The 56,184-nt window shown below is 47.2% G+C and carries 60 protein-coding genes and 3 pseudogenes (1 of these 63 cut by a window edge); 30 read left to right on the top strand and 33 right to left on the bottom strand.

Annotated elements, in window-relative coordinates:
• On the top strand, nt 1–429 hold the 3' portion of the coding sequence (locus tag SIB80_RS08440; protein ID WP_063418747.1) for a cupin domain-containing protein. Its footprint begins 12 nt before the window's first position; the window shows 429 of its 441 coding nt (coding positions 13–441); its start codon lies beyond the left edge, outside the window; its stop codon occupies nt 427–429.
• 595 nt (nt 430–1,024) lie between these two features.
• Here the strand turns inward: SIB80_RS08440 and SIB80_RS08435 are convergent.
• The 3 genes and pseudogenes from SIB80_RS08435 to SIB80_RS08425 all read right to left on the bottom strand — a co-directional run bounded on the left by SIB80_RS08435 (nt 1,025) and on the right by SIB80_RS08425 (nt 2,543).
• Nucleotides 1,025–1,357 carry a DUF3303 domain-containing protein gene (locus SIB80_RS08435; RefSeq protein WP_063418746.1) on the bottom strand — a complete coding sequence of 111 codons (333 nt, stop codon included), beginning with the start codon at nt 1,355–1,357 and terminating at the stop codon, nt 1,025–1,027.
• 27 nt (nt 1,358–1,384) lie between these two features.
• A pseudogene (locus SIB80_RS08430) lies at nt 1,385–1,600 on the bottom strand (Nif11-like leader peptide family natural product precursor); the annotation flags it as partial.
• Between the two features lie 688 nt (nt 1,601–2,288).
• Nucleotides 2,289–2,543: a hypothetical protein gene (locus SIB80_RS08425; protein ID WP_063418766.1), complete on the bottom strand. Its 255-nt coding sequence runs from the start codon at nt 2,541–2,543 to the stop codon at nt 2,289–2,291.
• Nucleotides 2,544–2,755: 212 nt separating this feature from the next.
• On the opposite strand from SIB80_RS08425, the gene SIB80_RS08420 reads away from it, so the two are divergent.
• Nucleotides 2,756–3,142, top strand: a complete 387-nt coding sequence (locus SIB80_RS08420; protein ID WP_063418753.1) for a hypothetical protein — start codon at nt 2,756–2,758, stop codon at nt 3,140–3,142.
• Here the strand turns inward: SIB80_RS08420 and SIB80_RS08415 are convergent.
• A complete protein-coding gene (locus SIB80_RS08415; RefSeq protein WP_236065919.1) occupies nt 3,128–3,343 on the bottom strand; it encodes a hypothetical protein in 216 nt (71 codons plus the stop codon). The two genes, SIB80_RS08420 and SIB80_RS08415, sit on opposite strands and share 15 nt — an antisense overlap.
• Before the next feature lie 30 nt (nt 3,344–3,373).
• Here SIB80_RS08415 and SIB80_RS08410 point away from each other — a divergent pair, with 30 nt between their 5' ends.
• Together SIB80_RS08410 and SIB80_RS08405 are read left to right on the top strand one after the other, a co-directional pair.
• Entirely contained in the window at nt 3,374–3,502 is a 129-nt protein-coding gene (locus SIB80_RS08410) for a hypothetical protein (RefSeq protein WP_255454326.1), read from the top strand.
• 68 nt (nt 3,503–3,570) lie between these two features.
• Entirely contained in the window at nt 3,571–3,780 is a 210-nt protein-coding gene (locus tag SIB80_RS08405) for a hypothetical protein (RefSeq protein WP_169189931.1), read from the top strand.
• Nucleotides 3,781–3,840: 60 nt separating this feature from the next.
• On the opposite strand, the gene SIB80_RS08400 is transcribed toward SIB80_RS08405, so the two are convergent.
• From SIB80_RS08400 to SIB80_RS08390, 3 genes are all read right to left on the bottom strand, one after another.
• Complete coding sequence (locus tag SIB80_RS08400; protein ID WP_155724574.1) at nt 3,841–4,008, bottom strand: hypothetical protein; 168 nt, start codon at nt 4,006–4,008, stop codon at nt 3,841–3,843.
• Nucleotides 4,009–4,593: 585 nt separating this feature from the next.
• Nucleotides 4,594–4,836, bottom strand: coding sequence for a hypothetical protein (locus tag SIB80_RS08395; protein ID WP_052646222.1), 243 nt, complete (start codon nt 4,834–4,836; stop codon nt 4,594–4,596).
• Nucleotides 4,837–5,228: 392 nt separating this feature from the next.
• Nucleotides 5,229–5,474, bottom strand: coding sequence for a hypothetical protein (locus SIB80_RS08390; protein WP_346766613.1), 246 nt, complete (start codon nt 5,472–5,474; stop codon nt 5,229–5,231).
• Nucleotides 5,475–5,991: 517 nt separating this feature from the next.
• On the opposite strand from SIB80_RS08390, the gene SIB80_RS08385 reads away from it, so the two are divergent.
• The 5 genes from SIB80_RS08385 (at nt 5,992) to SIB80_RS08365 (ending at nt 8,979) form a co-directional block, all read left to right on the top strand.
• The gene (locus SIB80_RS08385) at nt 5,992–6,153 is read left to right on the top strand and encodes a hypothetical protein (protein WP_413681480.1); all 162 of its coding nucleotides are present in this window, start codon (nt 5,992–5,994) and stop codon (nt 6,151–6,153) included.
• 49 nt (nt 6,154–6,202) lie between these two features.
• A complete protein-coding gene (locus tag SIB80_RS08380) occupies nt 6,203–6,463 on the top strand; it encodes a hypothetical protein (protein ID WP_413681479.1) in 261 nt (86 codons plus the stop codon).
• A 98-nt stretch (nt 6,464–6,561) separates the two neighbouring features.
• A complete protein-coding gene (locus SIB80_RS08375; RefSeq protein ID WP_236065915.1) occupies nt 6,562–7,563 on the top strand; it encodes a site-specific integrase in 1,002 nt (333 codons plus the stop codon).
• A 173-nt stretch (nt 7,564–7,736) separates the two neighbouring features.
• A complete protein-coding gene (locus tag SIB80_RS08370; RefSeq protein ID WP_063418755.1) occupies nt 7,737–8,021 on the top strand; it encodes a DUF3764 family protein in 285 nt (94 codons plus the stop codon).
• Nucleotides 8,022–8,727: 706 nt separating this feature from the next.
• Nucleotides 8,728–8,979 carry a hypothetical protein gene (locus SIB80_RS08365; RefSeq protein ID WP_063418756.1) on the top strand — a complete coding sequence of 84 codons (252 nt, stop codon included), beginning with the start codon at nt 8,728–8,730 and terminating at the stop codon, nt 8,977–8,979.
• A gap of 31 nt (nt 8,980–9,010) precedes the next feature.
• Here the strand turns inward: SIB80_RS08365 and SIB80_RS08360 are convergent, their stop codons facing one another.
• The 4 genes from SIB80_RS08360 to SIB80_RS08345 all read right to left on the bottom strand — a co-directional run bounded on the left by SIB80_RS08360 (nt 9,011) and on the right by SIB80_RS08345 (nt 14,779).
• A complete protein-coding gene (locus SIB80_RS08360; protein WP_063418757.1) occupies nt 9,011–9,439 on the bottom strand; it encodes a cupin domain-containing protein in 429 nt (142 codons plus the stop codon).
• An 827-nt stretch (nt 9,440–10,266) separates the two neighbouring features.
• Nucleotides 10,267–12,735: a S8 family serine peptidase gene (locus SIB80_RS08355; protein WP_413398181.1), complete on the bottom strand. Its 2,469-nt coding sequence runs from the start codon at nt 12,733–12,735 to the stop codon at nt 10,267–10,269.
• Between the two features lie 983 nt (nt 12,736–13,718).
• Nucleotides 13,719–14,471, bottom strand: coding sequence for a sulfite exporter TauE/SafE family protein (locus SIB80_RS08350; protein ID WP_063420323.1), 753 nt, complete (start codon nt 14,469–14,471; stop codon nt 13,719–13,721).
• Between the two features lie 101 nt (nt 14,472–14,572).
• Nucleotides 14,573–14,779 (bottom strand): hypothetical protein, encoded by a 207-nt coding sequence (locus SIB80_RS08345; RefSeq protein ID WP_169189808.1) that lies wholly within the window; start codon nt 14,777–14,779, stop codon nt 14,573–14,575.
• 45 nt (nt 14,780–14,824) lie between these two features.
• On the opposite strand from SIB80_RS08345, the gene SIB80_RS08340 reads away from it, so the two are divergent.
• Nucleotides 14,825–15,922 carry a DUF1254 domain-containing protein gene (locus SIB80_RS08340; protein ID WP_236066132.1) on the top strand — a complete coding sequence of 366 codons (1,098 nt, stop codon included), beginning with the start codon at nt 14,825–14,827 and terminating at the stop codon, nt 15,920–15,922.
• A gap of 244 nt (nt 15,923–16,166) precedes the next feature.
• On the opposite strand, the gene SIB80_RS08335 is transcribed toward SIB80_RS08340, so the two are convergent.
• Complete coding sequence (locus SIB80_RS08335; RefSeq protein ID WP_169189809.1) at nt 16,167–17,507, bottom strand: hypothetical protein; 1,341 nt, start codon at nt 17,505–17,507, stop codon at nt 16,167–16,169.
• A gap of 106 nt (nt 17,508–17,613) precedes the next feature.
• On the opposite strand from SIB80_RS08335, the gene SIB80_RS08330 reads away from it, so the two are divergent.
• Entirely contained in the window at nt 17,614–18,336 is a 723-nt protein-coding gene (locus tag SIB80_RS08330) for a hypothetical protein (protein ID WP_063420321.1), read from the top strand.
• Nucleotides 18,276–19,157 (top strand): dockerin type I domain-containing protein, encoded by an 882-nt coding sequence (locus SIB80_RS08325; RefSeq protein ID WP_063420320.1) that lies wholly within the window; start codon nt 18,276–18,278, stop codon nt 19,155–19,157. The genes SIB80_RS08330 and SIB80_RS08325 overlap by 61 nt, the downstream gene beginning before the upstream one ends.
• A 266-nt stretch (nt 19,158–19,423) precedes the next feature.
• Here the strand turns inward: SIB80_RS08325 and SIB80_RS08320 are convergent, their stop codons facing one another.
• Nucleotides 19,424–19,648 (bottom strand): hypothetical protein, encoded by a 225-nt coding sequence (locus tag SIB80_RS08320; protein WP_169189810.1) that lies wholly within the window; start codon nt 19,646–19,648, stop codon nt 19,424–19,426.
• Here SIB80_RS08320 and SIB80_RS08315 point away from each other — a divergent pair.
• Nucleotides 19,647–19,856, top strand: a complete 210-nt coding sequence (locus SIB80_RS08315; RefSeq protein WP_236066121.1) for a hypothetical protein — start codon at nt 19,647–19,649, stop codon at nt 19,854–19,856. The two genes, SIB80_RS08320 and SIB80_RS08315, sit on opposite strands and share 2 nt — an antisense overlap.
• 132 nt (nt 19,857–19,988) lie before the next feature.
• On the opposite strand, the gene SIB80_RS08310 is transcribed toward SIB80_RS08315, so the two are convergent.
• A complete protein-coding gene (locus tag SIB80_RS08310; RefSeq protein WP_063420318.1) occupies nt 19,989–20,228 on the bottom strand; it encodes a hypothetical protein in 240 nt (79 codons plus the stop codon).
• 151 nt (nt 20,229–20,379) lie between these two features.
• On the opposite strand from SIB80_RS08310, the gene SIB80_RS08305 reads away from it, so the two are divergent.
• Nucleotides 20,380–20,532 carry a hypothetical protein gene (locus SIB80_RS08305; protein ID WP_169189812.1) on the top strand — a complete coding sequence of 51 codons (153 nt, stop codon included), beginning with the start codon at nt 20,380–20,382 and terminating at the stop codon, nt 20,530–20,532.
• A 36-nt stretch (nt 20,533–20,568) separates the two neighbouring features.
• Here the strand turns inward: SIB80_RS08305 and SIB80_RS08300 are convergent.
• Nucleotides 20,569–20,658, bottom strand: a pseudogene (locus SIB80_RS08300) (DNA-binding response regulator); the annotation flags it as partial.
• Nucleotides 20,659–21,197: 539 nt separating this feature from the next.
• On the opposite strand from SIB80_RS08300, the gene SIB80_RS08295 reads away from it, so the two are divergent.
• Complete coding sequence (locus SIB80_RS08295; RefSeq protein WP_413681478.1) at nt 21,198–22,010, top strand: class I SAM-dependent methyltransferase; 813 nt, start codon at nt 21,198–21,200, stop codon at nt 22,008–22,010.
• 38 nt (nt 22,011–22,048) lie between these two features.
• Here the strand turns inward: SIB80_RS08295 and SIB80_RS08290 are convergent, their stop codons facing one another.
• Nucleotides 22,049–22,348: a hypothetical protein gene (locus SIB80_RS08290; RefSeq protein WP_063420316.1), complete on the bottom strand. Its 300-nt coding sequence runs from the start codon at nt 22,346–22,348 to the stop codon at nt 22,049–22,051.
• A 342-nt stretch (nt 22,349–22,690) separates the two neighbouring features.
• Here SIB80_RS08290 and SIB80_RS08285 point away from each other — a divergent pair, with 342 nt between their 5' ends.
• Complete coding sequence (locus tag SIB80_RS08285) at nt 22,691–23,926, top strand: site-specific integrase (RefSeq protein WP_236066120.1); 1,236 nt, start codon at nt 22,691–22,693, stop codon at nt 23,924–23,926.
• A 194-nt stretch (nt 23,927–24,120) separates the two neighbouring features.
• Here SIB80_RS08285 and SIB80_RS08280 read toward each other — a convergent pair whose 3' ends face one another.
• A complete protein-coding gene (locus SIB80_RS08280) occupies nt 24,121–24,456 on the bottom strand; it encodes a DUF3303 domain-containing protein (RefSeq protein WP_205909531.1) in 336 nt (111 codons plus the stop codon).
• Nucleotides 24,457–24,522: 66 nt separating this feature from the next.
• Nucleotides 24,523–24,831 carry a hypothetical protein gene (locus SIB80_RS08275; protein WP_063420315.1) on the bottom strand — a complete coding sequence of 103 codons (309 nt, stop codon included), beginning with the start codon at nt 24,829–24,831 and terminating at the stop codon, nt 24,523–24,525.
• A 106-nt stretch (nt 24,832–24,937) separates the two neighbouring features.
• On the opposite strand from SIB80_RS08275, the gene SIB80_RS08270 reads away from it, so the two are divergent.
• Together SIB80_RS08270 and SIB80_RS08265 are read left to right on the top strand one after the other, a co-directional pair.
• The gene (locus SIB80_RS08270; protein ID WP_063420314.1) at nt 24,938–25,285 is read left to right on the top strand and encodes a GRAM domain-containing protein; all 348 of its coding nucleotides are present in this window, start codon (nt 24,938–24,940) and stop codon (nt 25,283–25,285) included.
• 1,163 nt (nt 25,286–26,448) lie between these two features.
• Nucleotides 26,449–26,658: pseudogene (locus SIB80_RS08265) on the top strand (Nif11-like leader peptide family natural product precursor); the annotation flags it as partial.
• 478 nt (nt 26,659–27,136) lie between these two features.
• On the opposite strand, the gene SIB80_RS08260 reads toward SIB80_RS08265, so the two are convergent.
• A complete protein-coding gene (locus tag SIB80_RS08260) occupies nt 27,137–27,742 on the bottom strand; it encodes an alpha-ketoglutarate-dependent dioxygenase AlkB family protein (RefSeq protein ID WP_063420313.1) in 606 nt (201 codons plus the stop codon).
• Between the two features lie 103 nt (nt 27,743–27,845).
• Here SIB80_RS08260 and SIB80_RS08255 point away from each other — a divergent pair, with 103 nt between their 5' ends.
• The gene (locus SIB80_RS08255) at nt 27,846–29,516 is read left to right on the top strand and encodes a bifunctional aminoglycoside phosphotransferase/ATP-binding protein (protein ID WP_236066118.1); all 1,671 of its coding nucleotides are present in this window, start codon (nt 27,846–27,848) and stop codon (nt 29,514–29,516) included.
• A 99-nt stretch (nt 29,517–29,615) separates the two neighbouring features.
• Here the strand turns inward: SIB80_RS08255 and SIB80_RS08250 are convergent, their stop codons facing one another.
• The 3 genes from SIB80_RS08250 to SIB80_RS08240 are packed head-to-tail and all read right to left on the bottom strand — an operon-like array spanning nt 29,616 to nt 32,591.
• The gene (locus SIB80_RS08250; RefSeq protein WP_063420312.1) at nt 29,616–30,509 is read right to left on the bottom strand and encodes a homoserine O-succinyltransferase; all 894 of its coding nucleotides are present in this window, start codon (nt 30,507–30,509) and stop codon (nt 29,616–29,618) included.
• 14 nt (nt 30,510–30,523) lie between these two features.
• On the bottom strand, nt 30,524–31,852 hold the full coding sequence (locus tag SIB80_RS08245; protein ID WP_063420311.1) for an O-acetylhomoserine aminocarboxypropyltransferase/cysteine synthase family protein: 1,329 nt from the start codon (nt 31,850–31,852) through the stop codon (nt 30,524–30,526).
• A 43-nt stretch (nt 31,853–31,895) separates the two neighbouring features.
• Nucleotides 31,896–32,591 (bottom strand): hypothetical protein, encoded by a 696-nt coding sequence (locus SIB80_RS08240; RefSeq protein WP_063405703.1) that lies wholly within the window; start codon nt 32,589–32,591, stop codon nt 31,896–31,898.
• A 16-nt stretch (nt 32,592–32,607) separates the two neighbouring features.
• Here SIB80_RS08240 and SIB80_RS08235 point away from each other — a divergent pair, with 16 nt between their 5' ends.
• Nucleotides 32,608–33,675: a transglycosylase SLT domain-containing protein gene (locus tag SIB80_RS08235; protein ID WP_063420310.1), complete on the top strand. Its 1,068-nt coding sequence runs from the start codon at nt 32,608–32,610 to the stop codon at nt 33,673–33,675.
• 305 nt (nt 33,676–33,980) lie between these two features.
• On the opposite strand, the gene SIB80_RS08230 is transcribed toward SIB80_RS08235, so the two are convergent.
• From SIB80_RS08230 to SIB80_RS08205, 6 genes are all read right to left on the bottom strand, one after another.
• Nucleotides 33,981–34,796, bottom strand: coding sequence for a CDP-alcohol phosphatidyltransferase family protein (locus SIB80_RS08230; RefSeq protein WP_063405705.1), 816 nt, complete (start codon nt 34,794–34,796; stop codon nt 33,981–33,983).
• A gap of 164 nt (nt 34,797–34,960) precedes the next feature.
• A complete protein-coding gene (locus SIB80_RS08225) occupies nt 34,961–36,007 on the bottom strand; it encodes an SDR family NAD(P)-dependent oxidoreductase (RefSeq protein ID WP_063398120.1) in 1,047 nt (348 codons plus the stop codon).
• 391 nt (nt 36,008–36,398) lie between these two features.
• Nucleotides 36,399–36,605 (bottom strand): hypothetical protein, encoded by a 207-nt coding sequence (locus tag SIB80_RS08220; RefSeq protein WP_169189814.1) that lies wholly within the window; start codon nt 36,603–36,605, stop codon nt 36,399–36,401.
• Nucleotides 36,606–36,758: 153 nt separating this feature from the next.
• Nucleotides 36,759–37,307, bottom strand: a complete 549-nt coding sequence (locus SIB80_RS08215; RefSeq protein WP_231901385.1) for a DOMON-like domain-containing protein — start codon at nt 37,305–37,307, stop codon at nt 36,759–36,761.
• A gap of 20 nt (nt 37,308–37,327) precedes the next feature.
• Complete coding sequence (locus SIB80_RS08210) at nt 37,328–38,443, bottom strand: phosphotransferase enzyme family protein (protein WP_063420309.1); 1,116 nt, start codon at nt 38,441–38,443, stop codon at nt 37,328–37,330.
• A 916-nt stretch (nt 38,444–39,359) separates the two neighbouring features.
• Nucleotides 39,360–39,584, bottom strand: a complete 225-nt coding sequence (locus tag SIB80_RS08205) for a helix-turn-helix domain-containing protein (protein ID WP_063395174.1) — start codon at nt 39,582–39,584, stop codon at nt 39,360–39,362.
• A 198-nt stretch (nt 39,585–39,782) separates the two neighbouring features.
• On the opposite strand from SIB80_RS08205, the gene SIB80_RS08200 reads away from it, so the two are divergent.
• Together SIB80_RS08200 and SIB80_RS08195 are read left to right on the top strand one after the other, a co-directional pair.
• The gene (locus SIB80_RS08200) at nt 39,783–40,997 is read left to right on the top strand and encodes a metallophosphoesterase family protein (RefSeq protein ID WP_063405733.1); all 1,215 of its coding nucleotides are present in this window, start codon (nt 39,783–39,785) and stop codon (nt 40,995–40,997) included.
• Between the two features lie 7 nt (nt 40,998–41,004).
• Nucleotides 41,005–43,761: an AAA family ATPase gene (locus SIB80_RS08195; RefSeq protein ID WP_063420307.1), complete on the top strand. Its 2,757-nt coding sequence runs from the start codon at nt 41,005–41,007 to the stop codon at nt 43,759–43,761.
• 123 nt (nt 43,762–43,884) lie between these two features.
• On the opposite strand, the gene SIB80_RS08190 is transcribed toward SIB80_RS08195, so the two are convergent.
• Nucleotides 43,885–45,396: a hypothetical protein gene (locus SIB80_RS08190; protein WP_063420306.1), complete on the bottom strand. Its 1,512-nt coding sequence runs from the start codon at nt 45,394–45,396 to the stop codon at nt 43,885–43,887.
• Nucleotides 45,397–45,720: 324 nt separating this feature from the next.
• Here SIB80_RS08190 and stpA point away from each other — a divergent pair, with 324 nt between their 5' ends.
• Together stpA and arsS are read left to right on the top strand one after the other, a co-directional pair.
• Complete coding sequence (stpA, locus tag SIB80_RS08185) at nt 45,721–46,926, top strand: glucosylglycerol 3-phosphatase (protein WP_063420305.1); 1,206 nt, start codon at nt 45,721–45,723, stop codon at nt 46,924–46,926.
• Between the two features lie 584 nt (nt 46,927–47,510).
• Nucleotides 47,511–48,509 (top strand): arsenosugar biosynthesis radical SAM (seleno)protein ArsS, encoded by a 999-nt coding sequence (gene arsS / locus SIB80_RS08180; RefSeq protein ID WP_063420304.1) that lies wholly within the window; start codon nt 47,511–47,513, stop codon nt 48,507–48,509.
• A 31-nt stretch (nt 48,510–48,540) separates the two neighbouring features.
• Here arsS and SIB80_RS08175 read toward each other — a convergent pair whose 3' ends face one another.
• Nucleotides 48,541–48,846, bottom strand: a complete 306-nt coding sequence (locus tag SIB80_RS08175; protein ID WP_063420373.1) for a cell division protein SepF — start codon at nt 48,844–48,846, stop codon at nt 48,541–48,543.
• A gap of 11 nt (nt 48,847–48,857) precedes the next feature.
• Between SIB80_RS08175 and SIB80_RS08170 the strand changes: the two genes are divergently transcribed.
• Together SIB80_RS08170 and SIB80_RS08165 are read left to right on the top strand one after the other, a co-directional pair.
• On the top strand, nt 48,858–49,244 hold the full coding sequence (locus tag SIB80_RS08170; protein ID WP_155724953.1) for a DUF3721 domain-containing protein: 387 nt from the start codon (nt 48,858–48,860) through the stop codon (nt 49,242–49,244).
• Entirely contained in the window at nt 49,241–49,720 is a 480-nt protein-coding gene (locus tag SIB80_RS08165; protein WP_063400594.1) for a hypothetical protein, read from the top strand. Before SIB80_RS08170 ends, SIB80_RS08165 begins: the two co-directional genes overlap by 4 nt.
• A 16-nt stretch (nt 49,721–49,736) precedes the next feature.
• Here SIB80_RS08165 and SIB80_RS08160 read toward each other — a convergent pair whose 3' ends face one another.
• The 3 genes from SIB80_RS08160 to SIB80_RS08150 form a co-directional block, all read right to left on the bottom strand.
• Nucleotides 49,737–50,219: a Fur family transcriptional regulator gene (locus SIB80_RS08160; RefSeq protein WP_370520960.1), complete on the bottom strand. Its 483-nt coding sequence runs from the start codon at nt 50,217–50,219 to the stop codon at nt 49,737–49,739.
• A 176-nt stretch (nt 50,220–50,395) separates the two neighbouring features.
• Nucleotides 50,396–50,854: a di-heme oxidoredictase family protein gene (locus tag SIB80_RS08155; RefSeq protein WP_063420303.1), complete on the bottom strand. Its 459-nt coding sequence runs from the start codon at nt 50,852–50,854 to the stop codon at nt 50,396–50,398.
• A 279-nt stretch (nt 50,855–51,133) separates the two neighbouring features.
• On the bottom strand, nt 51,134–51,529 hold the full coding sequence (locus SIB80_RS08150; protein WP_236066116.1) for a hypothetical protein: 396 nt from the start codon (nt 51,527–51,529) through the stop codon (nt 51,134–51,136).
• Nucleotides 51,530–52,365: 836 nt separating this feature from the next.
• Between SIB80_RS08150 and mscL the strand changes: the two genes are divergently transcribed.
• The 4 genes from mscL (at nt 52,366) to SIB80_RS08130 (ending at nt 56,162) form a co-directional block, all read left to right on the top strand.
• Nucleotides 52,366–52,758 carry a large conductance mechanosensitive channel protein MscL gene (mscL, locus tag SIB80_RS08145; protein WP_063420301.1) on the top strand — a complete coding sequence of 131 codons (393 nt, stop codon included), beginning with the start codon at nt 52,366–52,368 and terminating at the stop codon, nt 52,756–52,758.
• Nucleotides 52,759–52,836: 78 nt separating this feature from the next.
• Complete coding sequence (locus tag SIB80_RS08140; RefSeq protein WP_236066115.1) at nt 52,837–53,487, top strand: hydrolase; 651 nt, start codon at nt 52,837–52,839, stop codon at nt 53,485–53,487.
• A 339-nt stretch (nt 53,488–53,826) separates the two neighbouring features.
• A complete protein-coding gene (locus SIB80_RS08135; protein WP_236066113.1) occupies nt 53,827–54,069 on the top strand; it encodes a hypothetical protein in 243 nt (80 codons plus the stop codon).
• A 551-nt stretch (nt 54,070–54,620) separates the two neighbouring features.
• On the top strand, nt 54,621–56,162 hold the full coding sequence (locus SIB80_RS08130) for a mechanosensitive ion channel family protein (RefSeq protein WP_328585578.1): 1,542 nt from the start codon (nt 54,621–54,623) through the stop codon (nt 56,160–56,162).
• The last annotated feature ends 22 nt before the right edge of the window (nt 56,163–56,184 follow it).

The raw sequence follows: 56,184 nt of genomic DNA, 5'->3' as shown, positions 1-56,184 counted from the left end.
CATTCTGATCACGCAGATAAAACAAAAATGCCGTCGTCAGAAACTCTAAAGCAAGTATGCCAGCCTGAGGAGCGAGTGTTAGGCAGGGCTGATGATGGCAGTGTAATGGAGTTCATGCTTCAAACTGAGCATGGTAATACCTACTTGTGCCGTTTCCCCCCTGGCTTTATTTCACATGCTGCCATTCAATTATGTACAGAAGAAATATGGTATTTTATTCAAGGGGAAGGGGTGTTTTGGATAAAGCATGAAGGCATTGAAAGGCATGTGCCTTTTAATGCTGGCACCGCGTTACATGCACCTTGCGGTGGAGCGATGCAATTTCGTAATAATGGACAGACGGAAGCTGTGGCGCATGTAGTGACAATGCCTCCATGGCCTGGTTCAGATGGCGCTAAATTAACCAAAGGCCCATGGGAAAGTGTTTGATTCAGCTCTTTTAGTAGTGGTCTAATTCTCGTAGGTGTCTTGCTTTGGATAGCGTTAGTCCCTGTAGATTCTGGCGTTGCTGGCCCATAGTGGGTTAAATACTTACGACCAAACAATGCCCCGTGCAACGGAGTATTAAACACCACGGGCCACCCAAGGTAACGCCGCTTTGACTAAGCACTTTTGATCTGTTCGTCGGTGCAGAGGACGCACGTCAGGATCGCTAACTGGCCTCATAAACCACACACTTACATCAAACCAGTAATCAAACTTTTAACTATCGGAGTCCTTGGCTTGGCTGCTGGTCTTGCGCCACATCTGGCGCTGATGAACACCACCATCTCATTCAATACCTAGCCAAAGGCAAAACCGAAAGGGTCTGTAATCGGGAGTACATATCCCAAACGGTCGCGGACTTAAACGAATCAAAGAAAGCTCTTAATGCAGAACTTTCAACTCTCCGCAAAAGCTTCCAATGAAAATTGGTTGAGCCGGCGTGTTCGCGCACCCGGCTCACGGAGTTCAACCACTTACATATAAACTCCCTCACAAGACAATGCCCTTCGCGGGATCATGACTTGATTGTTTGATGCTACTAAACAGCACTGCGGGGTGGAAGCTTGGTAAACAGATCTTTGTGCGCATCAACTACATCTTGACAGCTCATAACAGGGGTAAATTCGATCACAATTCCGAATTGAGCGCGCCAGGGAGCGAAATGTGTGAAAAGCTGTTTGTCGCTCTCTGCCCTGCACAGGATCACGACACGCCCTTCGCCTGGCGCATGAACACGGAAAAGGAGTTCAAAACCTTCAAATTTATCTTCCTTTGCCATGGCACCACTTTCCCATAGTTCAATAAACTGGGCATAGGCGGCTTTCTGAAGCTCAATATCTTCGAACTGGGCATCACATAGAAAGAGCTGCATTGTCTGTGAGTCAAAGGACTTTACTTTCTACATGAGCAAAAAGATGTTTTTACAGTCCGTTAGGATATTAAGACTCAGCTCACTACCAGACAGAGCTTGCCGATGCGCATTTAAGTCTTCTGTTGTAATCGAGAACCCAGCAGTCTTAGCAATAGCAACAACATCAGCACCTTCTGCTTTAAGTTGTCCCTGTAGTGAGCTATCTGCTTGAACTTTGGCGATGAATACCTTGAGTTGCTCTTCTCAGATCGATTGTTGATCTAAGAACTTATCATAGCAGTGAATCAACAAAAAGCCCCGCCATGATGCGAGGCCTTTGTTTATTTGATTTCTCCCCCCTGGGGCGGTGATGATTTTTTGTTTTCATCCTTCACCGCTATCAATAGATTCACTCAACCTCTTTGAAAATGCAGTGACCTGGCTCAATGCCAACAGTGAGCTTGAGCACAAACATCAAGAACATATCCATTTTCTCTACAATTAGCACAAATAACTGACATGAAGAAGGGCACCCGCGTTGGATGCCCTCAAGTCCAGGACAGGTTTTCAGGGTTTCTACGTCCTCGGACTCCTGATCTAGGTCTAAGCAGGCAACAACAAGGCGTCAGTAGGAAGAATTGCTCCTTTTGATCAATCGTCTCTAAATGCCCCCGCAATACCCTTTCGCACCACTCAGGGGCTGGATCGCACAAGCATTTTTTGCTTCTAAGAGCACAAAAAAGAACGGCCCGAATCTGGATGGGGATTCAGGTAGGCCTTGTCTTATTAACGACGATCTAAATAGCCGGTTCTGTCCGTTGAAACCCTTGCGGTCACTTGTCAGCAACTGGCCAACTCAGACAAGAGAAAGGGGCCCGCAGGCCCCGTAGAACGTACCGTTGTATCCCAGCAAATATCGGCAGATGGGTCCCACTCCAGCTGCCGTTAGCGGTCACTCTTTTGTGGCCGCTATCTCTTTGTCTGGCTCAGCTGCTGGTAGTGCAGCTTGCAGTTCTCCGATCTGCTCGTTAAGGCGCTCAATTACCTGAGAGTGATGCTCTTTGCGAGCTTCAAGTTTGGCAACTTGGCGCTCGTTTTCTTGCGCACGCAGCTTGTTGTACTGCGAATCAGGAATCACAACAACGCGATCACGAGGAATGCTGTAGCCGAATGGAACGTCAAAGACGGAATCGAATAGTGAATACATGATTGTTCTCTTCAAGACCCCTACAGTTTGGCTCCACCAGAATGTTCAACCGAACCAAAAAGGTCGTGAGAACCAGGGCCGGTCGGCGATAGACATCCTGTCGTGAACGTCTCTGGTACGGTTTTCGCGACTAAAAATCGATCGTCTCCTCAAGCGCTAACCACAGCGTCTTCGCTTAACCAAGATTCAACGCTTGACTCTTCGACTCGCTGTTGTTCTCCTCCTCAGCAAGAGGAGCTTCGAGCCGTTTCTTTGCTCTTTGTGCTGTTCGCTTCCTGTTCGTGCCTGTTGTGGCCATGCTGAATACAGCAAACGTTTGTCAGCTCTCCGGTATGGAATTGAACGGTGGATATGTAGGCCTTGCGATCATTTGCCTCTATTTCGCTATCTGGCCGTTTTTTGGGATCGCCAAAGAACTGGGGTGGTTCAGAGCAACAAAGGAGATCAGACTTTCACAGGAAATCAGCCTAGACACTGAATCAGGACGCGATCACAGCCCAATCAGTCGGGATGATTCATTCAAAAGGGATCTGGAGAAGACCTTCGCGCATAGCCCTTCACAGGTCTCAGATGATTGGAGGCCATTACCAGGAGGGTGACACGACCCTTCCTAATAGTGGGATGCCGTGGCCATCCAGCCCTCTTCCTGCTGTCTTTTTCGATGGCTCCCTGACCTCATCCACTTGAAGGTAGATCCTCTTGGTTTTTAGGAGGGCCGGCACGCCTTTCATCGGCCGGCCTTTGATTACTTCACTCTGGAGATCTAAAGAGCTACAGCCGAGAACATCTTTAAAACGCAGATACCAATACCCCTTTGGGTCAGATCAACAGTGCGTCTTGCCATTCCTGACCGCCCTCAGCGTCGAGACCTACGTTTCAATACTTATGCACTACTGAAACCCAGCGCTAAAGATGCTCTGCGCTTCTACGGCCCTGACGTTTCTCAACAAAGGAGCTAAGACAAGAAGAGACTGGTCAGAACCTATGGAGGACAACCTTGTTCAGAAAGAATTGCTTTATCTATTCGGTGGGATCGTTGCTATTGGTGCTGCTGGCCTCCTGGCCTGGTTCCGTTCGGGCAGGAGAGGCGACGGCTGATGGTGAATCGGAGCAGATGGCACAGGCGCAGGCGCAGCGAAAAGTCCCTCAAGGTAAAGCTGTCACTGATATGTCGTGCATAACAATTGCTGTTGCCATGAGCACGCGCTATCGCTGCACGGCCACTTGGGCTGATTGAACGTCCAAATGAAAACCCCGGGCACTTGGTGTGATCTCATCACTTGTTTTGGGCAGTCAATCACTGAAACCCTTTCGTGTTCTTGGGAACAAATTGTTTTTGCTTCGGTTTCTTGTCGGCTTTCTTGTCCCTTTGAAGCCAGACAGCTAGACCACCACCACCAATAACACCGAGTGCAACCAGCAGATAGCGCAAATTGTCGCCTGCTTGAACAGCGGTGTCTTCCATAGTTTTCGAGGTGTCTCCTGTTGTCCTAGCTCTTTTAGGGGCGGGGAAGCACTTGGAACACTTACCCAGTTACATCAAACCCATGAGGCCGAGCAAGTCTTTTGAGCTGAATACTATGAGGTTGGGCCGTCAATCAGCCGTCCTCACCGTTCCCTGCAAAACGCCAGGCAAAGAAGGCAGCAGCACCAATAACAACAATCCCAATCTCAAATAGATAGAGCCTCAATAGTTCTGGTGGCAAAGGTTTTTAGGCGGATTGCCTTGTCCTAACTCCTTTGTTGAGAAACGTCAGGGGCGTTGAAGAGGGTCACCCCTTGGCAATGGGGCTTAATAGGGGATAGGCACTAACGAAAGGCTCCTGATGGTGAGGGGTGCGCATGGCCAACTCTTAACAGATGAGCCAAAGCCGAATTGGGAACGCCAAGTTCACCTGCAATGCGTTCAGCTGTAACTGCTGCGGAGTGCTAGCAGAAGGGAGGGCGACTCCTGGTGTGGAGTTCCCTTCGATAAGCGGCGAGTTGCGGCAATACTTAGCTCCTCGTCTGATGTCTAAGAAGCTACGGCAGGTTATTCGGCCTCTCTATCTCAGCAAACTGATCTGGATCGACTGGTCTCCAGAACCTTCAGATAAAGCTGCTCGTCAATTTCTCGGATGTCGTACTCCGTTGGCTTTACTCCGTGAGCATGCTCATGAACCACCATCCAGCAGCTGCGCTCCAACTCCCCGCCTGCACTTGCCGAAAGCTCTAAAGCCTTAGTGACAAGAGCGTCTAAAACTGCCGGGTCTGGTTCTGTCAATTCCAGCTCTCGATTAGCACACATCATCATGCTGAGCAGGCAGAAATACACCAAGGCTTAGCGACTACGAGAAGACTTCCTGGCATGCAAAAAGGCCCCACCCTCAGGGCCTTGATCCAGCAACTCCCTGATGTTGACACGTCTAAGGACAGCTTTGATCACATCCCGATATGTCATAAAAACCAGACCGGCTGATTTTGATGGGCTGCCTTGAAGGCCCATAGCGGATCACAAGCACGCAAGAAAAGGACGGCCCCAGCAAGTACCGCCCATCCATGCTGTGTGAGGAGTGTCGTAGCTCTGTTCTACTTCTCCAAAAAAATTTCCTTAGAAGCAGAACAGGTACAAGCACTCATCCCTTAACAGTGATGGATGTTGCTAGAGCGTGGGTCGAAAGGACAGGGCCTCCTCCGGGGGGCTTTTTATTGGCCTTTTTTGGAAAGGGCCATGTAGTTGGTCATGTTGGTGAGCTTGTCTTCCAGCCTTTGCTTGAGCGTGTCGTGAGCTGAAATGACATTCTTGAGTAGAACTCGCATCTCCTCAATGTCATCTAGTGAATCGACCTGAGAGCGTGCGCTCTCGATCGTGCCGTGTGAGGCCTTCTCAAGCCCCACCCAATTCCTCAACACTGCGTCATCCCTTGATGTATCAAATGTAGCTCTGAACACAAGGGGCAAGGTGTGACACCTCGACCCGCAATGGCTGAAACCGCTCACCCTTTGGTGTCTGGCTTCGCACAAGAGGGCAGATCGCGACCCTCCCATGACACTCCAGGAACTTCAGGATCAGTCCTTAGCCTTTGCTCAGGACGAGAAATTAACCAGAACCCAAGCCATCCATCAGCCTCACCATTGCGGTGATGGTCCTAAGGGTCATGTCTAAAAGTCAGCCTTTGATTTTGTTCACGGTGAAAACGCCTTCAAGGTTATGGCTGGCGAGATTGATGACGACAAGCGGCTCCGATTTGTGGTTTGACTAGTTTTAAAAAAGCGAAGATCTGCAGGCCCCACGCCAGGGCCTTTTTTATGGGGTTCCTAAAGAATCAACTGCAAAATCGGTGACAGATCCAAGGCACGTCGAGGTGCTGACTCAATAAGACAAAGAAAGTGTCCGGGATTGACAACAAAAAACGGGAAAGTCCTCGATGGTTGCAGAAGTCGCCACGGAAACGATGTCCAGAAGCGCTTGGCTCAAGCCCCCAACTCGCTGCTCGGCAGCCTCGACCTGGCGGTCCTTTTACCAACCGTCAAAACAGACGTCGCCCTCACCGTCCGTGATTACTTCCAAGGATTCTTCGTCTATGCCCGAGGACACCTCACCGTCTCCAAAGTAATCCCGTTCATATAGCCCCCACCCCAGCGGGAATCGATCCCCTATTGAACCCACTGCAAAAACGGTGACAGACTTAGCGTCGCCCGATAGGCCAAGACATGACATGCGCTTCCTACTGATCGCAGCTGCAACGTTGATCTTGACGGTGGGTCCTGGTATCAGGGCTTGGTCTTCTTCAGAAGAAGATCCCTGGATGCAGGGAACTGTTGCCTGGAGCAGGCCAATAAAAAAAACCAACACGAGGCGGGGCGTTGATGGTTTTGTCGGGGGATTGATCGCGCACAACACTTCGCGATCTGCTTTCCCCATCGAGGGTGTTGTATAGCTTTCAGCCGAAGCTTCAGGCTCCCCGGCTAAGCCTCAAACAAAGAATCCTCCAGTAGTCATCGCGACGACTGGAGCAATCAAGGCTCCGCAGATGCCTTGCCCCGCATTCAGCAGATCTTTAAACGCTGGAATGGTGGCCGTCTCACCCTGGCAGAGGCAGCGCAAAGTGCTGATACAAGCAGCTCAAAACAGCAACTAAATTTCAGCAAGTTGATCGAGAGCTACAGGAAGTTCGTCCCCAACGCTGGCGATAAAACCTGGAAAAAGATGTATCTGCCTGTACTGCTCAAATGCCGAGACAAGTTTAAAGGGACCCCACCACGTGATGGGGAAGCGCTTTGCATGGCATGCCTTGAACAATGGGAGCAAGGCTCCAGGTCCCGTCAGATCTGCCGTCAAAAACTCTATGGCTTTCTGACTTGGGCGGTGCAACGAGGTCACCTAAAACCGATCTACTCACCTCCTGCAAAGCTTCCTGAGGTACTCAAGAGTAAGCGCGTTGGTTACGCCATTTCAGATGCAGAGATCCTCCGATTACTGGAAGGGATGCCTGATCCACGCTGGCAGTTCGCCATTCAACTGTGTGCCGTATACGGACTGCGACCAGAAGAACTGCGATGGCTACGGATCAAAAAAGGGGCAAAGGGTTCCGAACTCTGGACCATCTATCAAAAATCGATGGGCGGCAGGAAAGGAGATAAGACAGAACCGCGTCGCTTGCTACCGCTACTCGTGCGTGATCTCGATGGCTCTTCCATTGATTGGAAGTTGCAAGCCCGGCTTGAAATTAGCGAAGAGTTACCCCCACTGCAGAGCGATGGCGATGGAGCACAGGCGTTGAATAATTATCTGCGTCGGCGTGAGGTCTGGAGGAGCTTGAAAGCTGAGGCGTTGAAGTCAGGTGAACAGCTCACGACGTATTCCTTTAGGCATCGCTACGCCAAGGCGTCACATGCAGCGAATCTGCCTGTCGCCAATATTGCTGAAGCCATGGGGCAGACGATTGAAGTTCATCTCGGTAGTTACGCCAGGTTCAAGCCAGATGCGACGGCAGACCTCTATGCGCAAGTGAATGCGGGCACTGCACAAGTGAACTGAAATTGGATTCCACCATTTCGGGGATGCTTTATCAACCCTCATCAAACGTTGCTTGAGTGCTATAGATGCATGGACGACAGCTAGCAACAAATCGCAGAGCGCTATCAATGTTCAGCGCGTACAGCTAGGTGGTGGGCAAGCATGGTCTAATTGGTCGAAATTATTCCTTAGGAATGGCAATCGAAACCACCGTGTTTGACTTCAAAATCAGTAAAACCTTTGACGAGTGGAGAGCTATTTACGACAGTGAAGACAACAAAGCAATGTTGAAAGCAGGCGGAATAACATCTCTGTACAGAGGCTTACACAAAGAAGATTCATCAAGAGCGATTGTGATATTCCAAGCAGAGGAGGGAGTTGCGATGGGCATGTGGAATGACCCTGAGGCAAAATTAATGATTGAATCAAGTGGTCATATCTATGACGAAACAGCAATTACTCAATGGATCGATCATTAGGCAACGGCTCAACCAACACCGCCAAGAGGTGGGCTAGCGCTTGATTGATTCTCAATCGTTTGCGGGGCCCGAGAACGTAGGGCCCCTAAGCCACCTCATCCGGGAATCTCGCCCAGGTCCCCTCGAGCCCAAGGGGGTTGTAGTGGCTTTCTTTAGGTCTAGATCTGAATGCTTGGGGCGTCATTGGTGATAACCAGACAGTCCTATTACTCCATCTACAAAGTCATTGCTAGCGCGCCACTAGTGCAGTGACCAATCTCACAGCGCGAGATGATCTAACTCAGGGCTTTGAGGACTTCTTGCGGTGAGGCTATAGACATCGATACGGAGCTTTCACGATGGACCGAACCACTAACCTCAAGGCAATGTGTGCAGTTAATACTGCAATTGAACGTACTCCTATCTCCGATCAGAACTCTTTAGTCAGTCTCAGGAAGGCTTTCTACATGCATTTCATTATCGAGTCTGTTCTTTCTGAGCGAGTAGGACTCATTCCAGCATCTTCTTTGCGGGAAACCATTTCATAATCGTAGTCATCAAATGAATCTTTAGTTTGCCATCGCTACGCCAAGGCATCACATGCAGCGAATCTGCCTGTCGCCAATATCGCTGAAGCCATGGGGCACACGATTGAAGTGCATCTCGCTAGTTACGCCAGGTTTAAACCAGATGCAACGGCAGATCTTTATGCGCAGGTGAATGCTTAATGCTGACCAGGAAGGCGGCGGATCCACTCACGAACGGCTTGGCTCAACTGACCATCGATTGCACAGACACACCGCGCAAAATCCGCGAGCAAGCATTGCTCCTCAAATCACCGGAATCAGTTGAGCTGCACTTACACAGAGCAAGAGGAAAGGCCGTTACCAAACGAGCTGCGAACGAAGTCCTCCAGGCAGTGCTTTCAGTTATGGAATGGACCGGTCAGGGGGGAATTGTTCTCTTTTTCCTGAGTTGAAACGCTGTATGAGGTGGTTCCCCGCTAGCCGTCACTCAACCCGAACCATGTTTGGCATTCCCTCCACGCTGGCAAAGGTGACCAGACTCACCGCCGGTTCAGACCCTTTGTTGACTACATAGTGAGGTTCTTCTGGGTTGCCCTCCAGAAAGCCATCCCCTGCTTCAACAATGTCGGTCACCTCAGCACCGTCGACGATGCGTACATTGCTCAGTCTTCCCTGTTCCACCACCACCATCACTGGCGAAGGATGGATGTGCAAAGGAATCTTGGCGCCAACAGGAAGAGTGATCCGATAGACCCTCATCTCAGGTGTCCCTTCTGGATACGCAACAACTCTCCCTCCAAGGGTCCGATTCGCCCTGAAAAGCTCCTCAGTGATTGGCTGAGGTGATGCAAGGGCAGCACCTGAAAAAATCAACAAAGATGCGGCTGCAAGTCCAGAAGCCCTCAAAATCATGGTTCCTTAGTAAGCAGAGAATATATATCCAATAAGAAAGTCCCCAAAGGGTTGGTGGAAGGAAGGTTGAGGACAAGACAGCATGGAAGAACTACAGCCAACCGACGAGCAACTTGCTCAAAGCATGCCTCTCACGCTCCATTCAAAGTGGGGGAGGGAAGATTGGATTCGCAGGGGAGCCTATTCCCGGGATTTAATCTGTAAGTGCGAGTCTTTCCTTGGCTTACGACGCAAACGCTGGCTGAAGGAATCTAAAAATCCTTAGACCTGTCGACTGCTCCATAGCCACCTTTATTCAATTGAGGAAATCGCGGCCGCGAAAACTGTACCTGTGACGTTTAAGACGGGATGTCGATCACCGACCGGCCTTTGTTCTCACTACCTTTTTGGTTCGGTTGTATTTGCGGAGGCAGGAGGATTTGTTTGAACCGTGCAATGAATAACCTTGAGAACACCAAGCACTGTTGCCATTGCAGTAGCTGTGCTTATTGTTGCCCTGCTGTTGTTGCAGTTAATATTGATAGTCTTTTATTTAGTTCACAATTGCCTGAGTGAATCGGTTTTGCTCTGGAGCTGTCCCAGCAGTAGTTGTTAATAGTTCCCACTGAGTCGTTTGATATTTGCAGTAAGTGAGACCCAACTTGCAAGGGAAGCGAGGTGCCGTTCTGAAGTTTGAGTGGTTGGCTGATGAGCTGAATGGTGCTAGGAAGCGGTATTCCTGTTGTTGTTGATCGAGTGGAAGTGCGTTGAGGCTCATTAATACCTAAAAAAGCCCTGGACATATGCCCAGGGCGATGAAAGGAGAAGCGCTTAGATCATGTTATTAATCAAGCTAGAAATTCCGTATTGCTATAGAGACTGGCCAACTCATTATCGACTGAAAGGGCGTGAGAACGACGAACCGCTGAGTCAATATTGACTGTGCCTGCACCGTAGGTGTTGTCACGCCCAGGATCACCTAGATCCATGGCACTAGTTGTTAGGATCTCTCTAATCTCTCCGCCAGTTAGAGATAAATTTTCGCTCCAAACAATAGCTGCAGCTCCAGCGACATTGGGGTTTGCACACGAGGTTCCGCCGAAGGTACTAACTGTGCCATTAGCATTAATTGCTTTGCTATTAGTTGGTGCTACTAATGTAAGGTTATCGCCTCTATTGGAATAACCAGCAAGTTGAGTGCCTGTCACATTAGTAAGTGAACCCCCAGTAATTGCATCGATTTCTTCTGTGCCTGTGAACTGCAGAGCACCGACACTTGCGATGTGGTCAAAGTCTGTAGATGCGGCAGCAACACCTGAAACACTAGTTAGATAGTCGTCGTCATCGAGGTTGCCACCTGGGCCACCGTTACCGGCTGCGATGGCGAAGAAACCCCATTCACTGCTCTTACCAAGTTCAGTTTCAACATCTTCCTTGCTTGAGTCATTTGCTGTCCAGGGCCAATCTCCCTGAATTCCACCTTGAAAGACAATGCGCTCATTGCAGGAACGTTTGCTGTCAACACTAACCAAAGCGTCATAGAGGCCAATACCTCCTTGGCTGGATGTTTTGACGTTGTAACCCCATAGTTGACTTCCTGGTGCAATACCTGCCAAGTTTTGACTATCGTGTTTCGCAGCCATCACACTCATGGCTTGATGGCCATGATCAGAGTTGTAAGTATTGATTCCTGTCTCATAGCTGATATGGCCGATTTCATCGTGCACAGCCGCACTACCATCTCCACTGTCTTTTAAGCCGCTATCAAGAGACACGAGAACAACATCTTCAGAACCTTTGTTAAAACGCCATGCACTTGCAGCATCCATAGCATTTAGATTCCATTGTTCTTTTGTACTGTCGCTCATTCCTTCTCTAATGCGGTAGCTATTATCTTCAGTGGTAATCTTTTCAAAGCCTTGTAGATAAATCTCATCTCCATTTTTGAGGCTCAAGATATCGAAAGCTGTGCCTTGATAAATGGCCTGTTCGCCGATCGTCGTGTAATCAGTCAGACCGCTGAAGGATTCGCCATTGAAGCTCTTGATGTCTGCACTATCAAGACCATTAAGTATTAGTTCGTCGGTTCCACCACGAGCTTTGTAAATTCTACCAGAATCATATTGTGAACCTACCCATGAATATGCATCCAGATCATTATAAGTAAAAGTGTTGGCTTCAATATCACCATCAAATGTACTCCAGTCAAGAGCATCAATCATCGTTAATCTTTCATCAAAGTCTTCTATATTTTCCCTTATACCTCCGAAGACAGCATCAATATCTACATCAAAGTCCCAGTTACTGCGTCTATCAAAGAAGCTTTCCGCAGCATCGATCTTGTCGTTAAGATCGACAAGGAATCGATCTTCTGAGAGATCTAGTGTGTATGTTCCAAGGTCAACACTTTCTCCTGTCGTGGTATGGGTTGCATTGACTTGAGCTTCAACATTACCAAGTTTCATTGTTGAGAATGGGCCCCAACTCCAGCCAAAAATATCTGAGAAATCCAACCTATTATCATTTAAGAAATCACCATCATAATTGATTCTGATAGCACCATCTTCAAAGACTTCTTTTTTCGTGCCGTCGTGTGATGCATCATAAATACGGGTATAACCATAATCAAATAGACCCTCTACACTAAAGTCCCATGGCTTGATGCTGATGCTTAGATCAACATCGCGCGCTAGTGGGAGTTTGTTGAAAGCTTGCCGGTGAAAGCCTTGGCTAAATGGGTTGTGTGAACCACCTTCCTCGCCAGCTTCATGTTCACCATTTGTACGATCTTCTGGTAAATCCTGTTGGCCTTTTCTTGCTATCCAGTTTAGCCTTCCGAAGGAAAACCTATTTGATTTTCTTTCAAATTGGCCTTGATGATTGAATTCATCAGGTGATTCATCGCGATCTTGCTGATTTGCACTGGAAGAGAAACCTTTATGCTTGAATGAAGCAAATGGCTGTCTTAGGTGTCGGCCAACTGTATTTGGACCATGTTGATTGCCTGTAATCGGATCTTCCAGACTTGTGGAATAATGAACATTGAATGTTTCTTGCCTCTCAAAAGATAGTCTGCTATCGCGAGGATAATCTTTGGTTGTGTTGTTTGCATTTGAGGCGCCCTTAGCTTCGAGGTCAAAGGGCTGCTCTTGTTCAGTCATCTCGCCACTATTGGAGTAATAATGGCTTGAATGCCCCGCGCCAAGATGAGTGTTCTGACTGTCTATTGGCTTTGCTAAATTTAGTGATTCACTGATGAAGTCTCTGCGCTCTGATTGCTTGTTATTTGAGCGGATACTTCTGAAGAGCCGTTTCATGACTAGAGAAAAGGCTATGCCTTTTGAATGACTCAATCAATTTCGCTCAATGTCATGACTTTAGATGTGATCCAGAACTTTTTGAGCCGCGAACTTGCTCTCATTCAATCGTGACGTAGGTCACACCTTTATTTGTGCACACCGATTGATTAGAAGTGATTTGGATGGTGAATCTGATTATTCTAGATCAGTCTTGTGACTAATCCTATCAATAGCCTTGCTTTTCATCTTTCTATTTCGTTGCCGCTTACTTTTAGCCTCTGTAACCTGTGCTTGTAGTTGTCGCTGCAGTTGTTGTGACTGCTGATCAATAATGGCTATCGCTAGGTGGATTGGGACCCAACTGGCGTGATTGCGAGGGATACGGCATGCCTGGGAGAACCGCTTAAAAACGAAACGTCTACTTGCCCCCCCATCCCGATTCGGGGGCTCTTTTTTGTGTCCTTAGCAGCAAAAAATGCTTGTGCGATCCAGCCCCTGAGTGGTGCGAAAGGGTATTGCGGGGGCACTTAGAGACGATTGATCAAAAGGAGCAATTCTGCCTACTGACGCCTTATTTCTGCATGCTTAGACCTAGATCAGGAGTCCAAGGACGTAGACACCCTGAAAATCTGTCCTGGACTTGAGGGCATCCAACGCGGGTGCCCTTCTTCATGCCAGTGGTTTCTCTGCTTATCAAAAGCTATGCATGTCTTTGATCTGTCTGTGTTCGAACTCATCGATGGCATTGAGACAGGACACTGCTTTCTTAAAAAGGTTGAGACAACTTATGGCTAGCGGTGAAGAATGAAAACAAAAAATAATTACCGCCTCAGAGAAAAAAAAGTAAATAAGAAAAGCCCCGCTCTAGGGCTGGTCTTCACTAGCCAACAAGGGCAGCACATGATCACCCTTCTGTGGGCCATTCCTGGGGATACCGATAGAAGGGGTCTTAACACTGAGGAATTTGAGAGTCTTCTTCTGATCTTTCGTTAGTGCTACTTTTAATTCTTGATTATCATACCGACAAGCTCAATACTGACTACTGTAATCAAAAGAAAATAAATCCAACTTTTAATCCAAGGTTTTATGGCAACTTTAGCTGCACACCAAGATCCTACAGCGCCTCCCAGTGCTAATGCAATGCCAGGAACCAAGGCAATTTGACCTTCTAAAAAGAAGATAGGAATAGAGAGTATTGACGCAAAGAGTAGAAAGACGGCTTTTATCGGATTCGCTTCGGTGACATCCATCGAGCCAAGCATTACTAATGCAAGAATCATATACGTGGCAGAGTCTAAAACTATAAATCCAGTCCATAAGCCCACCAAAAAAATGCAGGGGAGCATAAAAATACTCTCTTTATTTTGACGAGATTCCCTTAAAAAAAGAAACCTCTTTGACCCAATAACAAGTACTGCCAACGCAGCAATTATCGCCATATTAATTGTTAGCTGTATTCTCTCATCGTTCAGATAGGTTGCAGCTCTTGCCCCTATAATTGCGCCTACGGCAAGCGGCGCAGATAGCGTGAAAGTTTTCCTCCAGGGGATAGACCCTGATTTTTGAAAGCTGATTACCGCTGACAAAGATCCGAGCAAGACTCCTAGTCGATTTGTCCCATTAGCAACCCCTGGCGGTACTCCTAGGAAAATCAGAAGAGGAAGTGTTATTGCTGATCCGCTACTTGCAAGTGTGTTGAGTGCACCAGCAAAAGCACCGCCTGCAAGCAATATTGATATCTCCCATGCATCCATTTCTCGAGCCCCAACATTCAGTACCAACTTCTGTTAGCAACTGACGGGTGTTTTGACAATGCATTCAATGGGGTTATGTCTCTAGCCCTGTAGCGTTTGGTCTATGGAGTTCGACCACCACTCAGAGGCTTTAAAGACTGCGCGCAGGAAGTCCGCGAAGCCTTAGCCGGCAAAACATCTGTTGCTTGTATGGGGGGGGCAGGTAGGCGTTTCGTTTGTAAGTGGGTTTCCCAGGCCCGCTGTATCCCTTGAAGACAGGCCATCTGATCCCTCACCACCATGCACAGAGGCTGAACCGTGAAGGGCATTTTGTTTGAACTCAGCTCTAGGGTAATTGAAAGATTCTTTTGTCTGTGTTCAAATTTCACCCGGCTCTCTTTGGCGGTTTCTTCGCATCAAGCCTGCTTTTTGGCATGTCCATAGACAGCACAGCGCTAAAGGCCGAAGAAACGCAATGTGCTCAGTCACTGCCTGCTGCCATTCACTGGCCTACCAAAGCCGTAACCCGGGTGAATGAAAACAATTATGCGCTTGCAGAAACTCAGGTCATCTTTGCTGACTACGTGAAAAAGATTGCCAAGAATACTTGCTCTGATGGAGTCGGTGTGTTCTGGCACATGAAGGGAGCCATGGATCCCAACGACCGAACGATCCTTCGCCCGAACTTTGACACGCTCTACTCCGCATTGGTTCTCGACCTCTCAAGACCAGCCACAATCTCAATGCCAGGAACGAAAGGGCGTTACCAAAGTGCACTTGTGGTCTCTGAAGAGCACTACATGCCGATGACAATCACCTCGCCAGGAGCATTCACACTGACCAAAGAAAACGTTGGTACGCCATATGCCCTGGTGATTTTCAGAACAGGCGTGAACATGCGCGATCCTGCCGATATGGTAAAAGCCTCAGCTCTGCAGGATCAATTGGGTGTCTACCAGACCAAACACGGATCGTATACCCCCACAAATAATTGGGACATGGATCAGATTCTTGCCATGCGTAAGAAAGTTCAGGAGGTTTTCGATCGTGAAGGATTTAAGTCAGAAGATATTTTTGGGAAGAAAGGCGAGCTCACAGCAGATCAGCATCGAGCTGGCGTCGCAATTGGCTGGGGTGGTCTACCCAAAGAGCAGGCTGTTTACCCCTTCTATATCCCAACATTTGAAGGACCCAATGTTCTCACCCTGAAGGATGTTCCTGTCGATGGTTTTTGGTCAATCACCGTTTACGACAAAGACGGATTCGTTCAAGGTAGTGCCTACAACATCAACAGTGCTTTCGCGAAAGCGAATGCTGATGGGGCTTATGTGATCCACTTTGGTGGCGAGCCTTCTCAGAGCAATTACCTGGGAATTTATCCAGGCTGGAATTTTGTACTGAGAATGTATCGACCTCAAAAAGCTTATTTTGATGGTAGTTGGCAGCTGCCAGAACTTGTACCAGTTAGATAGAAAATCCCTAAAAGCCAGCTGATATCTAGTTAGCTTCCTGCCCCTTGGCCTCTTGTTACTTGGCTGGATCTATACCTTCAACAACTTCAAGGGCCTGTCGTTTCAGGATCGACTGAGTATTGCGCTCTTTTTCTAGGCCTTGCTCAACCTGAATGACAGCGATGCGGTTTACAGGAACCCCGACGCGATCAGTGCCCTGAGGTTGTTCAACGAGCCCCTTGCATGAGCGTCAGAACCACTTTGACTATGGAGCTAAAAATCCCCTCAAAGACTCAAGGGAAAAATTGTTCTGGCTTTTAAACCACCAAGCTCTTGATGGAGCTCCGTAGTGTTCTCTCAAGTAGATGATTGCTTTGTTGATTGACGTAAAAACGACTTCGTCGATGCTGGCTACTGCGATACTTCCAAGCGCCCGCTCAGTAGCATCTTGTGCCTTGGCTTGGTTAGCGGCCTCCTTCCAGCTGCCTTCATAGCTTGGAGTGAATCTTGCTGCTTTTTGGCACGCAGATCTACCAGGCAACTGTCCTGATTCGATTTCCCTGATGTGCCCGCAATGATCAGCGAAGCCGTTTGCGTGGATCAGTAGCTCCTTAACATGATTGGCTACTTCATCTGAGTCGTTCGATAGTTGACTCGCAACCATTAGCGCTGATAGGCAATGGTGTTGTGTTTGGTTGCTGCCAGTCCATCCACGAGCAAGTAGGTCATGGGCATCTTTCAAGCTTGTTGGCTCTCCACTTTGCTTAGCAAGGCTCTCAAGGGGCTGCTCACCTTTATCCGCGTAGACCAGTTGATGGTTCGCGCCTGCTCGCTTCCTAGGTTTGATCCAGTTGATACAGGTGACTTCATTATCTTCTTCAACAAGGTTGTAGGGACCGGAACCTAACTCTCTTTTTTTAAGCCTTATCGATTTAACCAGAACATTGTTTTTCACTGCGACGTTCCATCTATAAGGCAATAGAGACGGCTCCTCTACTAAGCCGAACCCGTCTAGCAAAAGACCGTTACCTTGACCTGTGAACGGTAACCGGATTGAGATGTAGTCACTATCTACTTGCTTTACGTTAGGGAAGACCTCCAACAGGCCTGAAGATATTTTCAGTTGTGGTTCAGTAGTGAAGTCGATGCTCTCGCCCAGTTCGCCTGCATCTATTGCGCCTGCCTCGAGGCATAGTTTCACAGTGAGTGCTGCATCAAAGGCTTTAACCGGTTTGGCTAATGGATACCAGAGGTGAATGCCTCCACTGTGACTTGAGTGAATTACAAGGGGCTCTCTCAAGCCCATCAGTGCACATCTCTCAAACAGGATGTTGATTGCGTCATCTCCACGATCAGGGTGGTATGGAGAACGTGCCTGATCAATGTCAAAGGCAATCCATTGGGTAGTCCTAGAAGGGCGAATTGCAAGGTAAGAAGGTTCTTCTTTGGACAATCCCAGGTGATGAGAAAGCAGCTTTGCTGAAGGATGACCTGAACGAAATGCCTTGACTCCATTCACCTCAATCACATAGCCCCACCCAGGCGTAAATGCCTTTATGAACCACTCAGCTAGTGGGGAAGCCTTCGAGGGGGAAGTGTTGCTCATGGAGTCTTGAGATCGGAAGTGGTTAAGAACGATTTGACTCAATCCTTGCCAGAGCAGTAGGTCTCGATTCGCGAAGCATTGATCTCTGGCGTTGCGTCCAGTTGACATGTCTGATCTCAAGCAACTTGCAGTACTTGGTGATTCTGTTGATTGGAGTGACTCCTATCGTTTGGATATCACAGCCGAGAACCTTGCCAAGGATTACAAGCTAGAAACAGCAGATATCACGATTAACTTTGATCCTTTTCTGTTTAATGAGATCAAAGCATCGGATATCACCATTGGCGGCCAACTACCAATTGCTAATGCGGTACGCATCGATAATGATGTAGGGACCATCCGTATTGCTGCTGCAAGTCTTGGAGATCTTCGAGAGCCAGGACAACTCTATGGAGTTGATCCCTCTGGTGCTGGAGAGAACATCGGCACCGATGGTGCTGTTTTGGCATCGATCGATCTTGATTTCAATGAACTTAATCTTGCCGAACTCAACCAAAATTCAGATGGCAGCATTGACGATCTCAGCACACCACTGTTCTTTGGCTTGAGTGCCAATCAAGATGAAACAGTCTTCTCTAAAGCTTTAGATGATGAGACTGGTTTTGTGAATCGCGATATTAAGAGCTTGCGCGATCTTGGTGGTGATTTAGCTGTTGATGGAACCAAAGTCACCCTGTATGAGGCAACAATCAATCTAGAAGAACAAGGCGATGGTTTGATATTAAGTAGTGAACTAGATATTGGATCTTTAACTCAAAACAAACAAATTTGCTTCGTTCAGGTGACACCATCTCAACAACAAGCACCTGGACGAACGTTGGCAATATAGAAGCGCTCAACATTCAAGTTGCTGGAGTTGATAATGCCAATGCAGAGCTTCTAGAAAATCAAAGTTATTTTGAATACAAAGGCATCGACGCGAACGATATTGAGGTCACGCGTAACAGCCTCAACAGCGGCAGCTTTAGTCCAGACACAGGAGAATTTGACTCCACCGCTCAAGAATCTGGCCAGTTGCATGCAGCCATCAAGATCACTGGTGCTGCAGGCAATGTGGTGGATCTCGGTTTAGGCATTGCCAGCTTGCAAGCTGATGGATCAGATCTCTTCAGCAACCAAAAGGGCTCCAAAAACCTAATTACCTTCCAAGGCGATTTGAACTACGACGGGCGGGTCTCGATGAAAGATTTGGCCTATCTCAATGCTGGTGCTGCAAGGCAACAACAAGCCAGTGAGCATCCCGATGCAGTGGATGCCAATAGCGATGGTGTTGTTGATGCCAGTGTGGCGCGAGGAGTGGATGCCAACTTTGATGGCCAGATCTCGATGGCTGATTTAGCTGTTTTGGATGCCGATTGGGGCCAAAGCCTGCATCAACAACCAATCAATGGCGCCAATGGAACACAATCAAGCTTTACCGGTTCTGATCAAATCTCCTGGGATCAACTCGATAATCAAGGAACAACAGGCGATGCAACCTGGGATAACCAAGCGTTTAAAGATCAAAACGCCCTAGAAGCCGGCAATGATTTTGTTGAATCACTCGAATCATCAACCGCGGTTGGTGTGATTGGCATGAATGGCAACACTATTAACAGCGATGTTCCAGAAGGAGGAGAAGCCCCTCAGGATCAATTACTAACGGTGTAATCGCTTAAAGCAGCCATGAGCATTGGTGCCAGTGAAACAACAAACGAATGCTTTTTCCAGCCAACAACGATTGGCTTGGGATTGAGATGTAGCTGCCTTTTAGAAAGCCGCTCATGACGTCGTCAAGCCATACGAAGAAAGCTTGAACAGATATTCATTGTGGTAAATCATCTTCCTTACTTAGCGTCTCTTGCTGACTGAGAATGCTGGGATGTTTTTTTGGTAGGCCATCCGGTCTGCAAGGCGAAACCCGACCCTCCTGTGCCTTACCGCAGGGGGGTCTTTTGGACTGAGAAGCCTGGTATCGCGTAGCAAATGCGACGCCATACTGAGAGCCCTGGTCGCTCGAGGAACGGGCCATAGGTAGCCTGACAATTGTCAGGGTGTTCCTGAGCCTTTTTTCCATAAGAAAGGACCTCGCCACGCACGACTCCATCTACATCCCCATTGAGAAGCGTCGTAGCGTCGGTGTCCCGGCCAGGATCTGACATGCGCTTCCTACTGATCGCAGCTGCAACGTTGATGCTGACCTTGGCGCCTGGCATAAGGGCTTGGTCTTCTTCTGAAGAAGATCCATGGATGCGGGGAACTGTTCAGTGGAGCAAGCCAATAAAAAAAAACCGCACTTGGCGGGGAGTTGATGGTTTTGTCGGGGGATTGATCGCGCACAACACTTCGCGCCCTGCTTTTCCCATCTAGGGTTTTGTATAGCTTTCAGCTGTAGCTTCAGGCACCCCGACTGATGTTCAGCAAACACGCCTAACGGTGGGCTGGTTGAGGCTCTGGTTAAACCGAGCATCACAGCCTTTACTGCTCAGGCAGTCAGGAAAATCAGTACCTTGACCTGTTCTGCATCTGGAAGTTGCGGTTCTGATCCATTAGACGCTGGGCTTGATTGCGCTGTTGCTGCTGCATCTGTTGGCTACGCATTCTCATGTTGATCGAGTTGTAAGAGGGATTTGAATACATGCTTACAGCCTCCACAGCAGCTGGCAGCGATAACGCAAGAGCAGAGAGACCAGTAAGAAAAATCTTTTGAATCATTGGTTTGAAGTGAGGTGTGGAGGTCATCCCTCCTGGACCTCTTCACCATCTCTGAATCAGTCAGGAACTACATCACCTAAACGGGGGAAATCGTTCTGGGCTTATTCCCCCATGTGGGGGATGTTAAAAATGACTCTCCACGGGAAGCTGCGCTTGAACACTTAGTTTCAGCTGAACGATGGATGAGAAACAACAACTACTCAGCTCCTTCGAGAAATTTAAAGATGAGATTTTAGAAAAACTAAATTGCGACACCACAACGGAGCTGTTATCTGAGCAGGAGAAAGTACGTCTTGCCCACGCTTATCTAGACATCGTCTCAGAAAGCTGATGAAACTGACCTGGGGGAAAAGTCTTTCAGACCTACTTACCCCACGATGCAATGTCTGATCGCAAAGACAGCTGCTTGAGTTCGATCACGCACACCGAGCTTGCTGATGATTGTGCTCACATGGCTTTTGACGGTTTAGGTCTACGGATCGGGGAGATCACTAGCCGTGGCCCTGAACATTTAGTTGGTGGGGAGCTAATCATTTGTTCAACGCCTACCTGGCGGCCAAAGAGTGAGCACAGTGAGCGGACACTGCCGGTACCTGACTGGTGCAAGGCAATCCCAGAGGGCGGCTTCTTGGCAAGAACAAGTTTGAACAATTGGATCAAGCGAGCATCAGGCTCTGAAGATCTCTCATCAACCGCTATGCGCCAATGACAAACCACACTGCAATCAGCACCACCATCACTCTTTTCGGTATCACTAACTTTTGTTGCATTAGATACTTTGAAACCAGGATTGTTTGTGGATAAAAATAGTTATTCTCGGCAAAGCTCTCATCTCCCACCCAAGCTTCTTCATTACAAGACCTCTTACTCTTTTGCAGGAAGCTTTTGAACTAAATTCCCGCAACGTTCACCAAAAGACTTCAGCCAGACACAGGTATTTAGCCTACTCAATCGCCTCAGCAAGGAAACTATCTGAAGTAGAATGGAATTATATCAATGCATAGCGAGCAGACCATGACCAATCAATCATGGGATCAATACGGAAAAGAGCGCGGACTACTAGAACCTCGCAGCCTATTTGGGGCGAACTTCAATATTGTTGATCAGCACAAGTTTGAACAAGCTATTCAGCTACTGCGTGAAAGTACTGGCGATCTGCCAATGTTCGCTGCAGACAATGTCATCACTTGGAATAAGAATCTCTCCTTCATGCACGACGAATTCTTCGTCCAAATCCTTAGTGGCCACGACTCTGATTTCATAGAACAATCCACAATCTGGCGACTTTATGTTCTGATCTACTTCGCCGAGTCTTGCCAAGACCTCCCAGGGGATTTTGTCGAGCTTGGCTGCAACAAGGGCTCTACAGCTAAACGCCTTACTGAACGAGTGGACTTCCAAAAATTGGGCAAGCGTTACTGGCTCTTCGACTTATTCGAGTGGAAGCAAGGAAATGCACACACCTACTTGCCAGAACATGACGACCCAAACATGCATTTAAACGTGCTAAATCGCTTCGCAGATCAACCCTGGGTGAACGTAATCAAGGGCTCAGTACCCGACTCTTTCGACCAAGGTTTTCCAGATTGCATTGCTTTCGCCCATATCGACATGAATGCCCCAGAGCCAGAAGCGGGTGCTCTTGCCAAGGTCCTGCCTTTACTCAGCCCCGGCGGAATCATCATTTTTGATGATTATGGTTGGTGGGGTTATTCACGTCAAAAGAAAATTTTAGATCCCATTGCAGATCAGCACAATCTAAGCATCCTAGAACTTCCGACCGGACAAGGAATTCTGCTAAAGAGGTGAAAGCGGAGGCAGAACACCTTGCATCGAGTGCGACTAACTCAAGTGGTCCGAAGATCCGTTCGAGGTAGGCGCGGATTTCTGGTGAGTCTTCTTGTGCTGGTGTGGATGCTGCGAAGGCATCTCGAGTTTCCTGCTGCATTAGCGGCATTTGGCAATCGAAAAGGTCGAATTCCCTTGCGAGATGCAATTTGCTTGCTCAGGTAAGTCTCCAAAGAGCCTTCCTTTGCAGTCGCTGGTTGTCTCAGCAATTCAACAGACAACTCTTGTTCTGTATTGATGGAGTGTTCGACGGAACCGCGGGTCAGGGTCTCTGAGAAGCGCAACTGATTCAAAACCACCTTAACGACGCGATCAGGTGAATTAGAACGCGCTCGGAAAGTTGTGTGCTGAACGGCCAGCAGGTTCGCTGCTCAGCACACCCTCAGCACACAGCTGGATATTCGATTCGCTGAGATTCAAGTCGGGGCGACAGGATTCGAACCTGCGACCTAGTGCTCCCAAAGCACCTCTCTATTTGTGTTGGACACTAAAGATCGTAGTCATAAAGCAAGTTGTAGACTGCACTGTATTGTGAGCAACTGCGGTCAACTGCGAGTGAATTCCCCCTCTTACCCCCGGCTAGGGGTAAAAATGAACGGGTGCTATGTGCACGGGTGCTATCGGCCTTTCGTTTGCCCCTGATGCCTAGAACAGCGTCAAAGGACACCCCTCAATGGGTGAAGGATTTCCGTCGAGCCATCAAGGCACAGTGTCCTGTTGGTTGGCTTGTTGTCGAGCACAACGGCAGTGTCAAGCTCGAGGTTCATGACCCAACGCTCGGTAAAAAGCAGACGTTGAAGCTGCCTTTCCAATGGGACGAATCGCAATGGGCTGATGCTTTGCTACGGATTCGCGTCATTGCTAAGGCTTATGCCTCAGGTGGTCTTGACCTCAGGGGAGCTGCAAAACTTTCAGAGAGAGCTAGCAGTCGTCACAACACTGATTGGCAAGCGGCCGTTATTGCCTTTCGAGAACATCGCACTCGCGTGGCGGATCGAACTTGGGATAAGAAATACAAGCCTGTTCTGTCTTCTGCTCTAAAAGTACTTTCAGCCACAAAATCCCCAACCAATGGTTCTGACCTTTGCGACATTGCTTTGAAGCAGTGGTTTCTAGGAACGCGTCAACGTCAGATCATGCGTCAGAACCTGTTTGCTTTTCTACGTTTCTGCGTGCAGCGACGCAATTTCAAAGTTTGTTGGCTGCCACCAGAGACGATTGAAGGAGAAGCCATTAACCAAAAGCGAGATGGCTATCCAATGACAGATCTGCAAATTCTGCGTCTGTTGGATGCGCTGCCACAAACCAACATTGGTAATCGCTGGCGTTTTGCCATTCAACTGATGGCGGTTTACGGCTGTAGGCCCGAGGATCTCCGCCACATCAAAACCAAGCGAGCTGGGAGTGAATTGTGGTCTGACTATGAGAAATCACAGGGAGGGACGAAAGGCAAGCGAACAGATAAGCGTCGCCTCTACCCACTGCTAGTCAATGACGTTGATGGCTCAGTTGATTGGAACCTTCAGCAGCGGATTCATATAAGAGAAGATCTACCGAGCTTGGGCCAACCAGGCAAGGCCGGTGAAGCTGTTGGTACCTACTTAAGGAGACAGCCAATGTGGCAGTCGATTGCAGCGGAAGCAGAAGCTGAGGGCGAAAAATTAACGCCTTACTCATTTCGTCATCGCTATAGCGCAGCAGGACATGCCAGAGGTTTACAACCAAAGCAAATGGCAGATGCGATGGGCCATAGCTTGGAAGTGCATATGGGTAGCTATGCCAGGTTTATGACTCGCGATCTGGCTGATCCTTTTGTTGCGGTGAATGGCTCGAATGCAAAGGAGAAGAAAGTGAAGAGACGAAGGCTTAAAACATGAAAGCCCACTACTAAAGACGAAAGACAGCCGACCTAACTTGATCCCAGCAGCACCCAGCAGATGCCACGCAGAAGAACGGCACTTGCTATTTCCCTATCGCTGCTGCCATTGGCTCAACCAGTGCTCCTGACACTGGTTGAGCTGTCTGTTGCTGGCGTCCATCAGCAGCCAGCCGGCCTGCCAGATGTGGGTCTTTATTCGACAGCAGCAGCAGCCTCCACGCCAGGCCACATTGCTGCGAACTCTGCATCTGACACCACAGCCGTGACCTCGAATTGGATGCCATAGCCCTTAATCCAAGGGCCGAGGTGGGCCCAAACCTTGCCGATATCGCTAGCTACTGCGATGGCAACCCCACTGCCACTCACGGGTTCGCAGACGCGATATTTCAGTTCAAAGCCCTCGAATTTGTCGCCAGGCCCTCCTGCATTGATGTAGTCCGCAAATCCAGGGCACGAATCCCAGGCCCCTTCAACAGTGGGGAAAGTCCAGACAATCAGGTAATGCTGCACTGAGTTGAGGCAAAGCATCTTCTGCTTAGCAACGGAACACTTGTGTGTCTTGGGATAGTCCCGATGTCCTGAACACCGGAGATTTCAGCAAGGAGGAGTGCTCTGATTACCAGCGGGGCTGGCACTGCTCACCAGTCGTTCGAGTATGCGACTACCCCAATGGCATTTAGGAGCAGCTTTGGCGTGATGGCGATAACGCTGGCAGAAACGCTCATAGCGCCTGGCACAACCATCCAGAGTGGCCGAGAGCTTTAAAAAGGCAGGGCTCCATTCACTTATGCCGTCTGCCTTCAATCTGCTGTAGTGGCCATAATTGGAATAGGGGTCATCAAAGCCTTTCCTTACCCCAGCCGCTTTGGGGTTGGCATGGATAGCTCTGAGCGTATTCAACATTCGCTGGTGATCTTTTGGGTGGATCGGTAAGGCAACAACTTTTTAGTACTTAACTAAAGAGGGCTTGAAGTTTCTTTAATTGAAGCTAGTGTAATTTTAAATTAAAATGGCCCCTTGCGTGAAGACTGTTCTTGAGGTTGGAGAAAAGCTTGTCAAGAAATCGCCTGCAAACCATCAAAGAGGTATTGAGACTGTTGGAGGGATGCTTTATCTGACCACAGCAAGATTGATTTTTGAGTCACATGCGCTCAACATTCAAGCAGGGGTAACCACCGTTTCAATTTCTGAAATCAATAGGCTAAGAAAGGATTGGACAAAATTCTTAAACGTTATCCCTATCTTTCCCAACACTCTAGCCGTGACTTCTAGTTCAGGTCATGAAGATAAATTCATTCTGTTGAGAAGAACTCCTTGGATCTATGAAATCAATAAATTAAAAGAGGGACAGAACTAAGGCCCCTAACTATTTCCTCACTCCTAACCCACATAACTTGTCGAATTAAGCTACAGCGCTCACAACAGCACTGGGGTTGTTCTGCTTTAAAGCAACCCTTGCGCTTCCTATCAGTAGATGAATAGCTTGAGCAACAAGATCTGTTCTTTGGATATTTTCCTGATCGATGTCCTCACGGATCAAGGCATATCCCTGTTGAAAAGTCCTTTGAGAGGTGCGCAGCGGAGTTAGCCAAATACGCCGCCACTAATGCTTAGGGCGGTGATGGACCTACCAGTTTTGCGCTGAAATCCTCTTCACTGCCAACCAATAGCACAACAGGCTGAGCCAAGCCTTCACATGCCAAAACCCAGTCATGGAAGCGCAACTTGCCTGATTGATTGACGCAGGTGATTGGCAGGGCCCCAGCTACTTCTTTGCCCTTGTTTCAAGCATTAATCACAGGCGCATAAGAAAAGGGCGCCCTCATCGAGTAGCACCAAACGACAAACTGTGTGGGGAGTTTCGCCGTTCTATTCTACTCCTCGGTCTGTACAACCCAGAATCAATAATGAGTAAAATTTCTCATCTCGACCAAGTAAAGGGGTAGCTATTAGATAAGTGGTTCGCTTTTCAGGGCATGGACACACCTGCTGTTATTGTCATGGGGATCAGTTTTGTGCTTGCACTAGTGGGGCTGCGAGAGCTGCTTAAGGAACTGAAGCCCGCAAAGCCTCAAAAAGTTCACTGATGCCAATGTCCACTGGAAGAGGACATTGCTAGCCACTGTGTGGGAAAAGCGGAAAGGGGCAATTCTTCCTACTGACACCTTCTACCTGCTTGCTTAGACCTAGATCAGGAGTCTGAGGACGTAGAAACCCTAAAAACCTGTCCTGGGCTTGAGGGCATCCAACGCGGGTGCCCTTCTTCATGTCAGTTATTTGTGCTACTTGGAGAGAAAACGCAATGTTATTGATGCTTGTGAACAAACTCACTGTTGGCATTGAGCCAGGTCACTGCGTTTTTAAAGAGGTTGAGTGAATCTACCGATAGCGGTGAAGGATGAACACAAAAAGTCGCCACCGCTTTAGGGGGAGAAAACAAATAAGAAAAGCCCCGCATCATGGCGGGGCTTTTTGTTGATTCACTGCTATGATAAGTTCTTAGATCAACAATCGATCTGAGAAGAGCAACTCAAGGTATTCATCGCCAAAGTTCAAGCAGATAGCTCACTACAGGAACAACTTAAAGCAGAAGGTGCTGATGTTGTTGCTATTGCTAAGACTGCTGGGTTCGCGATTACAACAGAAGACTTAAAAGAGCATCGCAAAACCCTGCCTGATGAAGAGCTGGAGAGCGTGGCTGGGGGGCATCACGGGGGCTGGACAGTGTGATTCTTGCCTGTTCCCGCCCCGCTTAAAGTTTGTGGTGGTTAGTCGTGGAGTTGGTAGTACCGCTGGGTCCGCCTAGACACTCAAAGCCCTTGCATTAGCAGAGACTTTTATTTCTTTGAATACCTCAATATTCGCTTAAAACGAGATCCGATACCAGGCACGAATGAGATCATTTGCTGTTTTACTTTGGTCACTTTAGAGCTGGCCAATAAACTCCAGACACTTGAGGCGCAGCAAAGCAAATTTCTTCAATTCTTATCTCTACCGATACATCTATCTCCTCAAAGGAACCAGTAAAGACTTCGCTCTTTATCGCCATCTCTAATTCCATTTGTTTTTCTAAATCTAACCGGAATCTGATGCCAATCCTTAGGAATCTGGTTCAGGCGAATATCCCAAGCCATGGCAATCGATATTATCTATTTGCATCCGATTTGGTTGAAAAATTCAATTAATCCCTCATAAGTATTCTGATGAGCTATAGGCCTTGGCTTTTGATAAAGCAACGGAAGGTAAGGTTGATTCTTGGTTGAAGCACTCTCTTTCGTCTCGGCAACGCATGTAGCCATTCTTTTTGACATTGAGGGTGCATAATCAACAGATCGCCGCCCTGCAAATGAAGCACTTCCCGCAACGGTTGATGGCGATGCTTTAAACAGAAATCCCTTGTTGCTCCCAGTGACAAGGAAGCGATCTGTGTGTTTGGTTCAATCTCAGCTTCATCATCCGCATGCCAACCCATGCGGTCGTTGCCATTGCGATAGAGATTCAGTAAACAACCGTTGAAGTTTTCCTTGCAGGCCGCATTCACTTGCCTGAGCAAGGGATAGAGCCAATCAGGCAATCCTTCGCCGCGATGGCTTACACCGCTGTAGTGATAGTTGACCCCCTCAGCTGCCATGAATGCCGTCAGTCGTGGGACAACATGATGACGTCCGTAGACTCGAACAACCGGTTGCTCCCAAGCCACACCGTCTTGTAGTCGATGCAGCCAGGATCGAGCATCAGCGCAGTTCAACCAATTGGCCATCCACGTCCAGGGGCGAGCTTCTGCCCAATCGTGTCTTTGTGATGGCTGTGCCATAGAGCTCCTAGCCAACACCATTGAACAGAACCATGTTGGCTTTATAGATGGCGGAGAGTAGTCACAGATGCCAGTGTTGAGTCATAGCTGAAACACTCCGCGGGTGACCACGACCAAGCAAAACCAACCCGCTTTGATTCAGGCATTAATGAAGCCTGAGGCTTATCCACATCCGGTGATGGTTGTGGAGCTTGTCGAGACCCACATTTCCTGGGTGCTTCTGACCGGTTCCTATGTTTACAAAGTCAAAAAAGCTGCGCATTTTGACTTTGTAGACGCCACCACACTCAAGCAACGCCTTCATTTTTGCCAAGAGGAGCTGCGCCTAAATCGTCGCTTGGCTCCAGACCTTTATCTAGGTGTGACCCGGATTCTCGAATCAGTTGATGGCGCCATAGTTCTCGATGAAAACTTTGTATCGAATGATCCATCCACAAAGGGTGTGGTTGAGGTTGCTGTGAAGATGCGTCAATTTCCTGCCTCTCGTCTTCTCAGTGTTTATCTGAGTGATGGGGTTTTGAAGACTGAATCCCTAAAAAGACTTGCTTTCGATCTTGCAGAGTTTCATCTCAGTGTCGACAAGGCTGCTTCAGATGGCGGTTTTGGTGGATTTGAAGCGGTGACTAACCCTGTGCATGCGAATTTGCGTATTTTGGATCAGTTGAAACTTCCTGAGCCATTAGAGCTTTGGCTTGAGCAGCATCGAGCTTGGATCAAGAGGATTCAGCCAGAACTGGCTTTTCGTTTTAAACAACGACTCAACGCAGGAGCTATACGCGAATGCCATGGCGATCTTCATGTCGGCAATATACACTTAAACAACGATGAACGTTTAGAAGTCTTTGATGCCATTGATTTTAATCCAAGTCTTCGTTGGATCGATCCGATTAGTGAAATGGCATTTCTAGTGATGGATTTTGAGGTGCACGATCATCAGGATGATGCCATGGTGATACTCAACGAATGGCTTGAGCACACCGGCGATTACAAGACTCTTGATCTTTGGCCTTGGTATTCGGCTTACCGAGCGCTTGTGCGCGCCAAAGTGAGTGGCCTGCAATGGCAGCAACTCTGCTCCCAGAGTCAGCATCACTCTGTTGATCAGCAACATCTTCAAAGGCTGCTTAAGGATCTCAACCTCTACATTCAGCGGGCAAGAGAGGTCCAGCAAACAAAATCAGCCGGTATTGTGCTGATGCATGGACTCAGCGGTAGTGGTAAATCCTTTTTGAGTGAGCAGCTCTATCAGCAGTTGCCAGCAGTACGATTGCGTTCAGATGTTGAACGTCAGCGTGCTTTCGGTCGCCGACCGCTGCACAAGCTGCTTGGCTTTGAAAAAGGAACGATGGCAAGTGGTGGCATTGCACCACTTTTTCAAGGAGACCCTTATCGACCTGAGGTCACCCAGTGGTTGTTTGATCAATGCCTACCGGCATTAACTCAAAGTTGCTTGAGCAGTGGTTACACCACAATTGTGGATGCCACCTTCTTGCGCGAACGAGAACGACAGCGAATGTTTGCATTGGCGCATCAGCAAGGATGCCCGATTGCCATCGTGGCCTGTGAATGTAGTGATTTCACAGCTCAGCAGCGGTTCGCTACAAGGATGGGGATTGGAACTGACCCCTCTGAGGCAGATTTAGGCGTGCGTGAACTGCAGAAAGCGTGGATTGAACCTCTAACCACCTATGAGCAAGATCTGACGGTTAGGTTTACAGAAAAAACTTCTATCAGCATTGGCCTAGAACGTTTGCGTGTTTTGCTGAATCCTTAGTGCATCCGATACGCATGACTTTTGTAGATGAATTTATAGAAACTTGCTTTCTCTTTTGGTTGCTTTTATTTTGCTAATTATGATTATTTTGACAATATTTCAGTCACGCAAACTTACTCTTTGATAGCAGAACCATAGCCAGTGCTGAAACAGTAGATTTCGATGTGACCGCCATAGAGTTAGAGGGCTGTCTGGATCAAAGTTTTCAGGGGGCTGAACATCGCCTCTCGCTTGATCTCGTTCCATCTCTGTTAACAGGCGACCCGCGTTGTACTCCGGATGCCCAAGATGAACAAGTTGGCGTTGATCGGTGGTCTCAAAGATCGTGTAGCCAACCTTCTCACCATGCGCCAGTAAACGTAGACGTCCCTGTCGCTGTGCTGCTTCCATTGCGCCATCAGGCAACCCGGCATGGCGACTCTGCGGACACACAAATCGATCGTCTTGCGTGCCCATCAGGGCATGGCCAGGAACCAAGCTGCGCATCGGGAACACCCCAAACAACTTTTTGCTAAAAGACTTTTTATCGACACCTTCGAGATAGGCCATGGCAAAACCAGCCCAGCACAAGCCAAGCGTGTTTGCACAGTTCTGCCGTGCCTCTTCGATGATTTTTACTAGCTCTTGCCAGTAGTTCACCTCCTCAAATGGCAGATGTTCAACTGGGGCTCCAGTGATGATCAAACCATCAAGAGGATTGGGTTCCATCGCTTCCTCCCAGCTCACATAGAGATTATCGAGATGAGCAAGGTCCCATGTTTTATAGCTATGGCTACGTAGCCTTATCCAGATCGGTTCGATCTGTAGAGGTGAAAGCCCTAGGGGATGCAGCAGATTGAATTCATACTGCTTGCCCAGGGGCATGATGTTGAGGATTCCGATTCTTAATGGCCGGATGTCCTGACGTTCTGCAAGTTCCGGCTCGATCCATGAGATCCGGTTCTTCTCCACCGCGGCGATCTTGTGATAACTGCGTGGCAGGATCAGCGCCATCGATGCCTCCAGTCTCAGCTGATGGCCGCTAGGGCCTGTTCAAAATCAGCCTTGATGTCTTCGATGTGTTCAAGGCCAACAGATACCCTAACCATTGTGGGAGTGACTCCTGCAGATTCCTGCTCTTGAGCAGAAAGTTGTTGATGCGTGGTGGATGCAGGATGAATCACCAAGGTCTTGGCATCACCAACATTGGCGAGATGGCTAGCTAATTCAAGACCATTGATGAAGCTCACGGCATCATCAAAGCCTCCTTTAAGGGAGAACATCAGCATGCATCCCATGCCTCGATTCGTTAGGTATGTTTTGGCTTGTGCGTGGTATGGGTCATTTTTCAGGCCGGGATAGTTGACACTGGCAACCTTGGGATGATCCTGCAGCCATGTAGCAAGAGCCATGGCATTGGATGCATGGCGTTCCACTCTTAAACTCAATGTTTCGAGCCCTTGCAAAAGTAGGAATGAATTGAATGGACTAAGAGCTGCTCCCCAGTCACGCAGTCCCTCAACTCGAGCTCGCAGTGCAAAGGCCACATTGCGATTGCTTGGAACGCCGAGCATGGAGCAGATGTCGCTGCCGAACCCGAAAGCATCCCAGTGCACCAGACCGTGATATGCCGCGCTTGGCTCACTCATCAGTGGGAATTTGCCATTGCCCCAGTTAAAGGTGCCAGCATCCACAAGCACTCCACCAAGGCTGGTGCCATGGCCTCCAATCCATTTGGTGGCACTTTCCACCACCACATCAGCACCATGCTCTATGGGCCGAAGCAAAGCACCAGCTGCTCCAAGGGTGTTGTCAACAATTAATGGGATTCCCATGTCTTTTGCTAAGCCTGAAAGGCCTTTAAAGTCAGGGATATTGAAGCGAGGGTTTCCCATCGACTCCACATAAATTGCTTTTGTGTTGGCATCGATTTCAGTGGCAAAGCTATCAACATCATCACCATCTGCAAACTTCACATCAATGCCAAGGCGGGGAAACTGCACCTTGAATTGATTGTAGGTTCCTCCATACAAGAAGGATGTTGAGACAAGATTGTCACCAGCCTGCATGCAATTTGTAATTGCCAGGAACTGGGCGGATTGTCCGGAAGCTGTCGCTACAGCAGCAATCCCTCCCTCAAGAGCCGCAACACGCTTTTCAAACACATCCGTCGTGGGGTTCATCAGACGGGTGTAAATGTTGCCGAATTCTTTAAGACCAAACAGGTTGGCACCATGTTCAGCGTCATTAAAGACATACGAACTGGTTTGATAAATGGGTACAGCCCGTGAGTTCGTGACAGGATCAGCTACCTGGCCGGCATGAAGCTGGAGGGTTTCGAAGCGATGTGAAGTCAACTACACGTAAACAGGAAGGTCCCTTCTTTCTAGCAACTTAGTCTCAGGCGCGGTTCCAGTCGTCAGGTGGAGCAGCTTTATCTGTCTTGGCTAATGATGGCAGTGTTTCGCGAATCAAGGGCACCAATTCGGCCCTCACTTCTTGGCGGAAGCCTTCGACCACAGAGGCATTGAGTATGGGATAGCTCTGATCAGCTGCAGTGTCTTCTTCTCTTAATTGGCGCCATTTTGTTGGCTCTTGAGCTTTGAGAGCGTTGAGGGGGGCCTGGAAGTCAAAACTCACCACAAGGCCCTGCTCATCAGCAAGCTTTGATGCACGGTTAGCAATCGATTCACGTACAGCATCGAACTTCTTGGCCTTTAGGGTGTCTGGTAGGCCGAGAACAGGTTCGTAATAGTCGAGAGCTCGCAATTCTTCTTCCAGCAGGATCGGCCACGCACCACGAGCGTTCTCTTCAAGTGCGAGAGCTAACTCTGCTTCATTCATGGCCTGGAGATAGAAGCGGAGCCTGCGGTAATAAGACTTGTCCTCAGTGGCTTTTTTGGCTGCAGCCTTGCCAGTAACGATTGCTGGCAGAGCGGCTTCAGCCTTTCTTAGGAACTGGCGGTCCTCTCGCTCCAAGTTCATTGCACCCCAACGCTGCCGGTAGTCCCATAGCTCCGCATAGCGGGCTACGTCCTCGCTGGACCAGCCAAGTTCTTTGAGCTCATCAGCTCGGTGAGTGGATTCCTTGGCCACGCGAGGGTTTCATGTAATGGACGGCAGCGTAAGCGGCGGCGGGTTGATCAGTGCCATCGAGCCTTTGTTGGTTAGTTCCGGTAGCGTCATCTTTGCCTTTGAGTTGGTTGTCATGAGGAAACGCCACCTCGCTCTAATGCTTTTCAGCGCTGGGGTTTTAAGCCTCATGGGTAGCTTGGCTTTGAAGTCACTAAGTACCACGAATGTTTTTGTGGCGGAACGCCAATCCGCATCAAAAAGTCCGATTCTGCCAAGCGATGCCGATCGGCCACGTATGGCTGATGGACGTCATTACCCCATCGTTCCAGATGATCCGATCAAGCTTGCGGATCTTCTTCAAGAGGTAGAAGAAGCGCTGCTTCAACCATCAACACCTGAAGAAGATCTCCCAAGCCTTGGCCATCAACAACAGCTCATCTACCGGGTGTTGTCTAAGGATCTACCCACTTCTAATAAGGTGCTGGCTCACTTGCCGAGCCGTTGGCGTCATGTGGCTGAACGGCATTTAGTCGCAAGGCGTGAGTTTCTTGCGATGCACAGGAGATCCTTTAGACCTCGCTTAATGCCGGCCTGGAGAATCATTCCGCCCGAGCCTGCAGAGAAGTTATTGAGCTATTACCGCAAAGCAGAAAGTTCAACTGGTATCGATTGGGAAGTTTTGGCGGCAGTGAACCTTGTTGAGACAGGAATGGGCCGCATCGATGGTGTCTCTGTAGCTAATGCTCAAGGACCGATGCAGTTTTTGCCAACAACTTGGCAAGAGAATGGTATTGGAGAAGGGGACATCCGTGACCCCCATGACGCGATTCAGGCAGCCGCGCGCTATCTAGTACGCCGCGGCGGGCTGCAAGATATCCGTAAAGGGTTGTGGGGATATAACAATAGCGACCATTACGGAAGGGCCGTGCTCGAATACACAGCCTTATTGAAGGAAGATCCGCGCGCATTCACTGGCCTTTATCATTGGGAAATTCACTTTGACATTGATGCTGGGGATTTATGGCTGCCTGTTGGTTATAATCAAAACAAGCCAATTCCTGTGTCTACCTATTTAAGGAAGTTTCCAGCAAGTAGCCCAAGATAACCACTTTGATCAATTCATAATTGTCAGGAGGATGATCAATGGCTAACATAGTATGAACTAGGCCATGAATACTCAATAGCTTTTAATCCCCGCACATGGAGTATCGCTATAACCTTTGGCGATCTAAAGTTATTTGGTTTGACAACTTGTTGACGATGAGATGTCTTTTGTAGGTGGTTCTTGAATTCTGTGATCAATCAATTTAGGGAACTTGCTCTTTGCAGTAAATGTTATTTGGTTGATCTGGAACTAGTAGGTTATGGTTGATATCTCTCCTTCAAGAAAGATTGACTATAAAGTTTAAGCTATAGCCTTGCGGCCCTTTTCTGTGATTTTTTTGACCCTAATATTAAAACACTAAAGACAACCAGTGCCGCGATGATGTTGTAGACGATCAAGAAGATAGGAAAGGTTAGCTCTAGGCTATTGGTGCAGAGAAGTATCGCTATAATTAGTAGTTGGAATCCCAGTCCAAAGATTGAGATTAAGCTCATAATCCAGTTTGGGATTGGGCGAGATCTTGAGTTGGTTATTTGATTGCCCTTGAACATTGTGTCGATAATCCAGTCTTGCCAACCGTAAAAAATTAGATATAGCTTATGAAGCATAAATAACACTCTTGGGTTCTCTTGAGGGTAAGGAACCGGAGAAGTCACTTCGGATATACGGCTTGTTTTATCCCCGGATGCCTGATGCCTTTTAATCACATAAAAATAATTAAATATTGTCCCTTGCAGTTGAAATGAGATCCAGGTAAGCGCAATTTTCCAAACAGGTATCATCAGCGGGATGCCAATCGCAAACAACACAAGCCCGTTCAGAATTAAATCATTTATTGAGTCCAAGTATCTACCAGTATGTGATGGTCGATTTCTTGCGCGAGCCATTTCACCATCTGCCGCATCAAGCAAGCTTTTTAATATCAGCAGTGAGCCTGCAAGTGTAAGTGCATAACGATTAAAAATTAGCAGTACACTAACTAGGCCTACTGCGGTAAATAGCCATGTTAATGTGATAGCGCCTATCGATGTAGGCAGCAGTCGTTTTACCAGCCATATTGCCCCTGGACGTGCATAATCTGACAGGTCCCAAAACTTATGTTCAGGGGGGAGTTTTGGCATTACAGTAGTGTTATTGTTGGCTTAGTAGAAATCGCAATAGTTTTACGATCAAGACTTGTCAATCTTTGATTGTGGATTTGAGATACATGCTGCATGTTTTCGCTTCTGCTTTTTGATAATTCAGGGCCTATATATACACTTAATTAGGTCCTCTTGAACAAAGCTTAGCATTGTGATACTGAGGCAGGTGGTAGCTCAGTAGGTAGTCCTATCAGCTCGGCGCTCACTTCCCACAGCGACTTGGCCAGATTGTTGTCCTGTGCTTCCTTGCTTACATTTGCTTCTTCAAAACGGTGCTGCCCTGGACCGTCAAGCCGATTGCTTCGATAGCTAAATGGAGATGTGTTTAACGATTGATCTGTCGCAAGTCTCGACAGTAGAGACCCCGCATTTTCTGCTGATTCGCTAATGCGCAACAGATCTCGCACCACTAGTGAAAAGACCCGCTGACCCCATTCGTTGTAGCGCCGACTGTAGCGAAAGAAGCCTCCTGAGCTGCGAGGTATCACTAGTCCTGGTGCCCATGCCAGCACTGGTATCTGTATGGAACGCAAACTCAGTCGTCTTGCCAATTCCCGAGCAAACAGTACGTTGCAAAGCTTGCTGTCTTTGTAGGCCTTGTCTGCATTAAAGCTTGAACTGCCATCAATCATCTCAAAGCCGGCTCCGGTTTTGAGACCCGTCAAATCACCTAAGCCAGCAGGCTTGCCAAAGCGTCCGCCAGGAGAATTGGAGTCATGCACCTCGGAAGCTGTTACCACTACACGTGGGCTCATCCCTGCATCTAACAGCGGTAATAGGCGGATGCTCAAGGCCTGATGACCAAGATGATTCACCGCGATGGTGAGTTCGTAGTCCTGAGATGAGAGCTGCGCTTTTGCTGCACCAGTGTATTGAAGGCCAGCATTGAGGATCAAGGTATCGATTGGCTGGCCGATGCTCAATAGCTCATCAGCACACTGTTTGATGCTTTCCAAATCAGCTAAGTCCATGACAGGAGCTGAAACTGGGCTTCTCTCTTGCTGATGTTGAACTGTCTCCTCTGAGAGTTTTTTAAGCGTTGCCGTAGCTGTAGACCGATCTCGACAAGGCAGAATTAGCTGATGTCCAGCACGATGCATTCGAACTGCTGCTTGATAGCCGATTCCAGAACTTGCTCCTGTGAGCAGGATTCGGCGGCTTTGGACTGTTGACGAGGGGGCTTTGGTCATGGTTTGCACCCTATGCAGAAGATGGTGCTTGTTGCCTTGCTCTAGGGGATGGCCTTCAAGGCTGCTACGAGCTGAATTGAATTCGTTGCACCATCCTTTGCGTTCAGACCAACCACAATTCCTTTTTTAGGCAAGAAAAAGGCTGGGTAGGAGTTCTTTCCGCCTAGAAGCTAACGACTGTTTTTTGTCTAGTGCTCAGCTCTGCACCAAAGCCGATAACCAAAGTTACGACAGCAACCAGCAGTCCACCCCCATTTAATAATTGCCTCATCTTTGTCATGTCAGCAAGCGGCAAGGATGGCTGCAAGTTGAATGAAAAGGATGTTATTAAACATGGTGATCAGAGTCGTTGGTATTTATTTTGTAGAGAAGCGAACCTTTTCTGTCTATCTCACGACCAGCTCTTCTGCAGTTCCTTGATCATCCGCCATATTAGTTCACGCGTATTGGGATGGATCCGTTCCATATCGATGGATGTGCAAGCGCTGAGATTAGCCATTCGTAGACATTGATGAACTAAGGCTGCTTCTCGCATTAAAAGCTGTTTTTTACTGATGTTGCGTGCTGTAATCATGATGGCTACAGTGATGATGATCAAGAAACCGACGGCTGCTTGATTCTTTCGGAATCTATTAGACATGAAACTTCAATGTTTCAATGAAGTTCTGCGAATGCTAAATCTGACTGATCTAGAGCATTGGCATAGTTTTGCTTTTGAGCTGCTGCATTGTCCCCAGGAGGAGTGCACGATTTAGGGTTGAATGAAACTACGGCGGTCATGAAAGTCTGGACCTTGGCCTGTGTGGCGAATGGCCCAATAGCTATAACTTGCATCGGCATGTTTCATGACCGCAGTGAGAGAGAACTCTGGGCAGGAAATACCTGGAAACCAGGGCTGTAAATTGAGAAGCACATCACAGCGAAAATCTTTTGGTCCACCATGGATGCTGATGGTTGGGAGGAGTACGCCGAGCTCTGGTTTGAGTCCGTTGCGGTAGTTCTCAAGGGAGTAAAGATTCCAATTACCACTAGGGGCAACATTGAGTTCCCAGTATTTCTCTTGCCCAGGATGAGCGAGGAATGCCTCGAAGCACGTGTTCGACCAAAGCTCATCACATCGCTGTGGTGAAACTGCAGTGGCTGGCATTTGAAGATCGTTGAGCCCAGCTTCTCCTCGACTTCGAAGCCCATAACTGAGCTCAAGAATCCCTTCTTCATGCCATACAAACTCAGCACTAACTAGTAAGTTTGGTTTCTGCCTTGGTTCATAGGGAACCAGAGTGCATACTTGGCGTGTCATGACAGCATGGCGAGCCATTTTTAGCTTTGGCTCCTCAGGCGCTCTACCAAGCCAACAATAGAGGTCCACTGAGCTTCAATACTTTCCATGAGGCGGAACTGCACCTCCGCGCGATCAAGGTTTTGGTTTGGATGTTTCGTTTTGAAGTAGATGTTGCCATTGAGGTGATCAGTAAGGAAGCGCAAACCAAGTTCAAATGGGATCAATTTGATACACTCGGGGATGTAGTGATAATCCCTTTCACTCAAGAAGCCTCTTGCTACAGATAGGTATCCATCAAGGATGGCTTCACATAGTGAGAGATCAAATTGAACCTGGCTGATATCGGTAGCTTCCTCTCCTGCTGGATTACAACAGGAACGAAGGCAATCACCAATGTCATAGTGAACCAGGCCAGGCTTGACGGTATCGAGGTCAATCAACCCCACCGCCTGGCTTGTGAGGTTGTCGATCATGACATTGTTGATCTTCGGATCACCATGAATGGGACGTTTCTTTAGTTCACCACGACAAAGTGCGGCTTCTAGTACATCGACACCAGCGCGACGGCTCTCTATGAAATGCATCGCCGAGCTAAGGCGTGAGTCTCGCTTCAAAGTTGTAACGCTACCACTGCACCCTATGGCTTGGGCGATGTCGAACTGTTGTAAGTAAGCAGGAGTAACGTGAAAATTCTCAAGCGTGTCTGCTAATCCATCGTTGGGGAGATCACTGATGAGGTAATGAAACATGCCAAGTGCATATCCGATTTCTTTAGCGTGTTCATAGTCGCGGAGTACCTCAACAGTTGTAGCGGAGTTGATGTAGGTGATGGAACGCCAGAACTGTCCATCTTGTTCAATCCAATGTTCATCTAAGCCACGGACTGGTAGAACTCTTGGGATCTCCCATCTCCTGCCGGTTAGCTCTGATGGATTTGAGGCTAATTTTCTTTCCACATGTTCAACAAGGTTGAGCATATTTTTCATCACGAGATCAGGTCGATCAAACACATGGGTGTTGAGACGTTGAAGCACAAAGCTCTGAGTTTCAGTACCACTCAAGGCCACTAAAAAAGTATCATTGACGTTGCCAGATCCCAGTACATCGATACTTGATATATTTCCTTGAGCACAATACTGACCAGCAATACTCATTAGAGTATTGATGGTCACGAGTGGGGATTTTGCCAAGACTGCTTACTTGTGTCTTTATTAGCAACGATGATGTCTTTTAAAGGCTTTTGCCAGAGAACAGTGTGCGGAAAAGCAGGCGGTGGATCTCCGCAGCTCTCGCCTTGACTTTAAGAGTCGATGATTTGCTCCAGGCATCACGCTAGTTCTGCACGGATTGAATTCTTTAGGTTAGGACATCGTTGCTTAGTGCATCATGCATCATGCTTGGGATGATTGTTATGTTTTGAGTTGGAGCGGCAAGCCTTGTTCAAGATCTAGAGATTGATGCTAATCGTAGTAAATTTATTATGTTAACAGGCTAAGTTTGCGGGTTGCTATTGATCACAGTGTCTGGCTTTCAGGCAATCGCTTGATAAGTAATCTATAGTTAATCGAGCTTTATTATTCCTTTCGGTCAAGGCATGGATGATCTATGACCGCCTATATCATTGGGTCTTGTTAGGTTGGTTGAGTAACCATATAGACCACCTTTTTGATCTGCATATTGTTACAGCTCTTTCACAGCAACAGTTTCTGCAACTTAACATTCTAATCCTTGTCTATAGATATGACTCTTGTCTCGCGCGCAAGCTAAAATATTTAATATGGCAGCTCCATTCATCAGGAGTGACCTCTATTGCGAATGTTTCGAAAGAGTTGTTATTCCTCGCTCAACTGATCTGTCAAGGCAAGGCACCTCGCTACACATCTTGAGACAACACAAGAAGCACTTTGCTTTGCTCTATGGAACTTATGTGACCGAGAACTGTGGTGATCTACAGGACTTGCTAGCGCGCCCTTGTCTCTGTAGATCATTTCTGGGCTTTAGAATCAATCCGCTTGAATCAAGCTGAACGCAGTGAGGATTTCAACAAAGATTCTTCAACACAAGATTTGATTAGGCAACCCATTGACGTCGTATACCCTCAGCAGCTGCGGCCGCACGATTACGGACATCTAATTTGCGAAGGATTGAGTTGACATGCCCTCGAGCAGTTGTTTCTGCAATGAACATCTGGTGACCAATCTCGCGGTTGGTGAACCCGTCACACACCAGACGGAGGACAAAGCGTTCCCGAGGCGTTAATGATTTCACTTCGAACACTAAGGGTGGCAGAACCATGCTGCGCAGCTGAACTGCTTTAAATCTGACTATCTCTGCGGGGAATTATGACCAAGTCTGACTGGCTCCAGCCCAGAAGACCTTTGAGGTCAGTGCTTGACACACTTTTAGGGCCACTTTGCCAAGTTGATCTCCCCTGAGGGGGCTTCAGAAATAGCAGACTCACGGCAGCATGGGGACCCGGAGTGTGTTGCAGCTTTGCCCCGATTTCTCCACACCGCTGACTGGCAAATCGGCAAGCCCTTTAGGAATATCACAGATCCTCAGAAGCGCTTTCGCCTGCAACAGCAGCGGATCTTGTCTGTTTCACGGATCGCTGCTGTTGCCGAAGAGCACAACGTAGATGCCGTGCTGGTGGCAGGCGATCTGTTCGATTCCAGCACCGTCCCATCAGCTGTGGTGATGGAGGTCTTGGAGGTGATTGGTTCTATGAATCGTCCAGTCCTGGTGATCCCGGGCAATCATGACCATGGTGGAGCTGGAGGTGTTTGGCAGCGCCAGGATGTTCAAAGGCAGTTGAAGGAACGAGCACCTTTGATGCAGTTGCTTCTTAAACCGGAGCCGGTTTTGATTGATCATGCGCTTGTTTTGCCTTGCCCTCTGCTACGTCAGCGCAATAGCGAAGACCCCTCAGCTTGGATCAGTCAGCTGGATTGGCAGGATCTAGCTGAAGATTGTCCTCGAATTGTTCTTGCACATGGAGCTGTGCACGGATTCGGGAGCACTGATTACAACCATGACAGTGCTGGTCAGTCGGAGCGGATCAACCGCATTGATCTTGACATGATCCAACATGGGCAGGTTGATTACATCGCTCTTGGCGACTGGCACAATCTCAAACAAGTAGGAGATCGTGCTTGGTATTGCGGAACCCCTGAACCGGATCGCTTTGATCAGGGAGACCAGGACCAGCGTGGGCAGGTTTTAGTGTTTGATATCGATCGAGGGACATGTCCCATCCCGAAGTCTGTATCAACGGCTGGGTTGCACTGGCACAATCTTCGGGTACAGCTCAGGACCACTAGCGATCTTGATCGACTGGAGAGGACTCTCCAGCAGCGCATTGGAAGTCGAGTAGGCCGTGATCTATTGAGGCTTGAAATTAATGGACAACTGAGCCTTCGTGAGTATCAACGCTTTGATGCCTTAATCGAGGTGCTAAGGACGCAATTGCTGCATGTACGCATCAAAGGAACCTGCCATCGACGTCCAGGTCAGGAAGAACTTCGGGCCATGACTGATCGCAGTGAAGATCATTTGATTAGTTCTATTGCCTTACAACTACAGGGAGAACTTGAAAACCTTGAACTTACCAAAACTCTTACAACTGAACAGCAGAGCGAAGCCGAGCTGATCGAGTTGGCTCTTTGTGAACTCCATCGGCTTTGCAGTGAGTCATCCTTAAATAACTGATCGCCCTATGCGCTTATTGCACTGCCATCTTGAAAATATTCGCCGTCATCGGCTCTTGGATATCGACTTCTCGCCCGGATTGACGTTGATTTCTGGAGCCAATGAAAGCGGGAAAAGCTCACTTGTGGAGGCGATGCATCGAGGCTTATTTCTCAAGGCCACAGCTAGCGGATCGCTAGTAGAAGCGTTGCGCTCTAATCTTTTTCCAGGTCACCCCCTCATTGAACTTTCTTTTGAAGCAAAAGGTGCGATCTGGTCGTTGAGCAAACGCTTTAGTGGTCAGAGTGGCAGCGTAAGGCTTGATGGAACCGGGCAAGAAGTTCCACTCAGCGGTTCTGCGGCAGAAGAGCTCCTAGCAAAACTTCTCGGAGTTGATGAGATCGTTGGCAGTCGTCAGGCCGCGCGAGTCCTTCCGAGTCGATGGGCTCATCTCTGGGTGTTACAGGGACTCGCTGGCCAGAATCTTTTAGATCAAGGACCCCAGCATTACGACCTCAATGGGTTGATGCAGCAATTGGAGCAACGGGCAGAAGTGTCTTTGCAATCACCTCTTGATCAAAAGGTGAGTACGGAGCTGGAGGCTCTTGTGGAAGCCACTTTCACGAGTCGAGGGGTTCGTCGTAACTCACTTCTTTGGCAATGTCAGCAACAACGAGAGAGAGCGGAAGATGCGCTTAAAACTGCTGAACTGCAACGGGACAGCTTTGAATCCACCAGTGCAGAGTTGGATCAACTTGAACATGAGCTTGATTTGCTCACGTCAGGCCGCAAACCTGCCCTCAAGAAGCGACGTTTCGAGTTGCAAACGCAACAGGAGCAGACCCGCCAGGACGAAGCTGCTCTGCTCCTTTATCGACAGCAGCTCGAACCTCTTCAACTGCGAAAGAAACAACTGCAAAGCGTCCTTCATGCCAATCATCAAATCCACAATGAATTTCTCCTCTGCCAGAAGAATCTTGAGGATGGCAGTGAGCAGCAGACTCTGCTTAAGCACAGCCTTAGTGAGACCAAAAAGCAGATTGAGACCACACAGCAAGAGCTCGATGATCTGGATCAACAACGATCGGACTCGGAATTAAGGGGTCTGCACATGAGACGGTTAGAAGAACTCACACAGCTCAAGCTTCAACGCGAATCCCTACAACGACAGCACAACGAGCAACAACGCTTGCGCAAACAATTCCAAACACTGCAAATTCAACTCGATGCACTGCCTGATCTTGGTGTGGCTAATTTGCAGCGTCTTCGTGATTGTTATGACCAAGTCAAAGGATGTGCTATTCGCATTGAAACGATGGCATCTGAATTCAATCTAGAACGTGCAGATCAGCCTGTACTTGTCGATGGTTTTCCCCTGAAGGAGGGTGAGAAGAAACGCCTTATATCAAGCTTCACCGTGAATGTTGGTGATGGAGTTCGCTTTCATATTAATCCTGGCCAAGCTACGGGAATTGAAGAACTAAAACGTGACCATGAGAGGCATCTTCTGAAGTACACGGAGACCCTGAAGGCTTGGCAAGTGAAATCTTTGGAGGAAGCCGAACAAAAGATTAATCACAGGAATCAGTTGAGTCAGCAATTGACTCTTATCAACGAACAACTCAATGGATGTCAAGATGGACATGATGGAAATATAAGCCTATCTCTACAGAAAAAACAACTTGAAAATCGTCAGCAAGAACTTGAACAAGAGATGACCTCAGAATCAGAACTTTCCAAGCTAGATGATAGTTTATTCTCTAATGACGGAAGCTTGAATCAACTTCTTGATCTCGATACAATCCGTGTTGAGCTTAAGCGATATCGCCAGAGCTACAGAACCATTAGTGAGTCAATTAAGGTGATCAAGTTGCGACTTCAGCAGCTGCATAGAGAAGAGTATGAGCAAGACAAGAACTTACAGAAGCTTACACTTTCGCTTGAGGTGTTAAGTGCAAAACAAATCGAACGAAAACAACATATGAAATCTCTTTTGGCTGAACATGGTCCTGAGCCAGAGATTGAGGAAAAACTACTGAAACTTAATCAATCACTGACTGATTTGGGACAGAAAGTTTCTGATTTAGAACAACAGCTCGGAAAACAAACTCTACAAGCCATCAAGTCAGCTCTTGCAGAGCTGGATGCCCAAGAAAAACGTTTGCAGGAACATTTACAGCTTCTTAGCGGACAACGAGGAGCTCTGCGTGAACGCTGTGAAGGGCTTGGAAGCCTTGAACCTTATGCTGTTCTTGAGGAAGCCCGCGTAAACTTCAATCAGGCCAAGCTGGAGGAGCGTGAACAATTGATGCTTGCTCATGCACAGCAAAGACTCTTAAAATCATTTCAACAAGCTCAAGCTGAACTATCAAATCGATATACGACTCCACTTAGTCAGGCAATTTGTTCTTACTTAGAGCCCCTGCTTGGTAACCAAAATGATCGTTGTCACCTTAATTTCGACCCTCATGATGGATTTCGAGAATTAGGCCTTCGACGTGACGGTCAAAACGTACAATTTCGAGATTTAAGTGGCGGCATGAAGGAACAGCTCAATGGGGCTCTTCGTCTTTCGATCGCAGATGCCCTCAAAGGAGGACATGGCGACTGTTTGCCAATTCTGTTTGATGATGCTTTTACCAATACTGATCCAGATCGCATCGAGACAGTGCTCAGGATGATGACCCAGGCGGTAAAGCGTGGCCTTCAGGTGATTGTGCTCAGTTGCGACCCAGCCCCTTACGAAACAATTGCTGATAAGACTATTTACTTGCCAAGTCCTTAATTGACTTAGACTTATAATCTGATAACTAGATCAGCTAGTTTGCTCATGATTCAAATCAATGGATATTTGCTTTTAATTCAGCAGATGTTTTGAAATTACTGGTGATCTGCTGGGGAATCCTACTTATATGCTTGTCTCGATTACATTCATCGCTCTGAGATAAGCTGGTGTCTTGTCTACTGCCTCCGAATCATTAAGGAATGAATCATCTCGGATTGCACGACGCCCATTGTCGGCAATCACTGCGTTAACGATTAGATCTATGGCCTCTGGGTTGTCAAGATTTTGAAGAGCTTCGGCATATCTGCGGCTATGGGTTGGTCTGACAGATTCCTGGCAGTAATTAGTGAGTTCACGGCTTTCTGTCATCACAGAATAAGCAACTCCTTTGCTGGATTGATTTCCATAGATAGACATGTATAAAAGATTCACCATCGATGAATCATGCAGAGGAATAGAGTAATTACGAACAATCTGTGGCCAATAACGCAGAGACTTCAAGCCTTCTAACCCTCCCTTTTGTAGCCCATCAGATTCACACCATTCTTCAAGTTCTTCCATTTGATGAGGGCAGCGCTCTTCTTCCTTCATCTTTTTAGCGAGTACTTGCCCAGCTTGAAAGTTACGCGTTGGTTTGCCACAAACCGGAAGCATCATGCTGCCCCTAACATCTGCAACCATGGCAGTAAGTTGTGCAAAGGTGTGATCTCGCACCTTTTCCATCTCCCCATCTCGAGCCAATGCGGCTTCAATGCGCTGCACTCCGTAACCAAGCTCAGTTAATGAAAATGGTTGTTGATTGTAGAGCCCATGACGATCATTTCTACACATCGATACTGTGGCAGCTTGATCAAGACACTGATCTAAAAGTAAGGTCAGCAGAGTTGGAAGTACGCCTGGATTATCATGGTGATATGTATAACCAAATCCAGCAAATATTGATGCCATATTTTTTGCTGCTTTGATATATTGCCCTTCAATATTGTGAACGCCTGACGATACCTGGATATTTGGTGACAATCGATCCAGCATTCGAGCTCCAAGCATCGCTGTCAGTGCATTTGGATGGCAGAAGTTGGCCGTGAAGCTATCAAACGGATTTCGCAATGCTCCATGGCGGTGAAATCCTGAGAAGAACGCTAGATTTGGTTGCTTTTCACATAGGACATATGATTCATTATTGATCTGGTTATGAGAGAAGGAACCGGCCAGACAAGCTAGAACAACCTGTTCTCGTTTCATCTCCTCACGTAGTCGACAAGCTTCCTCAAGGTCTAGCTCTACATGGTTGCTGTTCGCACTGAGAACGACGAGCTCACAGCGTTCAATTAGATCAGCCAGTGTGTTTGTGACACGAACTCCAGCTTTTACATGTGTGCCCATCTTGATAACAGATGCAACATGGGCCTCGTCCATTCCATCCAAAGAACCCTCTGGAAAGGCTCCCAGCAATTCTCGTTCTGGACGCGGGGCAAGCAATAAGCTGACACCAGCGGTTTGCATCGCACAGTTGTATGCCAGTGAGGCTGGATAAAGCCCCACGCTGTAGAACCCGACATTGCCTTTTTCAAGTGCTTTAATTCTGCTTTGAATCAACTCCGGATTTAGGGACTTGGTGAAAAAACTGTTGTTCATCACTTCTCCTTGCTTCTATGCAGATTTGTTGTTGTCTTCTTTAACCCTACGGATGCAGCTGATCTCAGGAAAATGGGAATTTGCATATCACCATATTAAAACGTTTAATCTCTATGATAAATCGAGCAGCTTCTGTTCAGATCGGTCTGCTTTTGTTGCCTTTAGTTCAATCAGGATCTGCTCAACAAACAGCTGAACTTTCACCTCGCGCCAATACAGCTGCTCATTAGTCAGCAGGTGCTAGCCACAGTGTTTCCATGTCAGTGGCTTGGCCCATCGTGCTCAACGTGGGAAGGTGTGTAGACCCGGCCATAGCAACCAAACATGGGCCACATCGACCTCGATCAGCTTTTGGCTGAGATGGTCAGTACTGAAGACCTCTTGATCGTTCAGGATCTTGACGGCGTTTGTATCCCTCTTGTCAAGGATCCTCTGACGAGAGTTTTGGATCCTGCCTACGTATGGGCAGCCAAAAGGCTTGAGGGGTCTTTCTCTGTACTGACCAATGGAGAGCATGGCGGACATCGTGGAGTCAATTGTGTAGTCGAGAGGGCTTTGGGTGATCCCCAGCTGCCGGCTAAGCAGGGCCTCTACTTACCGGGATTAGCCGCAGGCGGAGTGCAACTGCAGAATTGTTATGGCGAGATCAGTCATCCCGGCATTAGTGATGCAGAAATTGCCTTTCTTGCTGCACTGCCTAGCCGAATGCAGACCTTGCTGGAACAGCGTCTCCCTGCATTGCTTCCCCAGATCACCACTGATGAGATCCAAACCCTCGCAAAGATGTCAGTTCTTGATACAGAGCTATCGCCCACAATTCTCTTGAATGGCTTGTTTAGCCTGTCTCCTGACGATGTTGGTATTCAGCAATCCCTGCAAATTATGCTGCAGGAGTTGATGAATGAATTGATTAATAGTGCAATAAGTGCTGGTTTGCCTAATTCGTTTTTTCTGCATATTGCTCCCAACATGGGCTGTGATGGACAAGGGGAGAGGCTCAAGCCTGCGGCCCCTGGCGATGTAGGCACTACTGATATCCAGTTCATGCTCAAAGGTGCTGTCAAGGAAGCCGGACTATTGGTTTTGATTAACAAGCATATCGCTCAACACAAAGGCACAGCTCCTCTCGGCAAAGACTTTGATGTGCGTTCAGCACCTAAGACTCATCAGGGATTGTTGGATCTCTGCCGCAAACATATTCCTGTTGATCAGATGCCACTGTTGATGGGTGTGGGTGATACGGTTACATCCAATCCATCTCCAGATGGAACTGGATGGTTACGTGGCGGAAGCGACCGCGGTTTTCTTACCTTGCTACAGGATTTAGGTGCAACTTATAACCGAACCAATCGAGTGGTTCTTGTCGATAGTAGTGGTGGTGAAGTATACCGACCCAGCTTGGCGGATGAACGTTTACAAGGGATCAGTGATCCTGAGGATCCCTTGCATTTTGATGTACTGGTTCCTAGCGGCCCCAGCACTTACGTGGCTTGGTTTAGATCACTTGCTGAATGTCGTTCAGCTCGTTGAATGCTGTAATTAGCAATCTTTGGGAGGCTTAAGAGGAGACCATTCCTTAGTCCCTATTGGGCCTCAAGGGTGAGAATAGATATCAGCAATAGAGTTCCTTCACCTTGAATGATTGTTTTTAACCATGTCTTTTTTAGAAAGAGATTCTTTTTAAGGTTGATCATTTTTTAGTGTAAATATACATTGCTGCCTGTCGCTGCCCCTTGGGAAGCACGGCATTGAGACCTGCACTACTCCTCGAGTATTTTGCATCATCTTTGTAGCATGATTGATCGTCTTGCTATTTATCTCTCTCGATCGATAAAGCAAGAGTTGGAAAGTAAATGTTGTACAGACTTGAGCTCAAATTCTGCAAGCATAGGATTTCTTGTGAATGTTTTATTGTTGTCTCTTTGCTCTTGTGCTACTGGATGAGTACTTCAATAAAGAACTTCCTTTGAACGTAAGTAAAGTATTGCACTTCTATTAAGTCGTCTCGCCAAGGGTTCTGTTTGCAACGAATCATCAGTTTGTTTCGACATCAGCAGTAATAACTAACTAAGTGGTTTGTTTGCCATTGGCCACGTCAGGATGATTGCACTCAAATGATTTCTGTGTTGCCTTCTCACGACACATCAGCAACTTCGTTTCGATCTGAGGTTTTCCCGGAGCTGCATCGGGACAACCTACGTACTTTGCAGGTCAACCTTGGTTACCGATGCAACCAGAGCTGTGCCCACTGCCATGTGAATGCAGGGCCGACCCGTCTGGAAATGATGGATCCCCAAACCATGGCCTTGATACCAAAGGTGTTGGATCAATACCAGCTGGAATGTCTTGACCTCACCGGTGGCGCTCCTGAGCTTCACCCAGGATTTAAGGATTTGGTCATTCAGGCCAGCTGTTTGGGTGTGGAGGTTATCGACCGTTGCAACCTAACCATCCTCACTGAACCGGGCCAGGAAAACTTGGCGGCTTTTCTCGCCAAACATCGTGTCACTGTGGTGGCTTCTCTGCCTTGTTACGAGGCGGAGAATGTAGACCAACAACGTGGCAAAGGAGTGTTTGAACGCAGCCTTATTGGATTACGTCAGTTGAATCAACTTGGTTATGGGCAAAACGATGAGCAACTAATTCTCAACTTGATTTTTAACCCCCAGGGTCCTCAGCTGCCTCCTCCTCAAGCTCAACTAGAAGAGGCCTATCGTAAAGAGCTGAAACAACGTTATGGCATTGAATTCACCAGGTTATTCACGATAGCGAACATGCCGATTCAACGTTTCGCTACACAGTTGACAATGTCCGGCCAGCGAGAGAGTTATCAGCAGCTTTTAGAAGGTGCTCATAATCCCGATAATCTAAAAACGGTCATGTGCCGAAGCTTGATCAGTGTGAATTGGCAGGGCCAGCTTTTTGACTGTGATTTTAACCAGCAACTGAGTCTTCACCTTAAGGGGCCTGTTCAACACCTCAGGGACTTGCTGGATGTCGAAATTCAATGGCCTGGTCAACCAATCACTGTTGGACCTCATTGTTTTGGTTGCACTGCAGGCAATGGATCCAGTTGTGGCGGCGCCCTTCAATCTGAGGGAGAGATCGGTTAATCATTCAAGGCCCTGTGATCAAAGCTGATCATTAGCGCTCGATAGATTTGCTGCTTGAATCTCTTATAAGGGAACCTTGTAACGTCTTGATCGCGACAAGTGAAGGTGCAAATAGGAACACTTTCTCGTCAATGCGCACATATTGTCCATCAAGCGCAGTCACAGCTCCAATCACAAAATCAATGGTGCGCCGGGCATGTTCCGGGTCCATCCGACAGATGTTGAGCAAAACGGTGCGTTGCTCGCGGACAGCCAAAACCGCTTCAAAGGCCTCTTCAAAAACCAATGGTTTGAACACGACGATCTCGTGCCACCAGTCAGCAAACGGTGCGTCCATAGCCTCGACGCTTGTGGAGTTTTGGTGCAGTCGATGGGCCTGATCTAGCTCTCGCTCGCCAAAAGCGAGCGAGAGGATTTTGTGGTGCATCCTTCAATCTGGATGCATCATGGATGGTGGAAATAATGGAGCTCATGGGCCGATCAGCCTCAACTACATTAAGTGGATCGCTACTGTTGATTGCTGCAACGACTGGATTGACAGTTTTAATGAGCGAAGTAGGGATCAACGCTGCTGAAACATCAGCGACTGAACCGAAGCAGGCGATGTTTAGAACTCAAGCTGAGGCAGAAGCTGCAGCTCCACAATTTGGTTGCAAGGGAGCCCATCAGATGGGTCAGATGTGGATGGTCTGTGACAAGCACGGCATTCAAATGGAGTCTCAACACAATCCATGAACACTGCAGATAAAACTGGCGATGACAAAGCATCAGCACACTGCGGGAGCAAACCGAAAAAGCTGGCTATTGGGATAGCTCCTTTAGGCACAATTTCGATCGGTATTGTGCCAATGGGAGTGGTTTGCATTGGTGTTGTTCCCATGGGTGTTGTTTCCATTGGCGTTGTGGCCATGGGGGTGATCAATGCTTCTGTCGTTGGGATGGGCTTGCTTTCTGTTGGTGTAAGCACCATGGGAGTGTGGACGGCAGGTCCATTAAGCATGGGCTTGGTGTCTTTGGGTGGGTCGGAGATTGAAAATTCCCATCAGCATCACCTTCCCGTGAGCGGCAAGTCTTCGTCGCAGACGGACCCTCGCTTGATGGCCTACCCCACTCAATTGGAGGCCGAAGCGAAGGCACGTGAGTTGGGATGCAAAGGCGTTCACCAGATGGGAACCCATTGGATGCCGTGTGATCAGCATTCTCAGCATTGATGTTTGTCATCAGCCATCAATGGACATTGGTTGTAGAGGGTCTCTGACAAGACGGACATAGAGCCCTTACATTCAAGGTTGACTCGATCAGTTGGAACCCGATTCGCTCAGCAGCAGAGCGTCCAGCTTCCAGTACTGGCTTGCTCTCAAACTCCTCAGTACGACCACAACGCACGCATACCAAATGGTGATGATCAGGATGGTCGTGACTTGCTAATTCAAAGCGATGTCCGCCATCGCTTATTTCCAACTCGTGTAGAAAGCCCATGTCGACAAGCAAGCGCAGCGTGCGGTAGATCGTTGCTAGAGACACCTTCGAGTTTGCTTCTAGAAGTTGCCGATGCACTTCTTCAGCACTGAGGTGAATGCCAGAACCAATACTTTCAAAGAGATCAAGAACGCGGCGTCTTTGAGGCGTTAAACGTCGACCACCCTGATGCAAGCCAACCTCAAGTTGTCCATGGATACGGGCCAGGGACGAAGAAGTAGGCAAGGCCACCTCTGCAATGCATTTCTCAACAGTAACCGCTAATGAGAGTGATTGGCGCAATTGATGGTTTGAGATTCCTGCAAGCAAGGCAGCCTCTGAAGGTCGATCGCGTTGTTTCTTTAAAGTTGTTTGAGCCAAGCCAATAGTTGATCCTTCTGCCTTTGTGGCAAGGCCTGATAGCGCTACTAGGCAGTTGTAGCCTCGCCTGCATGCACGATGATCGCTTCTTCGAGGCTAGGCCCCATCCCGCGAAGTAAAAGGTCGGTGTAAGGCCAGATTGTTTGGTCCTTGATGACTTTTGCCAATGCTTGTTGATTGTTCCCTGTCCGCTGGCTGGGCACGTGACAGCTAGCACCTTGAAGTTGATCAAAGAGTGCTGATCCCATGTGGCCTAAAAGGTTGTGAGATGCTTTGTCTGTGGCATGTGCTGCGAGAGTCTGTGTGTAGTAGCTCAGCCCATCGAGATTTTCCCAACTGATGTCGGCAGGGCTGCCATCAGTAGCCATGGTGCTACGCGGCTCAGTTGCCGTTGTAAGTCCCATGTCGTCGAGGTAGGCGTTAGCGCTCTGTTGGTTCACACTGGTTGCAATCGCCTTCCAGCCAAATTGCACAATTCGCCATTCCCTATGGTTGCCGATCGTCAAAACGGGTCTACCAGGGATTCCGTTTATGGAAAAATTAGGTCAGTAGCAAGACTGCTCGTATATTTAAATTTTATTGAGTACAAATTGGTAAAATGTAATTGATTTTTCTGTCTATTTAGATTAATTGTTTGATCATAAGTTTAGATGAAACTGTTAATGCTCTTTAGCTAACGATACTTGAGACTGATTATAATCCTGCAAACTTACTCATTGGGTATAGCTTTTCTGAATTAGGTTGGCCTAGCCTTAACTAAGTGAATTGAAGCCACCATTAGAGTTTTAAATCTTGATCTGATGGCTAGGAGAATTTTTAATTCTCTTGCAAGTACGGGTTGTCATCGCCTGAACTCCGGCGAAAAGGCTTACTGAAAATGTTTTGATCTCAAGGTTTACTTTGTTGATCTCATATTTGAAGTAATGACTGTTGCTTGTTTGAAGTTTAGCAACAACAATAACTGGTGAGGTTGATTCAACGATAAGTCTCTCGATGACATTTCTATCTTCTTCAGATGGTGCAAATGGATAACTTATCTCTACTAATAATTTCTCGGGGTCGACAATGTATATTTCCTTATATGCTTTGCCTTCATAGATGTAAGAGCACATGAGCTTGAGTGGAGTTGCCCTTACAGGCGCTATATGCATCAGGGCAACGAAACCAAAGGTGCCAATCACTAAAATGGACGTTTCAATCCAACTCGTGGAATTCAGGTTTGTACACCTCTTCAAAAAGGATGCAAGGCAATTTTGATTAGGTCTAATCATCAGCTCTCTAAGTACGTTTTGATGTTGATGACTGGCAGGCTGATATTCCTTAAGACTAGCACCAGAGAAAAAAACAACGTATTAACATAAAATGTATCGGATAAGAATATCATTTTGACCGCACATCTGCGCTCTCATGTCACGGACAGATTTGCTTACTAATCTATTAGTAATTTAAATATTTTGGCCAGATATTAGCGTACTTGATCTGTATTTTTCAAAACATATCGTATGGTAATCTCATTTTAATCTTTTCTGATTCCAGTATTTATAATACTATTTTACCTTTCCCCTTGGGATTGTCTGAAACTGATCCATCGCTTGCTTGATGTTTCTAAGGTTTGCCTGCAAATGCACCTCCCCCCACCAACAAGTTGTTCTATTTAATATCATAGAAATACATATAATTCTATGATGTTAAATCACTCACCCCATCTCAATAGATTGATTGACTAGTCTGCTTGATACATCCGGCACACCCATATGGGCCTTCGACTACTCAGTAGTTCATGGATATACGCAATACTATTCAAGGAACGCATAAACGATCCCTTGGTCAGTGGAGGCCAGGGGATTTTTATTCTTTTGACGAATTAATCAGTTAAATGTATTCATTAGTTATTTGATAAGATTTCTTCTGACCAAGCCCTGAAGATTTAGAAGGGGTAAATCGTTTAAATTTTTTAGGATTGTGGCGTCATCTCACTGAGAGGGTCATTATGGTGTCTTCTTAGTCATTGCTTCATATGGCATACCGTCGCAAAATAACCAACGTCCTTCATGACTTCACTGAATTTATCAATCGCGGCAATGTCGTTGATCTAGCGGTCGCTGTTGTCGTAGGTGGTGCCTTCTCCAAGGTGGTGGATGCACTTGTCAAGTTGGTCACTATCGCTGCGATGGACCCTGTACTTCATAAACTTAAGGTAGAGACACTAAGTGACTTGCCCGGCGGATCCTTGTTGGTTGCAATAATCAATTTCTTGGTCATTGCCTTCGTGGTATTTATTGTGGTGAGGGCCATCGAGCGCTTCAAACGCAAACAAGAGGCTAATGCTGCAACAGGTCCAAATACCCAACAGCAATTAGCCGAAGCGGTTGAACGTTTAGCAAGTGCACTGGAGAGCCGTGAGCTTTGAGCTCATCAAACTCTTATACAAATAGTTTAGGTTTCTTAATGCACTGAACCGCTTCTGCTTGATTGCCTGCCATTTCTGGTGTATCACCTGAACATCCCTATCAACACAGATTATTCCGAAAACTTATTTTTGGATTTATCGACTTCGTTTACTGATTCTCTTTTGCATAGCCCAATGTTGATGCAATCTAAAGACACAGCCCTTTTGATTATTGATGTACAAGAGAGATTGATACAGGCTGTGGATGATCAGAAACAGATCGTTTGGAATATCAGGCGTCTGATTGATGCTGCGAATGTTCTGAGTATAGAGATGGCAGCAACGGAACAATATCCTCAACGTCTTGGTCATACAATAGAACTAATTGCGAAAAGGATAGTACATAAGCCTTACCCAAAAATGTCATTTAGTTGTGTTAGATGTGCAGAAATCCTTCAACAATTTAGGAAGTCTGGTATTAGTAAGATTCTTCTCTGTGGAATTGAAGCTCATGTTTGCGTCCTTCAAACAGCACTAGATCTCATCTTAAATGATTATCAGGTTTTTGTAGCTGTCGACGCAATTGGTAGTCGTAGGAGAATTGACTATGAGTTTGCATTAAGACGTATGGAGTCTGTTGGTGTGACTTTAACAACTACAGAATCAGTGATGTTTGAGTGGTGTCATCGAGCTGATAGAGTCGAATTTAAAACTATTAGTAACTTAGTAAAGGAGTGCTTGACTGAATGACAATGTCGAGCGTCACTTTATATTCCCGAATTTCAATTAACCCTAGCATTTGCTACTACCACCTTTCTCGACTTCATACTATATAACCGTGTGTCTGTTGAGTTATATCTTTACCTTTAACTCTACATGAGACTTCTATTTCGCTTGACTCTAATTATTATTTTTTTGAGCATTTTTGGGATGAATTCAAAATATCTTCTTTTTTATTGATTTTTCCTGGTAGCAAGTTGTGTCCGGATTCTTTTTTAAATGCCAATTATTTTTAGAAGCTTAATCCGTTAGAATTTATTAATTTTTTTGGCGCATTGAATCCTGTCTCTCAAGGCAGTACATCCACCTATGGCAATGCTGGTGTATTGCGTGAAGATAGACAAGTGTTTACATCCTATTATGGCTCTTCAAGCCGTTCTTGTTCATTCCACTGCCCAAGGTGGCACTATCCATAAATTTACTGCCAAGCAAGGAGAGGGAGAGCGTTTTCTAGGTTGTTATCTGGGAACTTGTAAATTCAGCAACAATATAGCTGAAGCAACAGCAGATTTGGCAAGCTTAGAGCCCTCAGTAAAAAAGTCAGAGGCCTAACTCGATAAATCTTTTGCTGCTTTTTTCTAACTGATTAGCGATAGGAATAGACCAATACGAAACTCTCTAGACGTAATTATCCTGCCTTGCAATAGTTATAGTAAGCCTTAAGTTAATGTTTGCCTTATCCATTTTGTTGGGCAATACATTTCTGCATAAGATATACGAATTTAGTAATTCATCTTGTGAAAAGATCCATCTTGTAGGTAATAGCATGGCCAGATTCCTATTCTTCTACTGCTTTTAAGTTTTGCTTTATTATTGGAATCGTAGGCGTATTGCATAGGCCAGGAAAATTCTAATTCCTGTTTAACAGATAATGCTTATGGATCAAACTTTTCTTGTTTTTGCTGGCTATTGATCAGCAGCTCATTTACTCTAGCTACAATCCTTAGATGGATAAGAATTGGTAATGCAACTACCTTTCAAAAAAAAAATTAGCTTTGCGTTGGTTGGTATGTCTTTTTTGTGGCTTACTGATCAGTCTGCTTTTTTTTCCTGCTTTTGCACAGATCTCGTTCGGGTCAACTTCAGCTCCTATCAGTAACCCGATGAACCGACCTGTCTGGGACCTTAATAGACCTTGGCGTTGTGGACGCCTTTACTGCAGCAGAGTTGTTTTTCCTGTTCGAATTCTTAGCCAGAACAATCGTCTCACTCTCGCTGCGCAGTCTTCAAATAATATCAGTCCACAGCAGGCAGCTCAGAACATTGAACAGCGAGCTCAATCTGTACAGTTAACTGTTAAATCTGTCAAAAATCGCCTTGTTAGTTTTTGGCGAGAGACCCAGTTGTCTGGTAAGACTTCTACCTATAGTCTACAACAAATCTACGATCCACGCTTCTGGTGGTTCTTACATCAGAAACCTATACATCCTCTTACTCCTGCAGTGCAGATCGGCACCCAAAATAAAGCCACAGTTATCTATTTGCCAGACAATCCAAAGTATCGTCTTTTCAAACAGACAGTAATTACTGTAACTGCTCCAGATGCTCAGCATGCAGGCATTGAGATCCCTCAGTTGGCGCAAGAGTGGCAGGAGAGAATAAGGGTTAATTTTAGTGATCGCCTGTGGGGGCTGGAATTTTCCTCCTCCTTTCCTGGATTACGTGTTTTCCTTTCTTTGGGCTTATTGTTAACTGGCATTTTAGGTTTGTTTCTTCTCAAGACTATACGAGCTTCATTGCTCTCCATAAATTCTCGTTTATTGCATAAGCAGGAATCACTTGCAGAATCTTTTAAAGACGATGTCATGGCTGCTTATTCGGGCAACCTTATGCCGCTTTCTAGTAATGACGGATATGTTAATGATATCGATTCACTTGATCATTCTAAGGATTCATCTTTCGTCGATAATGTCAATGAGTCTAAAACTCAAGACCCTAGTCCAATCATCAATAATCTTCCTCGATCAGCTGCTTATACGCACGTTTTATTGAACCAGACCCAGAACTTCCTAGAACTCGTTCTATTAGCAAGTAATTTTCTGCGAATCGCATTTTTAGTCTTAGTCTTTCTTTCTGCTACAGCTGTTTATCCTTCAATGCGTATATACTCATTTATTGCCCTACAGCAGTCGATTGCGATTCCTTTGATTTGGGTAGGTATCTTTATTTTACGGTTTTTGGTTGTCATCATGATTGATTTCAATATTAATAATTGGATAAGGCGGGTTACTAGCATGGAGGCTAGTTCGAAGCGCTATACCCTTAGGGCAAGTACATACTCTAAGGTTCTTAAAGGTGGAGCAACCGTAATCACTATCTTTCTAGGTCTCGTTTTGACTTTAACAACAATAGGAGTCGACCGGTCTATTTTTACCAGTGCTGGAGTAATCGCTGTGGGTGTGGGTTTTCTTTCTCGAAATGTGCTTGAGGATATTCTTAACGGATTTCTTATCTTGGCTGGCGATCGTTTTGCAATTGGTGATGTCGTTACGATCGGCACCTTTGGTGGCTTTGTTGAAAATATGAATTTATTCAATACTCAACTTCGTGGTTCTGATGGTCAACTAACAACTCTTCCTAATAGCCAGATTCGAATCGTAGAGAACCTTACTAAGGATTGGTCTCGAGTTAATTTTGATATTTAGGTATCAGCTCGCGAGAATCTTC

The sequence above is a fragment of the Prochlorococcus sp. MIT 1327 genome (assembly GCF_047304785.1).
In the GTDB taxonomy this organism is placed as follows: domain Bacteria; phylum Cyanobacteriota; class Cyanobacteriia; order PCC-6307; family Cyanobiaceae; genus Prochlorococcus; species Prochlorococcus marinus_D.
Note: the sequence above shows the minus strand (reverse complement) of the source record. Positions and strands in the feature narration are given on the sequence as shown.

What these genes read in the sequence shown, in the direction of transcription:
- SIB80_RS08435 (WP_063418746.1), bottom strand. Translation starts at nt 1,357, where the DNA reads ATGCAGCTCTTTCTATGTGATGCCCAGTTCGAAGATATTGAGCTTCAG.
- SIB80_RS08425 (WP_063418766.1), bottom strand. Translation starts at nt 2,543, where the DNA reads ATGTATTCACTATTCGATTCCGTCTTTGACGTTCCATTCGGCTACAGC.
- SIB80_RS08400 (WP_155724574.1), bottom strand. Translation starts at nt 4,008, where the DNA reads ATGGAAGACACCGCTGTTCAAGCAGGCGACAATTTGCGCTATCTGCTG.
- SIB80_RS08395 (WP_052646222.1), bottom strand. Translation starts at nt 4,836, where the DNA reads ATGATGATGTGTGCTAATCGAGAGCTGGAATTGACAGAACCAGACCCG.
- SIB80_RS08370 (WP_063418755.1), top strand. Translation starts at nt 7,737, where the DNA reads ATGGCAATCGAAACCACCGTGTTTGACTTCAAAATCAGTAAAACCTTT.
- SIB80_RS08365 (WP_063418756.1), top strand. Translation starts at nt 8,728, where the DNA reads ATGCTGACCAGGAAGGCGGCGGATCCACTCACGAACGGCTTGGCTCAA.
- SIB80_RS08360 (WP_063418757.1), bottom strand. Translation starts at nt 9,439, where the DNA reads ATGATTTTGAGGGCTTCTGGACTTGCAGCCGCATCTTTGTTGATTTTT.
- SIB80_RS08355 (WP_413398181.1), bottom strand. Translation starts at nt 12,735, where the DNA reads ATGAAACGGCTCTTCAGAAGTATCCGCTCAAATAACAAGCAATCAGAG.
- SIB80_RS08350 (WP_063420323.1), bottom strand. Translation starts at nt 14,471, where the DNA reads ATGGATGCATGGGAGATATCAATATTGCTTGCAGGCGGTGCTTTTGCT.
- SIB80_RS08345 (WP_169189808.1), bottom strand. Translation starts at nt 14,779, where the DNA reads ATGCCCTTCACGGTTCAGCCTCTGTGCATGGTGGTGAGGGATCAGATG.
- SIB80_RS08335 (WP_169189809.1), bottom strand. Translation starts at nt 17,507, where the DNA reads ATGAGCAACACTTCCCCCTCGAAGGCTTCCCCACTAGCTGAGTGGTTC.
- SIB80_RS08330 (WP_063420321.1), top strand. Translation starts at nt 17,614, where the DNA reads ATGTCTGATCTCAAGCAACTTGCAGTACTTGGTGATTCTGTTGATTGG.
- SIB80_RS08315 (WP_236066121.1), top strand. Translation starts at nt 19,647, where the DNA reads ATGCGCTTCCTACTGATCGCAGCTGCAACGTTGATGCTGACCTTGGCG.
- SIB80_RS08320 (WP_169189810.1), bottom strand. Translation starts at nt 19,648, where the DNA reads ATGTCAGATCCTGGCCGGGACACCGACGCTACGACGCTTCTCAATGGG.
- SIB80_RS08310 (WP_063420318.1), bottom strand. Translation starts at nt 20,228, where the DNA reads ATGACCTCCACACCTCACTTCAAACCAATGATTCAAAAGATTTTTCTT.
- SIB80_RS08305 (WP_169189812.1), top strand. Translation starts at nt 20,380, where the DNA reads ATGGATGAGAAACAACAACTACTCAGCTCCTTCGAGAAATTTAAAGAT.
- SIB80_RS08295 (WP_413681478.1), top strand. Translation starts at nt 21,198, where the DNA reads ATGCATAGCGAGCAGACCATGACCAATCAATCATGGGATCAATACGGA.
- SIB80_RS08285 (WP_236066120.1), top strand. Translation starts at nt 22,691, where the DNA reads ATGCCTAGAACAGCGTCAAAGGACACCCCTCAATGGGTGAAGGATTTC.
- SIB80_RS08280 (WP_205909531.1), bottom strand. Translation starts at nt 24,456, where the DNA reads ATGCTTTGCCTCAACTCAGTGCAGCATTACCTGATTGTCTGGACTTTC.
- SIB80_RS08275 (WP_063420315.1), bottom strand. Translation starts at nt 24,831, where the DNA reads ATGTTGAATACGCTCAGAGCTATCCATGCCAACCCCAAAGCGGCTGGG.
- SIB80_RS08270 (WP_063420314.1), top strand. Translation starts at nt 24,938, where the DNA reads ATGGCCCCTTGCGTGAAGACTGTTCTTGAGGTTGGAGAAAAGCTTGTC.
- SIB80_RS08260 (WP_063420313.1), bottom strand. Translation starts at nt 27,742, where the DNA reads ATGGCACAGCCATCACAAAGACACGATTGGGCAGAAGCTCGCCCCTGG.
- SIB80_RS08250 (WP_063420312.1), bottom strand. Translation starts at nt 30,509, where the DNA reads ATGGCGCTGATCCTGCCACGCAGTTATCACAAGATCGCCGCGGTGGAG.
- SIB80_RS08235 (WP_063420310.1), top strand. Translation starts at nt 32,608, where the DNA reads ATGGACGGCAGCGTAAGCGGCGGCGGGTTGATCAGTGCCATCGAGCCT.
- SIB80_RS08230 (WP_063405705.1), bottom strand. Translation starts at nt 34,796, where the DNA reads ATGCCAAAACTCCCCCCTGAACATAAGTTTTGGGACCTGTCAGATTAT.
- SIB80_RS08225 (WP_063398120.1), bottom strand. Translation starts at nt 36,007, where the DNA reads ATGACCAAAGCCCCCTCGTCAACAGTCCAAAGCCGCCGAATCCTGCTC.
- SIB80_RS08215 (WP_231901385.1), bottom strand. Translation starts at nt 37,307, where the DNA reads ATGACACGCCAAGTATGCACTCTGGTTCCCTATGAACCAAGGCAGAAA.
- SIB80_RS08210 (WP_063420309.1), bottom strand. Translation starts at nt 38,443, where the DNA reads ATGAGTATTGCTGGTCAGTATTGTGCTCAAGGAAATATATCAAGTATC.
- SIB80_RS08205 (WP_063395174.1), bottom strand. Translation starts at nt 39,584, where the DNA reads ATGGTTCTGCCACCCTTAGTGTTCGAAGTGAAATCATTAACGCCTCGG.
- SIB80_RS08195 (WP_063420307.1), top strand. Translation starts at nt 41,005, where the DNA reads ATGCGCTTATTGCACTGCCATCTTGAAAATATTCGCCGTCATCGGCTC.
- SIB80_RS08190 (WP_063420306.1), bottom strand. Translation starts at nt 45,396, where the DNA reads ATGAACAACAGTTTTTTCACCAAGTCCCTAAATCCGGAGTTGATTCAA.
- stpA (WP_063420305.1), top strand. Translation starts at nt 45,721, where the DNA reads ATGGGCCACATCGACCTCGATCAGCTTTTGGCTGAGATGGTCAGTACT.
- arsS (WP_063420304.1), top strand. Translation starts at nt 47,511, where the DNA reads ATGATTTCTGTGTTGCCTTCTCACGACACATCAGCAACTTCGTTTCGA.
- SIB80_RS08175 (WP_063420373.1), bottom strand. Translation starts at nt 48,846, where the DNA reads ATGGACGCACCGTTTGCTGACTGGTGGCACGAGATCGTCGTGTTCAAA.
- SIB80_RS08165 (WP_063400594.1), top strand. Translation starts at nt 49,241, where the DNA reads ATGAACACTGCAGATAAAACTGGCGATGACAAAGCATCAGCACACTGC.
- mscL (WP_063420301.1), top strand. Translation starts at nt 52,366, where the DNA reads ATGGCATACCGTCGCAAAATAACCAACGTCCTTCATGACTTCACTGAA.
- SIB80_RS08135 (WP_236066113.1), top strand. Translation starts at nt 53,827, where the DNA reads ATGGCAATGCTGGTGTATTGCGTGAAGATAGACAAGTGTTTACATCCT.
- SIB80_RS08130 (WP_328585578.1), top strand. Translation starts at nt 54,621, where the DNA reads ATGAACCGACCTGTCTGGGACCTTAATAGACCTTGGCGTTGTGGACGC.